This is a genomic window from Candidatus Saccharibacteria bacterium oral taxon 955 (assembly GCA_010202265.1).
In the GTDB taxonomy this organism is placed as follows: domain Bacteria; phylum Patescibacteriota; class Saccharimonadia; order Saccharimonadales; family Saccharimonadaceae; genus Saccharimonas.
The window spans coordinates 575,867-631,317 of record CP047918.1 but is presented as its reverse complement, the minus strand read 5'-3'; the positions used below and the strand labels follow the sequence as shown (position 1 = coordinate 631,317).

The 55,451-nt window shown below is 46.0% G+C and carries 64 protein-coding genes and 9 tRNA genes (2 of these 73 running past the window's edge); 54 read left to right on the top strand and 19 right to left on the bottom strand.

What is annotated here, in order from left to right; translation table 11 throughout:
- Positions 1-87: the 3' end of an NUDIX domain-containing protein gene (locus GWK75_03400; protein QHU91472.1), read on the top strand. The gene continues 501 nt to the left of window position 1, outside the view; only the last 87 of its 588 coding nucleotides appear in the window; its start codon lies off the left edge, out of view; the stop codon is at positions 85-87.
- Between the two features lie 6 nt (positions 88-93).
- On the opposite strand, the gene GWK75_03395 is transcribed toward GWK75_03400, so the two are convergent.
- Positions 94-468, bottom strand: a complete 375-nt coding sequence (locus tag GWK75_03395; GenBank protein ID QHU91471.1) for a rhodanese-like domain-containing protein — start codon at positions 466-468, stop codon at positions 94-96.
- 73 nt (positions 469-541) lie between these two features.
- Here GWK75_03395 and GWK75_03390 point away from each other — a divergent pair, with 73 nt between their 5' ends.
- The 10 genes from GWK75_03390 to GWK75_03345 all read left to right on the top strand — a co-directional run bounded on the left by GWK75_03390 (position 542) and on the right by GWK75_03345 (position 7,282).
- Positions 542-958: a hypothetical protein gene (locus GWK75_03390; GenBank protein ID QHU91470.1), complete on the top strand. Its 417-nt coding sequence runs from the start codon at positions 542-544 to the stop codon at positions 956-958.
- On the top strand, positions 945-1,280 hold the full coding sequence (gene trxA, locus GWK75_03385) for a thioredoxin (protein ID QHU91469.1): 336 nt from the start codon (positions 945-947) through the stop codon (positions 1,278-1,280). The genes GWK75_03390 and trxA overlap by 14 nt, the downstream gene beginning before the upstream one ends.
- Before the next feature lie 27 nt (positions 1,281-1,307).
- Complete coding sequence (locus tag GWK75_03380; protein ID QHU91468.1) at positions 1,308-2,858, top strand: GIY-YIG nuclease family protein; 1,551 nt, start codon at positions 1,308-1,310, stop codon at positions 2,856-2,858.
- A gap of 24 nt (positions 2,859-2,882) precedes the next feature.
- Positions 2,883-3,281: a prepilin-type N-terminal cleavage/methylation domain-containing protein gene (locus GWK75_03375; protein ID QHU91467.1), complete on the top strand. Its 399-nt coding sequence runs from the start codon at positions 2,883-2,885 to the stop codon at positions 3,279-3,281.
- Between the two features lie 15 nt (positions 3,282-3,296).
- Positions 3,297-4,484: a M24 family metallopeptidase gene (locus GWK75_03370; GenBank protein ID QHU91466.1), complete on the top strand. Its 1,188-nt coding sequence runs from the start codon at positions 3,297-3,299 to the stop codon at positions 4,482-4,484.
- 43 nt (positions 4,485-4,527) lie between these two features.
- Complete coding sequence (locus tag GWK75_03365) at positions 4,528-4,920, top strand: phage holin family protein (protein QHU91465.1); 393 nt, start codon at positions 4,528-4,530, stop codon at positions 4,918-4,920.
- Positions 4,921-5,154, top strand: coding sequence for a preprotein translocase subunit SecG (gene secG / locus GWK75_03360; protein ID QHU91464.1), 234 nt, complete (start codon positions 4,921-4,923; stop codon positions 5,152-5,154). It begins immediately after the preceding gene.
- A 10-nt stretch (positions 5,155-5,164) separates the two neighbouring features.
- Complete coding sequence (locus tag GWK75_03355) at positions 5,165-6,967, top strand: hypothetical protein (protein ID QHU91463.1); 1,803 nt, start codon at positions 5,165-5,167, stop codon at positions 6,965-6,967.
- 27 nt (positions 6,968-6,994) lie between these two features.
- Positions 6,995-7,082, top strand: a tRNA-Leu gene (locus GWK75_03350).
- Between the two features lie 126 nt (positions 7,083-7,208).
- Positions 7,209-7,282 (top strand) — tRNA-Cys (locus GWK75_03345).
- Positions 7,283-7,306: 24 nt separating this feature from the next.
- Here GWK75_03345 and GWK75_03340 read toward each other — a convergent pair.
- Entirely contained in the window at positions 7,307-7,894 is a 588-nt protein-coding gene (locus tag GWK75_03340) for an alpha/beta hydrolase (GenBank protein ID QHU91462.1), read from the bottom strand.
- A 24-nt stretch (positions 7,895-7,918) separates the two neighbouring features.
- Here GWK75_03340 and GWK75_03335 point away from each other — a divergent pair.
- From GWK75_03335 to GWK75_03315, 5 genes are all read left to right on the top strand, one after another.
- A tRNA-Leu gene (locus GWK75_03335) sits at positions 7,919-8,004 on the top strand.
- 160 nt (positions 8,005-8,164) lie between these two features.
- Positions 8,165-9,133 (top strand): GNAT family N-acetyltransferase, encoded by a 969-nt coding sequence (locus tag GWK75_03330; GenBank protein QHU91461.1) that lies wholly within the window; start codon positions 8,165-8,167, stop codon positions 9,131-9,133.
- Between the two features lie 178 nt (positions 9,134-9,311).
- Positions 9,312-10,382, top strand: coding sequence for a hypothetical protein (locus GWK75_03325; GenBank protein QHU91460.1), 1,071 nt, complete (start codon positions 9,312-9,314; stop codon positions 10,380-10,382).
- The gene (gene ligA, locus GWK75_03320) at positions 10,360-12,390 is read left to right on the top strand and encodes an NAD-dependent DNA ligase LigA (protein QHU91459.1); all 2,031 of its coding nucleotides are present in this window, start codon (positions 10,360-10,362) and stop codon (positions 12,388-12,390) included. Before GWK75_03325 ends, ligA begins: the two co-directional genes overlap by 23 nt.
- A gap of 1 nt (position 12,391) precedes the next feature.
- Complete coding sequence (locus GWK75_03315) at positions 12,392-13,018, top strand: DUF1653 domain-containing protein (GenBank protein ID QHU91458.1); 627 nt, start codon at positions 12,392-12,394, stop codon at positions 13,016-13,018.
- A 48-nt stretch (positions 13,019-13,066) separates the two neighbouring features.
- On the opposite strand, the gene GWK75_03310 is transcribed toward GWK75_03315, so the two are convergent.
- Positions 13,067-13,384, bottom strand: a complete 318-nt coding sequence (locus GWK75_03310) for an RNA-binding protein (GenBank protein ID QHU91457.1) — start codon at positions 13,382-13,384, stop codon at positions 13,067-13,069.
- A 146-nt stretch (positions 13,385-13,530) separates the two neighbouring features.
- Positions 13,531-13,770, bottom strand: coding sequence for a hypothetical protein (locus GWK75_03305; GenBank protein QHU91456.1), 240 nt, complete (start codon positions 13,768-13,770; stop codon positions 13,531-13,533).
- 225 nt (positions 13,771-13,995) lie between these two features.
- Here GWK75_03305 and GWK75_03300 point away from each other — a divergent pair, with 225 nt between their 5' ends.
- The 4 genes from GWK75_03300 to GWK75_03285 all read left to right on the top strand — a co-directional run bounded on the left by GWK75_03300 (position 13,996) and on the right by GWK75_03285 (position 19,992).
- Positions 13,996-14,418, top strand: coding sequence for a hypothetical protein (locus GWK75_03300; GenBank protein ID QHU91455.1), 423 nt, complete (start codon positions 13,996-13,998; stop codon positions 14,416-14,418).
- Between the two features lie 225 nt (positions 14,419-14,643).
- Positions 14,644-16,461 carry a translational GTPase TypA gene (gene typA, locus GWK75_03295; GenBank protein ID QHU91454.1) on the top strand — a complete coding sequence of 606 codons (1,818 nt, stop codon included), beginning with the start codon at positions 14,644-14,646 and terminating at the stop codon, positions 16,459-16,461.
- A 275-nt stretch (positions 16,462-16,736) separates the two neighbouring features.
- The gene (treF, locus tag GWK75_03290; GenBank protein QHU91453.1) at positions 16,737-18,356 is read left to right on the top strand and encodes an alpha,alpha-trehalase TreF; all 1,620 of its coding nucleotides are present in this window, start codon (positions 16,737-16,739) and stop codon (positions 18,354-18,356) included.
- Positions 18,346-19,992 carry a DUF3459 domain-containing protein gene (locus GWK75_03285; protein ID QHU91452.1) on the top strand — a complete coding sequence of 549 codons (1,647 nt, stop codon included), beginning with the start codon at positions 18,346-18,348 and terminating at the stop codon, positions 19,990-19,992. The genes treF and GWK75_03285 overlap by 11 nt, the downstream gene beginning before the upstream one ends.
- 44 nt (positions 19,993-20,036) lie before the next feature.
- Here GWK75_03285 and GWK75_03280 read toward each other — a convergent pair whose 3' ends face one another.
- Together GWK75_03280 and GWK75_03275 are read right to left on the bottom strand one after the other, a co-directional pair.
- Positions 20,037-20,618, bottom strand: coding sequence for a hypothetical protein (locus GWK75_03280; protein QHU91451.1), 582 nt, complete (start codon positions 20,616-20,618; stop codon positions 20,037-20,039).
- Between the two features lie 30 nt (positions 20,619-20,648).
- Positions 20,649-21,815, bottom strand: a complete 1,167-nt coding sequence (locus GWK75_03275) for an AAA family ATPase (protein QHU91450.1) — start codon at positions 21,813-21,815, stop codon at positions 20,649-20,651.
- Positions 21,816-21,859: 44 nt separating this feature from the next.
- On the opposite strand from GWK75_03275, the gene GWK75_03270 reads away from it, so the two are divergent.
- Positions 21,860-22,882 (top strand): D-alanine--D-alanine ligase, encoded by a 1,023-nt coding sequence (locus tag GWK75_03270; protein ID QHU91449.1) that lies wholly within the window; start codon positions 21,860-21,862, stop codon positions 22,880-22,882.
- 54 nt (positions 22,883-22,936) lie between these two features.
- Positions 22,937-23,671, top strand: a complete 735-nt coding sequence (locus tag GWK75_03265) for a slipin family protein (GenBank protein ID QHU91717.1) — start codon at positions 22,937-22,939, stop codon at positions 23,669-23,671.
- Positions 23,672-23,721: 50 nt separating this feature from the next.
- Here GWK75_03265 and GWK75_03260 read toward each other — a convergent pair whose 3' ends face one another.
- From GWK75_03260 to GWK75_03245, 4 genes are all read right to left on the bottom strand, one after another.
- Positions 23,722-24,432 carry a hypothetical protein gene (locus GWK75_03260; GenBank protein QHU91448.1) on the bottom strand — a complete coding sequence of 237 codons (711 nt, stop codon included), beginning with the start codon at positions 24,430-24,432 and terminating at the stop codon, positions 23,722-23,724.
- A 117-nt stretch (positions 24,433-24,549) separates the two neighbouring features.
- Positions 24,550-24,864, bottom strand: coding sequence for a hypothetical protein (locus tag GWK75_03255; GenBank protein QHU91447.1), 315 nt, complete (start codon positions 24,862-24,864; stop codon positions 24,550-24,552).
- Positions 24,865-25,089: 225 nt separating this feature from the next.
- Positions 25,090-26,205, bottom strand: coding sequence for an ABC transporter permease (locus GWK75_03250; GenBank protein ID QHU91446.1), 1,116 nt, complete (start codon positions 26,203-26,205; stop codon positions 25,090-25,092).
- 1 nt (position 26,206) lies between these two features.
- Complete coding sequence (locus GWK75_03245) at positions 26,207-26,962, bottom strand: ATP-binding cassette domain-containing protein (GenBank protein ID QHU91445.1); 756 nt, start codon at positions 26,960-26,962, stop codon at positions 26,207-26,209.
- 167 nt (positions 26,963-27,129) lie between these two features.
- Here GWK75_03245 and GWK75_03240 point away from each other — a divergent pair, with 167 nt between their 5' ends.
- The 9 genes from GWK75_03240 (at position 27,130) to GWK75_03200 (ending at position 33,143) form a co-directional block, all read left to right on the top strand.
- Entirely contained in the window at positions 27,130-28,470 is a 1,341-nt protein-coding gene (locus tag GWK75_03240; protein ID QHU91444.1) for a hypothetical protein, read from the top strand.
- A gap of 148 nt (positions 28,471-28,618) precedes the next feature.
- On the top strand, positions 28,619-29,722 hold the full coding sequence (locus GWK75_03235; protein ID QHU91443.1) for a hypothetical protein: 1,104 nt from the start codon (positions 28,619-28,621) through the stop codon (positions 29,720-29,722).
- A 77-nt stretch (positions 29,723-29,799) separates the two neighbouring features.
- The gene (locus GWK75_03230) at positions 29,800-30,687 is read left to right on the top strand and encodes a hypothetical protein (protein ID QHU91442.1); all 888 of its coding nucleotides are present in this window, start codon (positions 29,800-29,802) and stop codon (positions 30,685-30,687) included.
- A 15-nt stretch (positions 30,688-30,702) separates the two neighbouring features.
- Positions 30,703-30,984, top strand: coding sequence for a hypothetical protein (locus GWK75_03225; GenBank protein QHU91441.1), 282 nt, complete (start codon positions 30,703-30,705; stop codon positions 30,982-30,984).
- 183 nt (positions 30,985-31,167) lie between these two features.
- Positions 31,168-31,530, top strand: coding sequence for a hypothetical protein (locus GWK75_03220; protein ID QHU91440.1), 363 nt, complete (start codon positions 31,168-31,170; stop codon positions 31,528-31,530).
- Complete coding sequence (locus GWK75_03215) at positions 31,523-31,666, top strand: hypothetical protein (protein ID QHU91439.1); 144 nt, start codon at positions 31,523-31,525, stop codon at positions 31,664-31,666. The genes GWK75_03220 and GWK75_03215 overlap by 8 nt, the downstream gene beginning before the upstream one ends.
- A gap of 246 nt (positions 31,667-31,912) precedes the next feature.
- The gene (locus GWK75_03210; GenBank protein QHU91438.1) at positions 31,913-32,176 is read left to right on the top strand and encodes a hypothetical protein; all 264 of its coding nucleotides are present in this window, start codon (positions 31,913-31,915) and stop codon (positions 32,174-32,176) included.
- 256 nt (positions 32,177-32,432) lie between these two features.
- Entirely contained in the window at positions 32,433-32,807 is a 375-nt protein-coding gene (locus GWK75_03205) for a hypothetical protein (GenBank protein QHU91437.1), read from the top strand.
- A gap of 96 nt (positions 32,808-32,903) precedes the next feature.
- Positions 32,904-33,143 (top strand): hypothetical protein, encoded by a 240-nt coding sequence (locus GWK75_03200; GenBank protein QHU91716.1) that lies wholly within the window; start codon positions 32,904-32,906, stop codon positions 33,141-33,143.
- A gap of 1 nt (position 33,144) precedes the next feature.
- Here the strand turns inward: GWK75_03200 and GWK75_03195 are convergent, their stop codons facing one another.
- From GWK75_03195 to GWK75_03180, 4 genes are all read right to left on the bottom strand, one after another.
- Complete coding sequence (locus GWK75_03195; protein QHU91436.1) at positions 33,145-33,639, bottom strand: hypothetical protein; 495 nt, start codon at positions 33,637-33,639, stop codon at positions 33,145-33,147.
- 361 nt (positions 33,640-34,000) lie between these two features.
- Positions 34,001-34,076: transfer RNA gene (locus GWK75_03190), tRNA-Gly, on the bottom strand.
- A 49-nt stretch (positions 34,077-34,125) separates the two neighbouring features.
- Positions 34,126-34,201, bottom strand: a tRNA-Phe gene (locus GWK75_03185).
- 41 nt (positions 34,202-34,242) lie between these two features.
- On the bottom strand, positions 34,243-34,878 hold the full coding sequence (locus GWK75_03180) for a TetR family transcriptional regulator (protein QHU91435.1): 636 nt from the start codon (positions 34,876-34,878) through the stop codon (positions 34,243-34,245).
- A 62-nt stretch (positions 34,879-34,940) separates the two neighbouring features.
- On the opposite strand from GWK75_03180, the gene GWK75_03175 reads away from it, so the two are divergent.
- A complete protein-coding gene (locus GWK75_03175; protein QHU91434.1) occupies positions 34,941-36,119 on the top strand; it encodes an alpha/beta fold hydrolase in 1,179 nt (392 codons plus the stop codon).
- Between the two features lie 42 nt (positions 36,120-36,161).
- On the opposite strand, the gene GWK75_03170 is transcribed toward GWK75_03175, so the two are convergent.
- Positions 36,162-36,362 carry a DUF4342 domain-containing protein gene (locus tag GWK75_03170; GenBank protein ID QHU91433.1) on the bottom strand — a complete coding sequence of 67 codons (201 nt, stop codon included), beginning with the start codon at positions 36,360-36,362 and terminating at the stop codon, positions 36,162-36,164.
- 65 nt (positions 36,363-36,427) lie between these two features.
- Here GWK75_03170 and GWK75_03165 point away from each other — a divergent pair.
- From GWK75_03165 to GWK75_03150, 4 genes are all read left to right on the top strand, one after another.
- Positions 36,428-36,502, top strand: a tRNA-Gly gene (locus GWK75_03165).
- Between the two features lie 78 nt (positions 36,503-36,580).
- On the top strand, positions 36,581-37,783 hold the full coding sequence (locus tag GWK75_03160; GenBank protein ID QHU91432.1) for an alpha/beta fold hydrolase: 1,203 nt from the start codon (positions 36,581-36,583) through the stop codon (positions 37,781-37,783).
- A gap of 15 nt (positions 37,784-37,798) precedes the next feature.
- Positions 37,799-38,161, top strand: a complete 363-nt coding sequence (locus GWK75_03155) for a transporter substrate-binding domain-containing protein (protein ID QHU91431.1) — start codon at positions 37,799-37,801, stop codon at positions 38,159-38,161.
- On the top strand, positions 38,158-38,952 hold the full coding sequence (locus GWK75_03150; protein ID QHU91430.1) for an HpaII family restriction endonuclease: 795 nt from the start codon (positions 38,158-38,160) through the stop codon (positions 38,950-38,952). The genes GWK75_03155 and GWK75_03150 overlap by 4 nt, the downstream gene beginning before the upstream one ends.
- A gap of 322 nt (positions 38,953-39,274) precedes the next feature.
- Here GWK75_03150 and GWK75_03145 read toward each other — a convergent pair.
- Together GWK75_03145 and GWK75_03140 are read right to left on the bottom strand one after the other, a co-directional pair.
- Positions 39,275-39,350, bottom strand: a tRNA-Gly gene (locus GWK75_03145).
- Positions 39,351-39,448: 98 nt separating this feature from the next.
- A tRNA-Phe gene (locus tag GWK75_03140) sits at positions 39,449-39,525 on the bottom strand.
- 63 nt (positions 39,526-39,588) lie between these two features.
- Here GWK75_03140 and GWK75_03135 point away from each other — a divergent pair.
- From GWK75_03135 to rnc, 14 genes are all read left to right on the top strand, one after another.
- Positions 39,589-39,663: transfer RNA gene (locus GWK75_03135), tRNA-Gly, on the top strand.
- Between the two features lie 353 nt (positions 39,664-40,016).
- Positions 40,017-41,060 carry an LD-carboxypeptidase gene (locus tag GWK75_03130; GenBank protein QHU91429.1) on the top strand — a complete coding sequence of 348 codons (1,044 nt, stop codon included), beginning with the start codon at positions 40,017-40,019 and terminating at the stop codon, positions 41,058-41,060.
- Between the two features lie 575 nt (positions 41,061-41,635).
- Positions 41,636-42,073, top strand: a complete 438-nt coding sequence (locus tag GWK75_03125) for a hypothetical protein (protein ID QHU91428.1) — start codon at positions 41,636-41,638, stop codon at positions 42,071-42,073.
- A 302-nt stretch (positions 42,074-42,375) separates the two neighbouring features.
- Positions 42,376-43,194: a transporter substrate-binding domain-containing protein gene (locus tag GWK75_03120; protein ID QHU91427.1), complete on the top strand. Its 819-nt coding sequence runs from the start codon at positions 42,376-42,378 to the stop codon at positions 43,192-43,194.
- Positions 43,191-43,904: an ABC transporter permease subunit gene (locus GWK75_03115; protein ID QHU91426.1), complete on the top strand. Its 714-nt coding sequence runs from the start codon at positions 43,191-43,193 to the stop codon at positions 43,902-43,904. The genes GWK75_03120 and GWK75_03115 overlap by 4 nt, the downstream gene beginning before the upstream one ends.
- Before the next feature lie 7 nt (positions 43,905-43,911).
- Positions 43,912-44,625 carry an ATP-binding cassette domain-containing protein gene (locus GWK75_03110; GenBank protein ID QHU91715.1) on the top strand — a complete coding sequence of 238 codons (714 nt, stop codon included), beginning with the start codon at positions 43,912-43,914 and terminating at the stop codon, positions 44,623-44,625.
- Positions 44,626-44,722: 97 nt separating this feature from the next.
- Positions 44,723-45,331, top strand: coding sequence for a hypothetical protein (locus GWK75_03105; protein QHU91425.1), 609 nt, complete (start codon positions 44,723-44,725; stop codon positions 45,329-45,331).
- A gap of 186 nt (positions 45,332-45,517) precedes the next feature.
- On the top strand, positions 45,518-46,165 hold the full coding sequence (locus GWK75_03100; GenBank protein ID QHU91424.1) for an HD domain-containing protein: 648 nt from the start codon (positions 45,518-45,520) through the stop codon (positions 46,163-46,165).
- A 35-nt stretch (positions 46,166-46,200) separates the two neighbouring features.
- Positions 46,201-47,481: a hypothetical protein gene (locus GWK75_03095; protein QHU91423.1), complete on the top strand. Its 1,281-nt coding sequence runs from the start codon at positions 46,201-46,203 to the stop codon at positions 47,479-47,481.
- A 35-nt stretch (positions 47,482-47,516) separates the two neighbouring features.
- A complete protein-coding gene (locus GWK75_03090; protein ID QHU91422.1) occupies positions 47,517-49,952 on the top strand; it encodes a leucine--tRNA ligase in 2,436 nt (811 codons plus the stop codon).
- A 147-nt stretch (positions 49,953-50,099) separates the two neighbouring features.
- Positions 50,100-50,240, top strand: a complete 141-nt coding sequence (locus GWK75_03085; protein ID QHU91421.1) for a hypothetical protein — start codon at positions 50,100-50,102, stop codon at positions 50,238-50,240.
- Positions 50,241-50,302: 62 nt separating this feature from the next.
- Complete coding sequence (nusB, locus tag GWK75_03080) at positions 50,303-50,773, top strand: transcription antitermination factor NusB (protein QHU91420.1); 471 nt, start codon at positions 50,303-50,305, stop codon at positions 50,771-50,773.
- Positions 50,745-51,248, top strand: a complete 504-nt coding sequence (locus tag GWK75_03075; protein QHU91419.1) for an NUDIX domain-containing protein — start codon at positions 50,745-50,747, stop codon at positions 51,246-51,248. Before nusB ends, GWK75_03075 begins: the two co-directional genes overlap by 29 nt.
- A 16-nt stretch (positions 51,249-51,264) precedes the next feature.
- On the top strand, positions 51,265-51,975 hold the full coding sequence (gene rnc / locus GWK75_03070) for a ribonuclease III (GenBank protein QHU91418.1): 711 nt from the start codon (positions 51,265-51,267) through the stop codon (positions 51,973-51,975).
- Between the two features lie 80 nt (positions 51,976-52,055).
- Here the strand turns inward: rnc and GWK75_03065 are convergent, their stop codons facing one another.
- Entirely contained in the window at positions 52,056-52,433 is a 378-nt protein-coding gene (locus GWK75_03065) for a hypothetical protein (GenBank protein ID QHU91417.1), read from the bottom strand.
- A gap of 278 nt (positions 52,434-52,711) precedes the next feature.
- On the opposite strand from GWK75_03065, the gene rpsP reads away from it, so the two are divergent.
- Entirely contained in the window at positions 52,712-53,071 is a 360-nt protein-coding gene (gene rpsP, locus GWK75_03060) for a 30S ribosomal protein S16 (protein ID QHU91416.1), read from the top strand.
- Positions 53,072-53,232: 161 nt separating this feature from the next.
- Positions 53,233-53,637 (top strand): KH domain-containing protein, encoded by a 405-nt coding sequence (locus tag GWK75_03055; GenBank protein ID QHU91415.1) that lies wholly within the window; start codon positions 53,233-53,235, stop codon positions 53,635-53,637.
- Positions 53,638-53,796: 159 nt separating this feature from the next.
- Here GWK75_03055 and GWK75_03050 read toward each other — a convergent pair whose 3' ends face one another.
- Positions 53,797-54,132, bottom strand: a complete 336-nt coding sequence (locus tag GWK75_03050) for a hypothetical protein (protein ID QHU91414.1) — start codon at positions 54,130-54,132, stop codon at positions 53,797-53,799.
- A 187-nt stretch (positions 54,133-54,319) separates the two neighbouring features.
- Between GWK75_03050 and trmD the strand changes: the two genes are divergently transcribed.
- Positions 54,320-54,979 (top strand): tRNA (guanosine(37)-N1)-methyltransferase TrmD, encoded by a 660-nt coding sequence (gene trmD / locus GWK75_03045; protein ID QHU91413.1) that lies wholly within the window; start codon positions 54,320-54,322, stop codon positions 54,977-54,979.
- Between the two features lie 198 nt (positions 54,980-55,177).
- Positions 55,178-55,451, top strand: partial view of a hypothetical protein gene (locus GWK75_03040; protein ID QHU91412.1) — the 5' portion only. The gene runs 197 nt beyond the window's last position; only the first 274 of its 471 coding nucleotides appear in the window; it begins with the start codon at positions 55,178-55,180; its stop codon lies beyond the right edge, outside the window.

Here is a 55,451-nt window from a genome sequence, read left to right as displayed (position 1 = left end):
AATCGCGTACCTGCGAGTAGCTTTTCGCTTGAGATGCCAGCTAGCGCAGAGATTAGCTATAAGCGTGGTAGACCGAGCGAGTCCTAGCTGTCTTTAATCCGTGACTAACTTGTACCCTCGGTCTTTTACATCAGATAATCCGCCGAGGTCAGTCACATTTGTAAAACCAGCTTTTTTGAGGCTGTCAGTTGCGGCCGCGCTGCGATTACCGCTTCGGCAATATACGGCTATCGGCGTATCTTTTGCGACGTCAGGGTGCTTGCCAGATGCGATTTCGTTAGACGGAAGCAGTGTCGCACCTGCAATGTGTCCTGCTGAATATTCCTCTTTGGTGCGGACGTCATAAATCTTGGTTTCAGCTGGCAATTTTTGGGGCTGAGAAGCGTCAGTTTTGTTTTTGTCAGCGATTAGATATATTCCAGCACCGAGTGCGATAAGTATACCGATAGCAATGATTAGTCGTTTCATAATTTCCTCCGAATAACTATGGGGATATTATACACTAGTTGATTATTTAATGTAAATGGTTTACAATAAGAGTATGCCAGTCAATAGACGCAAAAGTTTATATGCCGATGAGGTCATGCGTATTTTACGCGCTCAAGGTCACGCTACAAATCAGGAGATTGCCAGAATATTAAGAAAGTATTTTCCAGCGGTAAGCGACACGACTGTGCATCGTGTGACGCAACGCTTGTTTGACGACGGCATGTTGGCGAAAGCGCCAATGACATGCGCGGGCTGCTTAAGGTATGACAGCAACCTGAATCCGCATGACCATTTCGAGTGTCGATGTTGTGGAGGAATCCGAGATATAATTGTGTCACCTGCTGTATGTCACGATATAGAGCAAGCGCTAGGTGGTTGTCGTATCACGGGGCAGCTAACAATTCAAGGAAATTGCCAATCATGCCTAGATGATCTTAATAAAAAGGAGGATAAAAATGGCATTATATAACATTACAACAAAAGCAGAGTTCAAGGAGAAAGTACTAAACAACGACAAGGTCGTGCTGGTTGATTTTTGGGCGCAGTGGTGCCCACCGTGTCGCGCGATCGCACCTGTCCTCGCGCAAATCGCCGAAAAAATGGACACCCAGGTCGATGTCGTAAAGGTTGACATCGAAGCTAGTCCAGATACCAAGGCGTTGGCGGAAGAGTATCGTGTACAGGGTATTCCTAACATGAATATTTTTAGGGCTGGGAAGGTTGTCGATACGATCGTTGGTATGGTGGCGGCTCCTCACTTGGAGGATATACTCAAGTCATATGTCAACTAGCCAGTATTCTCGTCGTATAATGAAATAGTGAACAAAATGCTTGAGCAAAAACTCAAATCCTTGCCCGGTTCGCCAGGTGTGTATTTTCATAAGTCAAAAACAGGCGAGATTATTTATGTTGGTAAGGCGGCTGTGCTCAAAAACCGTGTGCGTCAATATTTTCAGAGCAAAAAAGACTTTGATATAAAGACCTTGGTGTTAGTCAATGAAATTGACGATACAGATTGGGTTGAAACAGAGAGCGAAATTGATGCATTGTTTCTCGAGAGTGAGATGGTCAAGCGCTACATGCCACGCTACAATGTGTTGCTTCGCGATGATAAGTCACAGATGTTCGTGCGGATTGACATGAAAAGTGAGTGGCCTACGGTAACGTTTACGCGTAACCCAGCGGACGATATGGCGACGTACATCGGTCCGTTCTACAATGGTTACGCTGTTAAAAAGGCGTTAAGATATCTTCGCAAAGTGTTTCCATACTATATCAAAGAGCCACGTCGTGAGCGCTCTGATCTCGAGTCGCAGATTGGCCTAGCTCCTAGCCTAGATATGACGAGCGCTGAGTATAAAGCGTCCCTCAAAAAGCTTATTAAATATATCGAGGGTGGGCGCGTGACAATTGTACGGGAGATTGAGAGAGACATGAGGCGGGCGGCACGCAAGCAGGAGTTTGAAGTTGCGGCGGAGCTTCGCAATAAACTAACCTCCCTAAAAGAACTGCAGCGTCGGATTATGTTTGGCGACAAAGAGTTTATCGATATTTCCAAAGACAAATCGTTATCCCAGCTAGCGGAGCTTCTCTCGCTTCCGCGAAACCCAGTTCGAATTGAGGGTTATGATATCTCGCACATTAGCGGTACTGATGTAGTGGCCAGCATGGTCGTGTTTTCAAATGGAGCGAGTGATCGGTCGAATTATCGTAAATTCAAAATGCATCACCAGCGTAATGACGACACGGCAAATATCCATGAAACTATAACTAGAAGATTTAGCCAAAAAAATGTCAAATCTTGGGGTTTACCAGACTTAGTCTTGATTGATGGCGGAAAAGGCCAGCTCAACGCCGCTATTACGGCTAGAGATATGCTTGGTATAAATGTACCGATTGTGAGTATTGCTAAGCGTGACGAAGAATTGCTGATATCAAAGGCTGGATCAAATGTGATAGATTCGTTCATCCAAAAGTTAATTGCCGATCCGATTGATGGCGTGTCGGTTGTTGATTCGGGTGGCTATTATCATATTAACCTCCACGTAGGGCGATTGAACGCGGGTGCGCATTCACGTAATTTACGCGGTGGCGATGCGATTGGTCCATATGATGAACTTACGAAGCTTTTTCAGCGAATACGTGATGAGTCTCATAGGTTTGCGGTGAGCTACCACACGGCACTTCAAAGGAGCAGGGGAGCGAGGAGCCAGCTTGATGAAATTCCTGGCGTCGGTGCGGTTACCAAAAAGAAGCTACTCAAAGCATTTGGTAGTGTGCGCGGAGTGACGCAGGCGAGCGAAGAGGAGCTCCGATCGGTCGTTAGTCCGAAAATAGCAGGACGTATTCGTGCGCATCTGGCTGAGTGATAATGCTTGTGGTATAGTTGCATTATGAAGAGGCGTCAAGGATTTACCATTGTTGAAGTAATTGTGGTTATCGTGATAATTGCATCTCTCGCGCTACTGACTGTGTTTGCGTTTGGTGCTTGGCGGAAACGCACCGCCAAAACTGAAATGCGCCAAGAGATTATGACAGTAGTGTCTAGTCTAAAGAGCTATCAGGCGTTTCAGAATAAGTTTCCAGGAACACCAGGCGGATCTGCGGTGTCGCCTAGGACGATATCGGGGCTCACCTATAAACCGAGTGCTAATGTTGGTGTAACTTATGCGTTGCGTCTTGACGGTGAAAGCTATTGTCTAAAGGCGCAGAACTACGCGGTCCCAGAGGCTCCAAATCTCTATCTCGACTCTAAGGCTGGTGAATCAATCACCGAAACGCCATGTAGCTAAGCTATAATAGATGCTATGATGCATGAACAGCAACGTCAGCGGGTTTTTGAAGTAGCAAAAAGTGCCTTGATTGTTCTGTCGGCTTATGATGAGATGCAATTATCGGGTGATATGGCGGCTCCATTCTTGCAAGAATCGTCGTTTTGGTGGTTGACCGGCATAGAAGAAGCTGGATGGAAGTTGATTTTAGATGGTAGTCGAAAAAAGTCGACTCTAGTCCGTCCAGCACGTAGTCAAGTCGATGTCGTATTTAATGGTCGTATGACGGATCAGCAAGTTTGCGAAATAAGTAGAATTGATCGAATTATAGATATCGATGATTTCGAAAAAGAACTTCGACAACTGCGACGACACCACTCGATCGTTCAAACAATTGACAATATCCATTATGGCGATACGATGCACCTAAATCCAGCGCAAAATGAGCTTAATAAGACGTTGAAGCGGATATTTGATTCAGTACAAAGCTGTAATCAGATGATTGCCGGACTACGAGCCATTAAACAGCCTGAAGAGTTAAAGCGTATGCAAAAGGCAATCGACGTTACTACTCGAGCGTTTCAGGACGTGCGAGAGATACTCGATAGCTGTCGATCAGAAAATGAAATTGAAGCTGAGTTTACGTACCGATTTAGACGAGCGGATGCGCTGCATGCCTATGAACCAATTGTCGCGTCTGGCAAAAATGCTTGTACGTTGCACTATATCGCCAATAACGCAAAAGTTGACGCAAGGGATACGGTACTGATCGATATAGGCGCACGTGTTGATGGCTACTCGGCAGATATCACTAGGACGTATTGTCGCAACCCCACCAAGCGCCAGAGAGCAGTCCATGAAGCAGTTTTAAAGGCTCAGAAAAAGGTGATCGCTCTCATTGCGCCTGGATTGCCCGTTAGCGAGTATGTCAAAAAAGGCGACATGATTATGAGAGAGGCGCTTCACGACCTAGGCCTGCTGGATGATCTGTCTGATGATAGTACGTTTCGGAAGTATTTTCCTCATGCGATGAGTCATGGCCTGGGGGTTGACACTCATGATAGCCTCGGCTCTCCTCGCTGTCTTGAGGTAGGTATGGTAATCACTGTGGAGCCTGGTATATATATTGAGGAAGAAGGGATCGGGGTTCGTATCGAAGATGACATATTAGTGACAAATGATGGTAGTCGGAATTTAAGTGGTGCGCTGTCGACAGCGCTATAGCACTAGTATTTTTTTGGTATTTTTGCTATAATCATATCTAGTAATGAAACGACAGTTCTTGGTATTTGTGATTCGTTGGGTGCTTAATTCTTTTGGCCTCTGGATCGCTGTGCGTATTTTTGGCACTGGCTATAGTGAACAGCAGATAGACAGCGGATTTTATGTGTTTCTCGTTGCGGGATTGATTTTTTCGATTATCAACGCTGTTCTCAAACCGGCAGTTATTATCCTGGCATTACCGGCTATTCTGGTGACTCTCGGGTTCTTCACGATCATTGTCAATGGTCTTATGGTCTATATTTCTTTGCGACTAACTCCAGGACTTGAGATGACATTTTGGAATTCGGTCCTTACGGGTTTGGTGCTAAGTCTGGTAAACTATATAGTAAGTAGCGCACTTGAACTTGAATACATGCACGTGCGAGAGGAGAAATAAATGAATCTTTCGAGTATTTTACAGATTGTATCGATCGTATCGGCGGTATTAATGATCGTCGCGATATTACTGCAACAGCGTGGAGCTAGTCTCGGTGCGGGTTTCGGTGGATCAAGCGAGTTGTATACAACACGACGTGGTCTCGATAAGAATCTATTTGAAGTAACAATTTTTCTGGCAGTCACATTTGTTCTATCGATTTTGGTTGGGTTGGTTCTTCCAAATATAAAATAAGGACTGGCCTGTGCAGGACGATAAACAAGGGTGGAATCAATTTAGGCGCATCAAGCTTGATCGCAAGCAACTCGCCCGTCGTGTCAAAAAGGCAGAAGGTGCGACGCAGCGACACGCACATCGATTTATTACACGTCGAATTGATAACATCCGTTTGGTTGCTCGTGAGGTAGCTATATGGTTATCTCTCGTCGGCCTACTGATTGCTGGCCTTGGTGTACAGTTGTATTTTGGACAGCAGAACTACATTGCAAGTGCTCGAGGCGAGGGCGGTACTTATTCTGAGGGCTCGCTAGGCCAGGTTAATTCTATAAATCCGCTGTTCGCTTCTACCAGCACCGAGGCTTCCGTCGCTCGACTGATGTTTTCATCGCTTTATAATTACGACACAAGAGGTGAGTTGCATCAGGACCTGGCGACAGGTATGAAAATCGATGATTCTCACAAGGTGTATACCGTGACAATTCGTGATGGTGTTAAGTGGCATGATGGTAAAACGCTTACTGCCGAGGACGTTGTCTTTACAATTAACTTGATCAAAAACTCGGCGACTCGCGCAAACACTTCTCTTCGCTTGACTTGGCTTGATGCTTCGGTTCGTTCGATTGATAAGCGAACCGTTGAGTTTACGCTTCCGGCACCATATGCGTCTTTCCCGCATGCTCTCACGTTTCCGGTCGTGCCACGACACCTTCTAAAAGACACTGCTCCATCGGCAATTCGTGAAAGTGCTTATAGTCGGTCGCCTGTCGGGAGTGGGCCATTCCAGTTTAGGAGGCTACAAGAGGCGGATGCGGTGAGCAAGTATCGCGTTGTTCACCTTTCGGCTAACGGTCAATATTACGGAGGTAAGCCAAAGTTGGATAGGTTTGAGATGCACGCGTATCCGGACGAGAAGTCGCTTATCAGGGCAATTAATGTTGGTGAGGTGAGCGGGGCTGCTGATGTCAGTGTTTCAGCTGTTCGGCAAGTCAAGAATTCGCAGACCAAGATTATCCCGCAAAAGCTTGCCAGTGGTGTCTATATAATTCTCAATACGCAACAGCCAATCCTTCAGGACAAAGCGGTTCGAAAGGCTCTTCAGGTCGGTACCGATACTAAGGCCGTAAGGACGGGGCTTGGCGGCGGAGTCGGGGCGCTTGACTCGCCTCTGTTGCCTGGTCAACTTTTTGGCAATGATATTCCAGTTGCGCCCGCTCCAGATATCAAAAAAGCTACGGCAATACTCGACGAGGCCGGCTGGAAAATGTCTGGTGAATATAGGGTAAAAGGCGATCAAAAACTTACTCTCACGATTACAACCACGAAAGACCGAGAGTACGACGTAGTACTTAGGTTGGTTCAGGAGCAGTGGCGTAAGCTTGGGATTAAAGTAGAGGAAAATATTGTTGATACCTCAAATGCGGCCTCGAGTTTTGTCCAGAATACCCTTCAGGGTCGAAATTTTGATGTTTTGCTTTATGAGTTAGTGATCGGCGCGGATCCTGATGTGTTTGCTTATTGGCATTCGTCTCAGGCGACTACCATAGGACGCAACCTATCAAATTATATGAATCAGGTTGCTGACACCAATTTAGCTAGCGCGCGGTCTCGACTTGAGCCAGAATTGCGCAACACAAAATACAAGCAATTTGTGAAGCAATGGCTTGACGATGTGCCCGCGATCGCGTTGTATCAGCCCGTTGTTGAGTATGCCGTCAATGGTAACGTTGATTCGGTGTTACCTCACTCGACTCTTGTTACGGGCGTTGATCGTTATGCGAATGTGACGCAGTGGACTGTCCAGTCAGAGAATGTTTACAAAACTCCGTAACATAAGGTATAATTACCTGGTACATTTGCACTGGTGGCGGAATTGGTAGACGCGCTAGCTTGAGGGGCTAGTGGCCATTGCGGCCGTGGAAGTTCAAGTCTTCTTCAGTGCACCAAGCTAGATATCCAAGCGTTGGCTTGGATTTTTAGTTCGTGTAGGTACGGCGCAGTCTATATAGAAACTTTAGCAAATATAAAATTCGGTCAAGAGCCTCTGGTATTTGCTATAATATATGAAGCGTGGCGCGTTGGCGGAGCGGTTACGCAGAGGTCTGCAAAACCTTTTAGACGAGTTCGACTCTCGTACGTGCCTCCATGAAATAACCTTGAAAATTCGAGGTTATTTTTGTTTTAGTAGTGCAATCAGCTCGGGGAAGTCTGCGTCGAGAAAATGATTTTTATTGTCAAACGCGTGAACATGAGCGGTCGGTATGTCGGCCTCAAACTTGGCGAGCTCGGAGTAGGGCACGATGAAGTCGTCTCGACTATGGAGTAGGTGGACTTCGTCGGCGCTTTTTTCGATATCTTTTGCTGATGTAATCATAAAACTACCGTAGTCTTCGGTGCTGTCGTTATAGCCAGCGGCGAGCAGTATCAGCTGGTGGACTGGTTTTTTGAGAGGGTTTTCGTGAAGATATTTTGCGAGAAACATTGCACCCAGGCTGTGTCCGATAAGTCGTACGTCATCACTGAAATAGGGAATAATTTTCTCAAACCAAATTACCCATTCGTCATATTGGGCGTTAGCGCTATTTGGCATGGTAGGGATCAAGATGTCGGCCCCTGGAAAGGCTGCGATAACCGTGTCCTTCCAGCGCTTGTTGGGTCGTAGCTGATCGACGTCGAGCTGTCTATTTTTTAGGTCTTTTAGGTATTTATCATATGAGGAAAAACTGTCGCCGCCATGAATAATAACAATTTGTGTCATATTTCTAGTATACTAGAAATATACGCGCGGGTGATGGAACTGGTAGACATACTAGACTTAAAATCTGGGGCCCACAAGGCGTGCGGGTTCGACTCCCGCTCCGCGCACCAAGTACGGTTTGGGCTAGTGCTCAATAAAATTTTATCCACTAGGCAACCAGAGAGTAGGCAGCGTACTTGGAGTTGAATACGAGCTTATTTGATGATATAATATTAAGTGTCCTATCCCGTCGCGTCAAGGGGACGTGACCAATTCAGGAAGGTGTACATTATGAATGGTATTTTGATTCGAGAGGCGAATCAAAATGATCTCAGCTTTGTCTCTTCTATAATGAAGAGAACCCTGGGACCTTTCTACTCTGGCAATCAATACACACGAGCGAAGAATATGTTCGCTAGTGTACAGGGCGGAATTGACTACCTCGCGGTACCCATGCGGCGAGTATTTATCGCTGAGTATGCTGGTAAATCAGCTGGCTTCGTGAGTGTTGTCGTCAATCGGCTCAATCGGTGGTCAGCAAAAATTCTTACGCTGATTGTGAGCGAAGAGTATAGAGGAAAGCTGGGTATTGGCAGCGCGCTATTGGAGCATGCCAAAGAATTTGCCCGCGGTGCAGGTGTCACTCAGTTGTACTGCACCGTCTCTGAGCTAAACCAGAAAACACTAGAATTCTTTCTCCGAAAGGGTTTTTGTGTTGCTGGAACGGCGAGGGAACAGTATAAACGGGGCGCACAGGAGGTCATTCTTTACGAGCCCTTGGGTGTAAGAACCAGTTCATACGAGATCAATGTGGTGCCATTTAACGATTGGCTTCACAGTGAGTGCACTTATGAGCTTATAATTTCGCAGGCAGGCGAAGCCTTTAGCGGAATTGATGAGCGTTGGGTGGATGAACTGTTTGCCGAAAGCGACCTTGGGTTTAGATCTAGGCGCCTCTATGTTGCCATGAGGGCTTCGGAGGTAGTCGGGGTGGTCGGCGTACTACCAAAGGACGGTTCACTCGTTAAGCTAGAGCCACTTGTCGCCATGTCAGATATGGCACTAGAGGCACTCCTGGTTTACTCGCGAGTAGTAATGGGCATAGAGCGTAAGCTTTATACCCATATTGTACCCAGGTCTTGGCAGGTTGCCTGCCTCCAGCGTAACGGCTGGAGACTTGAGGGCGTATTCCCTGGCGAGCATGACGATGAGGGTGCCATCCAGCAGTGGGGGTTTGTTTTTACTGACCCTCTTATATAGTAGAGATGTTGAAATATCGTAAAACATAAAGTGACTTTGGCTAGTGTCACTGACGCCTGATTCTAAGGTGTCGAACAACTAGCCATTTTTTATTTGGCCCTAAAGACTCGGTAAAATTGGTGACGACCGGCTGACCTTGGACGTGGCTCTTGAGTACCTGAGCTGGTATACTGGGGTTATGTCAAAAAAGGGGAAGAAACCACAAAAAAAACAGTCAATTTGTCGTCGGGTATGTGGCTGGTTTTTGGGGCGGAGGAATAATCTCGTTGATCGATACAAAAAGTTTTTGGCGCGTCGTCCGCACAGAAGCTTTCGGCGAACTTATCGACGCGATTATGTCCGAAGCCTCAAGTTACCAGGCTATGTCGCATTTACGCGTCAGGTTTTAAGCACACTCCGCATCCACAAACGGACATTTTTACTTCTCGTTATATTGTATGCGGCGATATTGATTCTGATCGGTGGAATCACGAGTCAAGAAACATACAGCCAGATTAATACGCTGCTCAAAGACTCTAGTAAAGACTTGTTTAGTGGTGGCATGGGAAAAGTTGGTGAGGCGGGTCTACTGGCAGTGTCGGCGTTTTTGACTGGATCGAGCGACTTATCGGTTGATCAGCAGATTTACCTCGGGATTACTCTTTTGTTTGTTTGGCTGTCTACGGTTTGGTTGCTTAGAGAGTTCTTGCTAAAGCGTAAACCGCGATTGCGTGACGGGCTGTATAACTCTGGGTCGCCAGTAATTGCGACAGTGGTTGTTTTGTTTGTGCTGACTATCCAGCTGGTGCCAGTTGGCCTAGTGGCTCTTATGTATGCGGGTTTGACTTCTGTCGGGCTGGCGCAGAATGGATTCGGGAGTATGTTGTTTTGGCTGTTTGCAATTGTGGTCGCGGTGCTGGTGTTTTATTGGGCGACAAGCACCTTGATCGCACTGGTTGTCGTTACCTTGCCGGGTATGTATCCGCTTCGTGCACTCAAAGCCTCGAGCGATCTCGTGATCGGTCGACGACTACGCATACTATATCGATGGCTATGGGCAGTGCTAATAATTATACTGGCCTGGATGATTGTAATGATACCGGTAATTTTGCTTGATACTGCTATTAAGTCAGCTTTACCGGCGATCCAAAATGTACCAATTGTGCCTTATGTGGGCGCATTTATGTCGTCGGCAACGGTAGTTTGGTTTGCAGCATATGTTTATTTGTTATACAGGAGAATTGTTGATGATGATGCAAAGCCAGCTTAGTCTAGCTGATGCACGGGAGAGAGTAGCAAAACTCCGAGAGGTAATTAACGACTATCGCTATCACTACCACGTACTTGATGAGTCAACGATGAGTGAGGCGGCGGCGGATAGTCTAAAGCACGAGCTGTCTCAACTCGAGGAACGGTATCCTGAGTTGGTGACGCCTGATAGTCCAACTCAGCGAGTTGCTGGAAAGGCGCTTGATAAGTTTACCAAAGTTACACATCGTACGCCGATGATTAGTCTAGCGGACGTATTTAACCGCGAGGAGGTAGTGGCTTGGGTCGAGCGCATGCGTCGCACTTTGCCTACGGTTGACGATGAGTTTCTGTGCGACATCAAGATGGATGGACTGGCCTGTTCGCTAATCTATGAGGATGGTCTACTGGTTCAGGCGGTAACGCGTGGCGACAGTAGAGTGGGTGAGGATGTTACGATGAATGTTCGTACAATCAGTAGCGTTCCTTTGAGGCTTCGTCCAAATCAGCGATTTGCACATTTTTTGCGTGGTCGAACGGAAATTCGTGGCGAAATCGTCATGTATAAAGATGAGTTTATGCGTCTAAACAAAGAGCGAGAAGCTTTGGGTGAGCCTTTATTTAAAAATCCGCGCAATCTTGCGGCTGGAACAATTCGTCAGCTCGATCCTACGCTCGTTGCCGCCCGACCATTGCATTTTGTAGGATACGACATCATACGAGACAGCCTAGACGACACGCCGACGATCGCGTTTGGGTATCAGATGATGAGCGAACTCGGCATTGCAACTAGCAAGCTGACAAAAGTTGTCCGAGGTGTTGATGAGGTTATGGAATACATTGACCACTTAGGTGAAATTCGTGATGGATTGAGATTTAATACCGATGGTGCTGTGATCAAAGTCAATGACCGTGTGAAGTTTGCCAAGCTTGGTGTGGTTGGCAAGACTCCGCGAGCGGCGGTTGCTTATAAGTTTGCTGCCGAAGAAGCGACTACCGTTGTTAAAGATATAGTGATATCGATTGGGCGAACTGGCGCAGCGACACCGGTCGCAGTGTTTGATCCGGTGCAGATCGCTGGTACGACGGTCCAGCACGCTAGTCTGCATAATGCCGACGAAATTGCTCGACTTGATATTCGTATTGGTGATACGGTGATTATCTATAAAGCTGGTGATATTATTCCGCAGGTTCAACAAGTTTTGCTAGAACTGCGTCCTACGGGAGCGTTGCCATTTGATTATGTAGCAGAGCTGTCTCGTCAGTATCCGGAGCTTGAATTTGAGCGACCAAATGATGAAGTAGTGTATCGGGTAAAGGGGTTGACTGGCCCGATAATATTAAAGCGTGCTCTGCAGCATTTTGCCAGTAAGGGGGCGCTTGACATTGACACGCTAGGTGAGAAGAATGTTGAGGCTTTGGTTGATGCTGGATTAGTGCAGGATTTAGCTGATATTTATTCTCTACAAAAATCACAGCTACTAAAGCTTGATAGGTTTGCTGATCTTTCGGCAGAAAAGCTGATTAGTGCTATCGCTAACGCCAAAAATCCTTCGCTCGAGAGGTTTATATTTGGACTCGGCATTCGTCATGTCGGTATTCAAACGGCTATAGATTTGGCGAATCGATTCATGTCGCTGGAGCGTTTGTCGGTAGCAACTATTGACGAGTTATGTACGGTAGATGGAGTGGGTGGGGTCGTTGCTGAGAGCATTGTCGCGTGGTTTGCTGATGATGATAACGTAGAGTTACTTGAAAAATTTTCGAGTAACGGCGTTGTGCCCCGTTTTGAGCAAAAGACAGGTTCACTGGTCGGTAAATCGTTTGTGATAACTGGTACGTTAGAGAGTATGGGGCGAGATGAAGCGGCTGAAAAGATTCGGCTCCAGGGTGGAGTATTTCAGTCTTCGGTCGGCAAGGACACCGACTACCTAGTCACGGGTGGCAAAGTAGGGGCGAGTAAGCTTAAAAAAGCAGAACAATATGGTACGATGATTATTAGCGAAAAAGATTTTTTGGAGATGTTATAAGATGCCTCGGACGTTTCGGTTTGATAAGCTAGTTACTGATCTTGTGGTGAAGAACTCGATAGAAGAGCCACATACTCTTGATATCAAATACAGGGAGCTAAACGGTACGGCGCTTTTGCGAGAGTTGTGTCGTAAGCTGGTTGAGGAGGCTCGGGAAATACCCGTAGTAGAAGGGGCGACAAGAGAGGTGCTGGATGAGATTGCGGATGCTCAAAATGTTCTAGACGAGATTAAGCGTCGATATGGAATAGATGAATCAGTGATTCGAGATCATCAGTTGCATCGTCGAGAGAAAAAAGGCGATTTCTCTAAGGGCTATTATGTTGATGATGTAGTACTGAGGGATGATAGCCCGTGGATCGGATATTTTGAGGCAGACTCAGCGCGTTACCCAGAGGTGGTCGAGGGGCGTGAACGAGTTGTTCCAGGGGAATACGAACATTTTGAAGGCGATCGCTACGAAGTTTTGGGCGAGGGCCTACATAGCGAGACGGATGAGCCCTTAGTCATATATTGCCCTCTATATAACTCTCAGACTGCCATATGGGCTTGTCCTCGCAGTGTGTTTACCGAGATGGTCGAGACTGATGAAGGTCTGAAGTCGCGTTTTCGACGTGTTGATGACTAATTAAAAAACACGCCCAATCTTGGATGTGTTTTTTAACCTAACCTTCTACTACCAGCTACGCTGACGGAAGGCGTTGCCATTACCCGCGTTGTTGCGGAACCCGCCGTCACGTGGGCGCTCTTCTTTTGGACGAGCAACACTGACTGCGATCGCACGACCGTCAAGCTCTTTGCCATTAAGTTCGTCGATTGCCTTTTCATTGAGCGCTTTGTCTTCGTACTCTACGAAGCCAAAGCCTTTTGAGCGACCGCTATCACGATCAGTGATGACGCGGGCGTCCTTGACCGGGCCAACTGTCTCAAAAAAAGCTTTAAGCGTATCGTCAGTTGTCGCATAGGCGAGACTACCGATAAACAGATTTGCCATAATTTATTCTTTCCTATTTTTACTTATTTCGTCAGATCGACCATTTGTGTACCGGATCTGACGAAAGAAATACAAAGATTCTTTTTCATTTCACGTATTGCACTTGTTCTGAACATTCTTAAGGTATCACACCTCATGGAGATTTGCTAGAGCAGTGAGCGGATGATTGCTACGAGAGCAAAGAACGCCATGAAGCTATTGATAACCACGGGCTGCCACGCATGACGATAGCTTGAAATTGCGATAACACCGACAGAACCAATTAGATTGAGATAGTGATACACCATAACATCAGGAATAATACCAAAAGTATATAGACCGTATCCGGCGAGAACCATCGCTGTACCAATCCAGCCAATAATATTTAAGATTTGTTCTTTTCTCATTTCATCATGATAGCATGCCAGATTTATCGTTGGCAGGTCCAAGTCTCGATGCAGATAGCTTGTATTTTACAAGCATATGCGCAATAATGTGGTTATGCTGGTACGCAACGGGGTATCCTGTTGCGATTAAACACAAACATTTCACCAACACTACTGCCCCGGGTGGGCGCGTAGCAGCACAGCAAACACTTCTCTTGCGAGGGGTGTTTTGCTATGATTAAAAGCATGAAAAAGATTGTTATCTGCGGAAGTATGTCTGCCTCAAAAGAGATGATGGAGGCGGCCGAGTATCTGAAATCTAAGGGCTACGAGGTAACTGTGCCGCATGGTGCGGATATGTACGCTAGTGGCGAAAAATCTCCCGAAACAGACAGTGAGTCAACTGAGAATAAGCGTAGTGGTGGCTTGATCAAGGCGTATTATGATGAAATCAAGGATGCAGACGCTGTACTTCTGATGAACGTTCCAAAGCGCGGAATCAGTGGTTATATCGGTGGAAATGCTTTCCTTGAGTATGGGTTTGCTCACGTGCTAGACAAGATAATTTACCTGATGTTTCCATACAATGAGACGAGTCCGTATGTAGCAGAAATGGCAGCGATGGATGCGCATGTGATTGACGGCGATCTATCAAAGATTAATTTGTAGCAAGCGGGATTTGTCTCAACGATCCAATAGACTCTCTCGGGGAATGATGGAATATTGGGGTAAAATATTTTTACCCTTTGGATAAAATGTGATAAACTATGACTTCAAGGGAAGGTCTGTTAAATACGGACCATTATTTAATGATCTACTCGGTATAGACGCATGAGGTAAGCTTGATATCAAGTGTTTATCGGTCTGGCTAGCTCTCGGTATAAAGGATAAATTATGAACGACGCATCACATATTAGAAATATCGCAATTATTGCTCACGTCGATCACGGCAAGACGACGCTTGTTGACGGACTTCTAAAGCAGTCAAAGACATTTCGTGACAACCAGGCTGAAATGAATCAGGAGCTTATTATGGACTCTGGTGATCAGGAGCATGAGCGAGGTATTACGATAACTGCGAAGCAAACCTCAATTTACTATGGTGATTACAAAATAAATATTATTGATACGCCAGGACACGCTGATTTTTCGGGTGAGGTTGAGCGTACGCTAAATATGGCAGATGGTGTATTGTTGATTGTCGACGCTCAAGAAGGTCCGATGCCACAAACAAAGTTTGTGCTTAGCAAGGCGCTAAAGGTCGGCCTAAAGCCTGTTGTTATCATCAATAAAATTGACAAGCCAGCGCGTCGTATCGCTGAAGTGGAAGACGAGCTTAGCGATCTATTTCTAGAGTTAGCTACCGACGAGACTCAGCTTCACTATCCTGTTTATTATGCGATTGGGCGAGATGGTAAGGCATGGCCAAATATTCCTGGTGATTCATCAGAACGGGCTGATCTGACGCCAATTTTTGACGCAATTATTAACGATATTCCAGCACCAAATGTTGAAGCAAATGGTGGTCTACAGTTGCTGGTGACTGCGCTTCAGTATGACTCATTTTTGGGTAAGTATGCGATTGGTCGGATATCTCGGGGTCAGGCTAGGCGCGCGCAAGCTGTGGCGCTTATAAAGGATGGGGCTATAAGTTCGGCGCGTATCGATAAGATTTTTACATATCGTGGTCTTGTGCGTGAAGAGGTCGATAGTGCGATAGCTGGCGATATTGTTGCATTGACAGGTATCACAGACGCTCATATTGGTGATACAATTGCCGATAAAGACGCTCCAGAAGCTCTGCCGGCCATAGCAATTGAGGCGCCAACATTGAGCATGTATCTTGGCCCGAATACGAGTCCTTTTAAGGGCAAGGAGAGCGAGTTTACAACTAGTCGTCAGATCGGCGATCGTCTCAAAAAAGAGCTTGAAACAAATGTTGCGCTTCGGGTTGAAGAGCAGGGAATTGGATTTAAGGTGTCTGGTCGTGGAGAGTTACACTTGAGTGTTTTGATTGAGACGATGCGACGCGAAGGTTTTGAGTTTGAGGTCGGTCGTCCACAGGTTGTGACAATTAACGAAGATGGAGTCGAAAAAGAACCGGTCGAAGAGCTGCAGATCGAGGTAGGTCCAGAATTTGTTGGTGTAGTTAGCCAGGAGCTTGGGGCTAGACGGGCGACGCTGGTTCGCCAAGAAAACACTTCTAGCGGCATGACGAGAATTACTTACATCCTACCAACGCGTGCAATGATCGGACTGCGCAACCTTCTACTAACTAGCACCAAGGGTACGGTCATTATGAATTCACTACCTCATGGCTATGAACCTCTGGGCGGTAAACTACAGAGTACTCGAAATGGTGTATTGATTGCATTTGAAACTGGAGTAACGACGCCGTATGCGCTAGCAAGCGCTGAGAGTCGAGGTGAGCTGTTTGTCGGTCCGGCTGTCAATGTTTATGCTGGACAGATAGTTGGTTTGAATACTCGCCAAGAGGATATGGAGATTAATGTCTGCAAAGCTAAACACTTGACCAATATGCGCAGTAAGTCATCGGACGGAGCGGTTCAGCTGACACCGTTTGTCGATCTGAGCCTCGAGCAAAGTATTGATTTTATTGAGGATGATGAGTTGCTTGAGGTGACACCAAAGGCACTGCGACTTCGTAAAAAATACCTAGATCCAAACGAGCGTAAGCGTGCTGGTAAGTAAGCCAATAAAACACCCCACGAGAAGTGGGGTGTTTTTCTAAATAGTTATTATCCGATGTATCGAACAGATATTTTCTTTATGTTCATGATGCTTCCTTTTTGTCGCCGCGTCGATCGTTCGGCGTACGTTTATAGCTGGGTGATGTAATTTTTTATGAGCTTTTTGTGTTTTGATCAAACCACATCTTTATATTAGCATAAACTAAATAAAATGTCAATTGTTTAGCACCAAAAGTACGCTTGTAACAGATAGAAAAAACAACTATAATACAGTTTATGCTTCGGCGTGTGTTTAAGAAAAAACCGAAAATAATTGAAAAAAGCACCGATAAAGTCAAGACGGCCGTTGTCCATGCGACCGGTCCAGTTGCTCGGACGCAAAAGAGCCCTGACGAAGTTATGGGCGGATTTTTTGATGACGTGCAGCGCCAGCAAGTGTATCCAGACGGCAAGACGTTTGTCGATATGGTGCCGCGAAAGCGCGCCAAGGCTCTCGCAAAAGAATACCAGGTCGAGCGTCAGGATCCAGACTTCAACCTTCATGAGTTTGTAAATCGGCACTTTTATGAGATTCAGCTACACAAGCGTCACGACTATAAGCCGAGTGATGAGACGACCGCCCGAGAACATATCACGAATCTCTGGCCACACCTAAAAAGACGTAATCGTAAAAATCGTGGATCGCTGGTCGCACTGCCGTATGAATATATTGTGCCGGGCGGTAGGTTTAGCGAGCAATTTTATTGGGATACTTATTTTATTATGTTGGGACTTGCCGCCGATGGAGAGTGGTCGTTGATTCAGGGTATGATGAGAAATTATACCTATATGCTACGCAAATTTGGCATGATTCCCACAGCAAACCGGGCTTATTTTTTGAGTCGATCACAGCCACCGTTTTTTGCACTTATGGTGAAGCTGCTGGCAAGACATCGCGGGCGAACGCGGACGTACGCTGAGTATCTTCCTTCGCTACTGACCGAGTATCGTTTTTGGATGCGTGGACGAAAGATTGCTGGCGACCGTCCTGATCATGCTGCTTATGCACGTGTCGTGCGGATGCCAAATGGAGTGATCCTAAATCGTTACTATGATAACAAGACGACACCGCGTCCTGAGTCTAGGCGAGAGGATCTCGAAACTGCTGAGCTCGCAAAAACTGATGATAAACACAAGCTTTTTTTGGATCTGAGAGCTGGCGCCGAGAGTGGCTGGGACTTTAGCTCTCGCTGGTTCCGCGAAGTAGATAATATCGAGAGTATTCATACGACCGATATGGTGGCGGTCGATCTAAACTGCCTACTTTACATACATGAACAGACGATTGCAGAGGCGTACACGCTGATCAAACAGCCGATTCTCGCGAAGCGTTTCCGTCAATTGGCAGAACGCCGAGCTGAGGCGGTGCGTCGTTATTGCTGGAAAAGGCAACATGGCTTATTTGTGGATTATGACTTTCGACGCGGTGAGGCTTCGGATCGTTTGACGCTTGCTACAGTATTTCCTCTCTACGCAAAAATTGCCACTGCAGAGCAGGCTTCGGCTGTGGCGCAGTGTATAAAGGAGCGTTTTTTGCGCCAGGGTGGACTGGTAACTACCCTAGAAAATAACGGACAGCAGTGGGATTCACCAAATGGCTGGGCGCCGCTTCAATGGATAGCGATTCAGGGCTTGCGTGAGTATGGCTACCACGAGCTTGCCGATGAAATTCGCCGACGCTGGTTGGCTACATGTGATGCCGTTTATCTTAAGTCACGAAAAATGGTTGAGAAATACGATGTCGTAAACGCAGACGCTGGCGGCGGCGGTGAATATCCACTGCAAGATGGTTTTGGTTGGACAAACGGCGTATATGCCGCCTTGTACGATGAGAAAGAGCCTAATCATGGCAGGTAAGCCGTGGCGTGAAGTCAACGCTATCTACCAGATATATCCGCGAAGCTTCAAAGATAGTAACGGAGATGGTGTTGGTGATCTGAGGGGTGTGATCGAAAAGCTTGATTATATAAATGGATTTAAAGATTCTCTAGGGATTGACGCTATATGGTTTAGCCCGATTTTCCCAAGCCCGATGGCGGATATGGGCTATGATGTAGCTAACTATTGCGATATAGATCCGCTTTTTGGCACGCTTGATGATTTCAAGGAGCTGATCGAAAAGGCGCATGAGCGCGGTATAAATGTGATGGTGGATTTTGTTCCAAATCATACGTCAAATCAGCATCCGTGGTTTCTCGAGTCTAGGTCAAACAAATTGAGCGACAAAAAAGATTATTATGTTTGGCGCGACGCGAAGCCTGATGGCGGTTTGCCAAATAACTGGCTCAGTATTTTTGGTGGTCCAGCTTGGGAGTGGGACGAGGAGCGAGGGCAATACTATCTACATACTTTTCTAAAAGAACAACCGGATCTAAATTGGGACAATCAAGCGGTACGCGAGGAGATGAAGCGTGTCATTCGTTTTTGGATGGACTTGGGTGTAGATGGAATTCGGGCCGATGCCGTACGATGGATCAGTAAAGACCCAGATTTCCGAGACGACCCTGTCAATAAATTGTGGCGAAATACCGAGGCGCCAAATCAGTTTGACTCACTCACCCACAAACACAGTCGCTTTGGTAAAAATCTCTTTAAGTATCTGCGTGAACTGACTGATGTTATGGCGGAGTATGATAATCGGATTGTGATATTTGAGGATTATCCAGACGCTAATTATTCCACCAAGGAACAGTATTTAGGTTTCTATAATGTTAACCCAAAAATCGGTATGCCGTTTAACTTTCAGGGGCTTTGGACGGAATTTTATGCGGATGCGTTTAGGACTTTTGTGACTGAGTTCCAGGGGATGCTTGATCCAGCAGTGCACCGTCCAGTGTATTGTTTTTCAAATCATGATCAGTGGCGGATTGTTACGCGGATGGGCGGAGAGGAGCAGGCGCGGTTGATCGCACTTATGCAACTGACTCTGCCGGGGCTACCGACCGTTTATTATGGCGACGAGCTGGGCATGCCAAATACGCCAATCAAGCCCGAGGAGGTTCAAGACCTCTCGGTATTCAGCGGAGGTGACTTATCTGCTGGTCGCGATCCTGAGCGTACACCGATGCAGTGGCAAAAGGGTCGTTATGCTGGCTTTAGCGATGCCAAGCCATGGCTACCAATTGGCAAGAGTGTCAGAAAGCATAACGTCGAAGCACAGCTTCATGAAGCTGATTCGTTTCTGTCGTTGTATCGTCGACTGCTTAGGCTTCGTGCAAAACACGATATATTACGCAATGGAACATATGAAGCGTTTGGTGAGCTAGAGGCGGATGTTTTCACTTATTCTCGTTGGTTGGGTGATCAGCATGTTTATGTTGCGCTTAATTTTGGCGGAGAGGCTAGTAGAGTCAAACTTCCTCATCGTGGACGGGTACTGTGTTGTACTCATCCAGTTGATTATCCGGACATTGGCGCAGACGGTGAAGTGACGCTGCGACCATATGAGGGTGTGCTCGTGGAGTGTAGCGAGCATCCACTGTCAGATAAATAGGGGCCACTATAAGACGGCCCTATTTATCTGACAGATTTTTCCCGTTAGTTTACAAGTGTTTCTTTAACGGCCCTAGAGGAGAAGAAATATACGGATAATAACATAGTTATTATCATACTTGTGGTGATTATGCTGATTAGTACGATGATAAACCCGTAGCTCATTGGTCCTTCGACTATAGCAGAGACTACTACAGAACATGATATATACAGGAATGACGCCATAAGTGTTGCGACCGAAAACGATCTAGCAAGTTTTTTCTGCATGCCAATTAACATCGCTGAGGTGATAGATAGCGTAGCAGTAATGGGCGCGAATATCACCGAAACAATACCTTCGGGGTTGCTAATGCTAATTGTTAGCAGAGAAGAAAAGAATGCGCTAACCAAGTTTATTCCATAGATAGAGAAGGCTATCATAAAGAAGGCTAATCCGCCCCTAACACCTTTGAGCGATTTTGCCATAATAACATACTGAACTGGTGCCGCCTGTGGTTGGGCGAAGTACTGTTGATTGACTGGCTGCTCTTCATAGGGCGTATTTTGAGGCTTTGGTTCTGGACCGTATTGTGCGCTTGGATTTGGTTGTGGCGCGTATGGTGGTTGTTGTGTTTCTTGTTTTGCCATGTTTTTCTCCTGAGAAATGGATACATTTGATTATAGCATATCGCTAATGTCGTCTGGCAAGAACCCTTTTTTGTGCTTGAAGCCGGGTTTCCAATGGTAATCTTTGCCATAGCCCAGGTCTTTCATGAGCTTTGTTGGTGCGTTTCGTAGATGAAGTGGGACGGCGGAATTTGGATAGGTTTTTGCGAGGTTTTTCGCATCGTTCATTAGGTCGGTAATTTCACGAGATTTTTCGCTCCGAGCAAGTGCTGTGGCACAGTGGTATAAGTTGTAATTTGCTTCAGGTAGTCCAACACGTTCAACGGCCTGAAATGTCGCTACAGCCAAAGAAAGCGCTCCGTTGCCAGCAAGGCCGATATCTTCACTTGCAAACACAACCATACGACGGGCGATAAACTTGGGGTCTTCGCCGGCGTCAATCATGCGAGATAGGTAATAAAGAGTTGCACGTACATCGCTACCACGCATTGATTTTATGAAAGCCGATATTACGTCATAGTGCATGTCGCCTTTTTTATCGTAGCCAGGAATACTTTTTTGAGCGGCAGTTTTGACAATCTCTGTAGTGACTTTTTCGTCAAAGCTGAGGGCTAGCTCTAGATTGCCGAGTGCGACACGAGCGTCCCCGCCAGAAAGTTCGGCGAGATAATCAAGTGCCTTTGGTGTTACAGACTTAGTTTTTTTGAGCTTTAGTAGTGCGCGTTTTAGGACTAATATAATCTCATCTTTTGTCAGAGGCTTTAGCACGAGAACATGACTACGGCTGAGTAGGGGATTAATGACTTCAAAACTAGGATTCTCGGTAGTTGCGCCGATGAGGGTGATTAGACCGCTTTCAACATGAGGCAAAAATGCGTCTTGTTGAGCTTTGTTGAATCGATGGATCTCATCGACAAATAACACAGTTCGTATTTGGAGGCCCCAGTTTTGTCTGGCGTGTTCGATTACTGTTGTAACATCTTTTTTGCTGGCGGTAACAGCGGATAGCTCCAAAAAATCAGCTTTGACTTCATTGGCTATGATACGAGCCAGGGTAGTTTTGCCCGTTCCAGGCGGCCCCCACAATATCAAGTTAACTGGTTCTTGTTTGAGGACGATTTGTCGCAAAATTTCACCCTTTGCCAGTAGGTGTGATTGTCCGATCACTTCGTCGAGTGTCTGGGGACGTATTTCTTCTGCTAGTGGTCGTCTTGCCATATCTATTATTGTACGCTTTTTGGGCTGTAGTATATACTATATTTATGACGCGCAAAACCATACTTTTGGTGTTTGGCGGTGAGTCATCTGAACATGACGTCTCGATTAGCTCGGCCCGAAATATTTATGCTGCGCTGGATGGCGAAAAATACGATACGCTTCTTGGCTATATTGATAGGCGTGGAAAGTGGTGGCTTCTCGACGAGTGGTCGGATGAACCTGTGCATCACGGTCGAGCTCAATTGCTTTGTGCACCTGGAACAGGGAGCTTGATGGTAGTTCCTGGCAACACGGTAATTCATCCAGATGTCGTGCTGCCAGTGTTGCATGGAAAAAACGGCGAAGACGGTACGATTCAGGGGCTCTTGGCACTTTCGCACATACCTTTCGTGGGCTGTGACATGACTGCTGGCGCTGTCTGTATGGATAAGATTCTGACCAAGCAGATACTTGAGGCGAACGGAATTAAAACGGTTGATTTTGTTGTATATCGGAAGGGCGAAAAGATACCTGCTTATCGTGACATAGCAGAAGCGCTGGGGACGGTGATGTTTGTGAAGCCGTCTCGGGCTGGTAGTTCGGTTGGTGTTACGAAAGTTCATGATGAAAGTGAGTTTACTCCGGCGATTGAGGAAGCTCTGAGGCATGATGATCGCGTTTTGATTGAGCGGGCGGTGGCTGGTCGTGAAATTGAAACAGCGGTGTTGGGAGTGCCTCCATATCATCAGGTTGCACAAGCGGTCGGTGAGATTATTCCTGGGTCTGAGTTCTACGATTACGACGATAAGTACTCGGCAGACAGCAAGTCTCAGGTGATTGCCGATGTCGAGATAGACCAGAATCTAAAGGAAAGCATCCGTGATATATCAGCACGTGCTTATGCGGTGCTTGGTTGTCGTGGCTTGTCGCGGATTGATTACCTCGTCGAGGGCGACACGCCGTATGTTATCGAAGTGAATACTTTTCCTGGATTTACAAATATTAGCATGTACCCTAAATTGTGGCGGGCTGACGGACTTCATTACCCTGACCTCATCGACCGGCTGATTAACGACGCCCTAAAGTGATATAATTAGACTTATAAAGGAGGAATTATGGAACCACTCACTGCACTACTTGGAATGGGTTTCCCAATAGTATTTTTTATTGCCGCACTTTTAGCTGGCGGAGTAAAGGTTGTTAATCAGTATGAGCGTGGCGTCGTGCTGACACTCGGGCGCTTTACGGGTGTGCGTCAGCCGGGGCTTCGGTATGTTGTACCGGTCTTTCAGAAGATGATGAAGGTTGACGTCCGTAGTATGCCGATAGATGTTCCGAAGCAGGAGATTATCACCAAAGATAACGTGACGGTCGGCGTCGATGCGGTGGTTTATCTGAGGGTGATAGATAGTGCGAAGGCGATGCTTGAGACGACAAATTATGTCTACGCAACAAGCCAGTTTGCTCAGGCGGCACTTCGTGACGTGACGGGTAATGTCGATCTAGATGATTTGCTCGCAAAGCGTGAGGAGATTTCTCAGCAAATCAAAACAATTGTAGATTCGGAAACCGACAAATGGGGGATTGATGTGGAGAATGTCAAAGTCCAAAATATCGAGCTTCCACAAGATATGAAGCGTGCAATGGCAAAGCAGGCTGAAGCTGAGAGAGAGCGACGTTCTGTTATTATCACGGCCGAGGGTGAAAAAGCAGCAGCTCAGGCGGTTGCCGATGCTGCTAAGATGCTGTCAAAGATTCCGGGCGGTATCAATATCCGCACGCTGCAGACACTCGAAAAAATCTCTGTTGAGCCAAGCCAAAAAACACTAGTTGTGCTTCCAAGTGAACTGACGAACTTCAAGGATTTGATGAAATAGATTAGCACATAGACTCTAAGCACCAGGCTCGATCAATCTAGCCTGGTGTTTTATTTTAGATTGCTTCGTAAAGCTCTAATCGCCTTCTTTTGTTCGACACTAAAACGATAACTCTCGCACATTTTTGTTAGGGCCTTCTTTTTAGTCCATAGCGATAGATGTGGTTTTTGGATTTCCTCTAAAGTACGGTCGTAGTAGTCGACCACTGCGGTAGCGTATAGCCATGCTATACTCATGCGGACATAGTATCCGTCATGTTTGATGCCTCGTAGAGCTTGAAATACTTGTTCTATATAAGCATTGTTTAGGAAGTTAGCCATCATTTCAACTACGCCATAACGCACCGTGAATTCATCGGGTGAACTGAGCGATTGACTGGCAAAATTCCACCATAGTTTATCGTCAAATTTTTTTCGTTTGCTAGCGAATATGTCGATCTCTGCCCAACTGTCAGCGAATTTCAGGTACTGTGTTGCAAGTGCAATTTTTTCACGATCAGGCAACTTTGAGGAGTTTATCAATATGCCAGCGAGCAGGGTCTGCTCAAATACGTTAGAATCGATTGAGTCGATGTATTTTTTGATATCGTCAAATGAGCTATCTCGCGCTAGTAGCTTTGCGTACTTGCGTAGGGCCGGCACCCTCACTCCGAGCATGGTTTTGTTAGTATTGACGATTCGTGCGTTGAATTTGGCGTATTCTTCATTGCCTCTAGCGAGTAGGTCGAGTTCTTTTTTGATTTCTTCTAATCTGATACTCATATACTTAAGGATAGTGTTGTCTGGGCTAAATATCAATCTCTGTATGATGTGGTAGTGATATAAAAATGAGCCCGCCCACGAAGGAGCGGGCTCAACTTCGTAGCAGGCTATTATCATCTAGGAGCGTATGTGGCCATATATTACGCCTGATTCTAGATGTAGTAGTGCGTCCCCATTTTGCGATACCTCTAGACTATAGCTCTGGTATCCTTCGTGGATATCGCTTATCCACCAGTCTTCGCCCGTAACTACCCAGCCTCCGTCGAGGAGGTCAGTTATATTTGTGTGAAGGGTACCGACGAATTCTTCTTCTCTACCTTCCGGGCACTGGTATTTTATGCGAAGTATAGAGGGTACTGTGTCTAAAACTGCTCTTTCGAACTGTTCTTTCGATGGACGTGAGATGACTAAATAGGTCCCTTTGTCGTGCATTAACTTTTTTGCTCCCTACCAACGTTGGCGACAGGCTGGCTGCCTGCTGACGCGCCTTCGTTCTATGTTTATTTAACGCAAGTATATATGTTATTGCAAGCACTAGCGTAATCTATCTGAGCGACAGGTCTAAAAGTTGGTAATCTTTTTAGTATAGTGTTGCTTGCGAAAAATAATACAGCCACGAACTATATCGTGGCTGTATGTACTTTCCTGCGGTGAGGACTATTCCCATCGGAATAGCTTGATTGCCAGCGTATAAACTATGACGATGGCGATAAGTACACCTCCGACCTGTGGTAATATTTCGATGAGGCCGGCTTTCTCGGCCATAATCAAGCGAAATCCGTCAACCACTGGTGCCATTGGGATGAATTTGCTGACACCCTGTAGCCATTCTGGAAACAGGTAGGCAGGGAAGAATGCGCCAGAAAGGAACATCATAGGGAAAGATATTAGATTGCTGAGCGGCGAGGATTGATTCTCGTTTTTTGCCCAAGCACCGATAGCTAGGCCGATACCAGTCATCATGGCAGCACAGATCGTTAGGAACGGAACGAGCAATAGCCAGTTGCCGCGCATCTGGAATTTAAAGGCGAGCATACCAACGATGATCATCATGGCAGCACTGATTATAGAGATGATTGTGTATGTGATGGCTGTGGCTATAATCAGTTGTCCAGCGGTAAACGGTGCAGCGCGTAGACGGCGGTATGAGCCTTTTTGCTTTTCGGTCGGCATTTGGTTGGCGAGACCAAATACGCCCATGCTCATCAAGCTAAATGCTAAAAGCCCTGTAAATGTGTAATCAAAGGTGCTGAGACGCTCATCCCCGATAGCCTTAGACGCAACCTTAAATGGTGCCTCTGGCTGTCCCATATGCTTGTTAATTTCATCAATTACTTGGCCCATGATAGCACTTAATGTGCTACCTGCCTGTTCAGAACCCTTTGAGTAGAGGACGTTGAGCGTACCACGTGGTTTTGCAGAATCACCCTCACCTGTGACCTCTCCGAATCCTTTTGGTAGCTCTATAATACCCTCTATCTGAGAATGTTTTAGTTTCTCCTTGGCTTTGTCCATGGTGGTGATTTCTTTTACTTTTAGAGCACCGCCTTTATCTTGTTTGGCGCCCTCAATAAAGCCCTTAGAGAAGTCGTTTTTGGCATTGTCAACAATGACTACGTTAAAGTTGACTGATGGGTTGTTAAATATTGACCCAAATACAAACAGGAACAATAGTGGGAACAAAAAGGTGAAGAATAGTGCCATTTTGTCGCGGGTAAACCGCTTCATAGTCGCTAGGACTTGTCCGAATATACCTTTCCAATATTTTTTCATACTACTCCCGAATTGCCTTTCCTGTGAGATCAATAAATACGTCTTCTAGATTTGCCTGCTCGACAGTCTGCTTCTTTTTGAAGCCACGATCAAGTAGCTGTTTGACTAGGTTCTTTGGTGTATCGATGGTGATGATCTTGCCTTCATCCATGATGGCTAGTCGATCACATAGTAGCTCAGCTTCATCCATGTAATGTGTGGTAAGTACAATTGTGATACCCTCGTCGCGTATGCTCTCGATCAGCTCCCAGAGATTTCGTCGTGCCTGTGGGTCAAGTCCAGTAGTCGGCTCGTCCAGGAACAGCACCGTTGGATTATTGACTAGCGTTGATGCAATAGCAAATCGCTGTTTCTGTCCGCCAGATAGTTGCTCGACATAATTCTTAGCTTTTTCTGTCAGTTGGACTTTTGCGAGCAACGCATCAGCATCTACAGTTGCCCCGTACAGGCTGGCAAACATTTTGAGCTGTTCTCGTAGATTTAGTTTGTCATAAAAGCTGGTTGCCTGTAGTTGGATGCCGATGATATTTTTAATTTGCATCGGATGCTTGGCGACATCTATGCCGTCTATCTCCACATCGCCACCATCAATGTCGCGCAACGCTTCCATCATTTCTAGGGTAGTTGTTTTGCCGGCACCGTTTGGCCCCAAAATACCAAAAATCTCGCCGCGTTTCACCGCAAACGAGATGCCATCGACGACGTTTTTCTTGTCGTACGTTTTGGTGAGATTATTTACTGTAATGATATCTTTCATATATACAACTATATGCTCTCGGCTGAAACTAATCAACCGCTCTATAGTATTCGTGAGGTGTGGGTGGGCTGTATGGCTATTTACATATGTTGACTTGTATTATAATATATACATATCCTAGGTGTCCGCCTGGGTGTTCTTTTCTATCGAAAGAAGGATGTATCGTAATGATCAAACCAAAGGCAAAGGCATTTATGTGTCCCAATGGCATACAGGACGCCTGGAGAGCTGCGAGTTTTTTCGCTGGCCCAAGTGGTCGCGTCGCAACGCTTCCGGACGTGGTGAGGTTGCGATCAAGAGTTGGAAAGAAATCAAATATGTGGAGGAGAGCATACACGACCTCCAGCGCTGAGTATTACGGACTTGGTGGCGATAGTAGGCCGAAGCTCATTGTAGCGCACGGTGTCGGTCCGATGTCGGACTATGCGGGTGTCATGGGTGCCTACAAGTGGGGATGGGGCGACAATGTCAGATGTCATCATGGCGGGCGTATACCAGCCAGTGATTTCCTTAGGTTAGAGGCTGGTCGATACGGCAAGACGAAAGTTATCGACCCAGGCTACTTTGCTGAAGCCAGCGACTACGAGCTGATCAAGCTCAAGTCTGTCTCTGCGCTGATCTCGGTGCTAGATGTCGAAGACTACCTGAGCTACTGTGCCGCTACAAGAGGAGGTGACGCTTTTGATGTCGCCCTTACGGCCGAGGAGGCTCTTCGTGATCCACTATTGCGGATGAGGCTAGGCAAGCACGGTAGTGACTACATCATGAGGCAGAACCAGATGGCTCGGAAGGCTTGCGATTGCGCGCATCCAAAAATCACAACCGTATCCCAATCCTATAACACGAGCTACGTTGAGATGAACTTGGATGAGCGGGTGTGGAAACCTGCCTCGACCGAGCCAGAATGGGCGGTTGCCCATATTTTGGATATGAGCCATCTGTCCCTATCGGATAGTCGTGAGTATGGTCCCGGACTCTTTGTGCACTCGTATCCACATGAATATTGGTACGGTGCGCGAATGGTGGGGATCCCTGAAGGTGCTCGTATGAAATATGGGGCTACCGAAGATCTGGACCCGTATTTCATGATCCGTAGTGACTGGGAGCGGTTTATGCGACCAGTCTCCAAGGATATTGAGCCTATACTTCCTTACAGGATCGAACTTGTGAACGGAGAATGGTTTACTCGCTATCCAAAGGCCTCTCCAGAGGAGGCCTGTATGGATAGTAGCGATCTGCAACATCACGTACGTTCTTTGAGGCTCATCGGCACAGGACGGTTTGACGTGAAGGAGATGTTTTTCCTTCGTTATCCGCTGTCGAAGGTCCGTGAGATTATGCCCGATGGGGCCAACGCGTACGAGATAGTCCGCGTAGGTTCAAAGGGTGGCGACGGGATAACGCCCGTTACCGTTCAATTCTACGAGGCCGACGTAGACACCTCGCGTAGCTTGCCTAGAGAGGACGAGCTGGAGTCCGCTCGCATACGCGAATGGACGAAACGATAGGAAAGGAGTCACCGCGCTCCCGTGTTCTGTGCTTTAACAAAAGCATGGAGCGCGGGAGCTATTTCTTTATTTGATGAATAGTTTATAATATTCACCAATCACGACAATCCTGTCGTGTGCTAGCTCCTTTATAGATAGGTGGTTGAGAGTGAGAGACGTAGAGCTCGATCGCCTGAAAGAGGCAATGGACTCTGCCTTCAAGAATAAGCAGTCCGCATACGATGCACAGCAAGAGGCCTGGGCGCGGCGCTCTGCGGCACGAGATGTCATGAATAACGCTTACGAATCCAAGCAACGTGCCTATGAGGCGCAGCAAGATGCCTGGGAGCGCTATCGGACTACAAAAAATTCCAATGGTCCGCGAATTGACAGTTTGAACGCTCAACAAGAGCGGGCGTATCAGAATATGAAGTCAGCTTTCGAGTCAGCTTCGTTAGCTCACGGCATGCATGATGGCGCCAGCGCACGTATGTACGCAGATCAGGGGCATGCATACAAGGCAGAGGCCCAAGACTGTGTTGCCGAACGGCGACGGCTTGTCGCTGAAATCCGTACGGCTCGTGAAAATCTAGAGGCCATTAAGCCATATTTTCAGACTGCTAAGGATGAGTTTGCCGGTGTCCGGCAGGCATTTCTGTCTGCCAAGGCAGAGCACGAACGAGCGCAGGAGGCCTTCAAACGCGCCAAAGCCGAATTTGACTCGTGTGCCAAGGCGTTCAAGGATAGGCTCGATGCACTGAAGTCGGCAAACCGAAAACGGTGTGAAGACAAAAAGTCGATCGCTGAAAAGGCTGGAGTTCCACTTGAATATCGAAACGACGTCTGGATTTCGAAAGAGTCAGACGGCAACACCAACATCTACTTCGGTGGTGTTGGCAAGCCTGACGGGCCCGGCCACGGGCACTATGTCATGGACCAGCATGGAACCGTGACGTATAGGCGCGATCCGTTTGACCCGCATGGCGCGCAGAATTTCACCGATGCGCCTGGTGGGACACTGTATGACCGTCGCGCGCGGACAAATACGTTGCCGCTAGGTGTGAGCAATCGCGATAATGACACCAATGATCGCAGCGGGGTCTTCTATGACCGGAGGCGACAGGTAGATCTGCATGTGACACAGTACTACAAAGATAACTATCGCGTCTCGTGGGACACTAAAGGAAAATCTGACGAGAATTATCATTGGACAGACCAGAACTTTCCGTCTAGTCATCCCGAGGCCCATATTCCGCCCGAAGATGCTCGATAATCAGAAAGGAGACGACTGTCCCAGATTAATATTATGTTATTAGTCTGGGACTTTTTCATGTTATATAATTATAAAATATGAATAACGGCGAGGATCAATACCCTCAAATGACCTACAAACAAGTAGTCAAGCACTGTAAATATTGGGCAGATCAAATTAGGCATGATGGGCTTGACCTATTGACCACTGATTATGGTGCAGCCATTGGAGTTTCTTATCAGTTAGCTTATGCGCTATATATGCAGACTTGGATTGATCCGCAAAAATATTATCATTTATATCGAGTTCGTATATATGCTATAAGCATTTACAATAATTACACCGACAGAGCTTCGTGGGAGAAGTTATTGGAACTAATTGATGATCTGCTAGAAGAGTATGGTAAAAATAACTACCCTCAAATGACCTACAAACAAGCAGTCAAGCACTGCAAGCACTGGGCGGAGCAGATCCGAGCTGATGGGCTTGATTTATTGACCACTAATTATGTTGCAGCCATTGGGGTTTCCGACCAGCTAGTTTATCCACTATATATGCAGACTTGGATTGATCCGCAAAAATATTATCATTTGTATCGAGTTCGTACATATGCTATAGACATTGACTATAATAATTACACCGACAGAGCTTTGTGGGAAAAGTTATTGGAACTAATTGATGATCTGCCAGAAGAATACGATAAAAATAATCAATACCCTCAAATGACCTACAAACAAGCAGTCAAGCACTGCAAGCACTGGGCGGAGCAGATCCGAGCTGATGGGCTTGATTTGTTAACTACTGACTGGGTTGCAGCCATTGGGGTTTCCGATCAGTTAGCTTATCCACTAGATATGCAGGAATGGATCTCAGCCCCAAGATATCCAGATATTTATGCAATACGATATTATGCTGGCGTTGTCGACCGCGACCACACCGACAGAGCCTCATGGGAAAAGTTGCTAGAGCTAATCGATAAATTATAAAACCAGAATAAGATTATGAAACAGAATGAGCAGGCAGTTCTAGCACGTGATATGATTCAAATGATTCGTGAAAATGCTGATAATTCAGATATCCTTGAATATCTTGACAGTTTTGCGTTCTCGTTGGCACGCGGTCTCGAGGACTCGTCTGTTGTATCGTGGGATGATCTCACTAGTATATGTGACCAGAGGTATTATTCTTTAAACAACAATAATCCAGTACCGCTTAATGTCGAACTGCTTAATCAATGTGAGAGATCTATTCAGAAATTCTTGCCAAAAGTTCGTGACTCATAAGCGAAGCCAAACAAAGATAAGTCGTTGAGGGTTCGTTTTCGTTTGACCAATTCCATGAGTTAGTAGACCAAATAATAACGGAGTCTCGAGACACAAGTATGCCAGTCCTAGGACGTGACATATAGACCGGAGTCGTGACGAAAAACTGACTCACATACATAGATGTTTTATAGTATAGATAGAATGATACAAGAAGTGCCAGAGAGTATAGTTCAAAATGGTAATACTACTAAAATATTAGCATTAATTCAAGCTGCGCGTGCTATGGATATTGCGGAATTGTGTAAGCGAGGAGATTATAACCAGCCTAACACACGCTATCCGCAAACTAAATCTGAACGTATCGTCGATGAATTACTTAGTTTGATGCTACATGACTCGACGGTCGAGTTGGATCCCGCTCTTGATGAGATGTTGTCTATATTGAGTGGTCTAGACAAAGGTGTCGATAAACCAAAGGATTGGCAGGTGCTATTTGCGATTACTGACGAGATTGAGTCGCGTAAAACAAATCACCAAAGCCATTATAATGATAAATATGAATAGTAGCAGTAGCCAATACCCTCAAATGACCTACAAACAAGCAGTCGAACACTGCAGATATTGGGCGGATCAGATTAGACATGACGGACTTGACCTATTGACTACTGATTACGGCGCAGCTATTGGGCTTTCTGATTAGTTAGCATATCCTTTGGAGATGCAGACCTGGATTAATTCACAAGAACATACTCTTCTATATAAAGTTTGCATATACGCTGTTACCGTTGACAATGATCATACCGACAGAGCCTCGTGGGAAAAGCTACTAGAGTTAATTGATAGATTATAAAACCGGAAAACTTGTTCTTGGAGTGACACCCCAACGCTAGTATATAAAGGACATATCGTCCCCAGAAGGGGTACACATTTATGTTATGGTAGTCTTATGTATGACAATAGAAAGCAGATTGTAGTAGATAAAATCAAACATATACTGCAAAACAGCAAAAATGAGCCACTCGACTGTCTCGGTAGTTATATCGTGGGTGCAACACTTGCGCGCGATGATTGGGGCGATGTGTTTCAGGATCACTATCCGCTGCTCGACGAAATTGCCGAATTGGGAGCCGAACTTGAAACAACTGAAGACACGGAGTATGCTGCCAATATCATACACGAAATTAAGGAAAAGTTAGGCCAAATTAATTGATACAATAAACTTGTATTTTTAGCATAAGCACGGGAGTCTTTTTCGTTTACCCAAAGAATGATAGTTTATAATATTCACTAATCACGACAGTCCTGTCGTGTGCTAGCTCCTTTATAGATAGGTGGTCGTGTAGGCGAGAGACGTAGAGCTTGATCGCTCCTATAAAAGAGTAGGGATAGAGTAAATGATTACAGCTCATCTATGATTATTAGCAGGTCAAATGGAATTTATATTTTACGAAGGAGGATATTGATTTATGTTTTCAATATTAGGTGCAGTATTATTTGGAATTATAGCAACTATGACAGTTCTTGTTGCTTGCGGTTTGCCTTTGGGCGAATTTACAATGGGTGGACAACATAAAATCTTACCTAAGAAATTTAGAGTTATGGCAGTCATTTCGGTGGCTATCCAAATTTTTGCAATGATAATTATTTTGCAGGCTGGAGGCTTTATTCCTTTGTGGTTGTCTTTTGGAGCTACTAAATATATTTGTTTTTTCTTTGCCACTTACCTATCTTTGAATACTATTATGAACATGATTTCAAAAAGTAGGAAAGAAAGATATGTTATGACTCCGCTTTCGCTTATAGCCACGATATGTTTTTGGATGACGGCATTTCAGATGTAGTGAAATGAGGATAGGCCACAGTGCCTCAAATAGTTATGAGCATTAGTAACAGTCAATACCCTCAAATGACCTACAAACAAGCAGTCGAACACTGCAATCATTGTTACGGGAGCCAAGAATGGAACTGCGCTGCTGAAAAACGGAAATACTATCAATATACCCACAGAGCACCCGCTGAATGATAGTGAAATCATCAATCTTGTCGGAGCTGGCGATATGTTTAGCGCAGAGGTTGCGATGAAATTATTCGAAGGCCTGTCCATGGAGAAGTCAATACAATCGGCTCATGTATCAACAGCAAGGATACTCACTTCGAGAAGTCAGCAGAATCTGTAAACTAGCTACCGATTGCAATGGTTTTAAGCACTTTTCGCTTGTATGGATCTTTGTCCGGAAACATATCAACAATACTAAGCGCAGTAAATCGTACCTTGTCACCCTTATCGAGTCGCGCGTGCTTTTGGACAGTTGCATGCGGAAGAAACCCGTCACGAGCAAATTGTGGATCGTTGAGCTTTAGCCCACCTTCTTCAAGTGTAGTCAGGATATCTTGATGAAGTTCAACCAAGCTATTTGACCGGTTGAGTAATACTACCTGAACCTGCCCTTGATCACCGAAGAACCTGTCGTCTTCAGTCACTGAGTCAGCGGTAGCGTGATTCTTGAGGACATCTTTTAGCCGACTGACCATCTCATCGACAGACCAGTCAATGGCGAACGTATCCACGATTGTAGAGTGGAGCGGCCAGCTGTCGGATGAATATTCGTACCCCTCGCCAATATCGTCAAAGAACTGAACGATGGTATATTTTTGAGTGAACTGCTGGGTCATGACGATAATGATCCAAGTTTATTAAATATCAACTTTTATTATATCACTTTTTTCGTGTGCTCACGGAGTGAATACACGAAAAATACACCCAGCCGCCAAAGCGACACGTCCCCACCCAGAAAACACCCTTTTCAACTAAAAAATAAAAAGATCGGCGGGGAGAATTTCAAAAAGATAATTCAAAGGTTTTTCTGGTGGGGCGAGTGGGTGCGCGTGTCCGCAAGGTGCTCAGAACTGAGCTTGTACGGCTCAGCTTTTACACTCGAGATAGGTTCAAGTTTGGTGTATATTGCCACTATTTCGGAATAAAATTGAAAACGGTCGTCCGTTCAGGGCGACCAAATCTTAGAAAGTTCCAAATTGGTGCGGGTTAGGAGACTCTAACTCCTGGCCTCTTCCTTGGCAAGGATGCGCTCTAACAACTGAGCTATACCCGCATGTAATTCACGATTTATTGTAACAAAGCCGCGAATAAAATGCAATATTTGGTGGCTCCTCCCAGACTTGAACTGGGGACACAAGACTCTTCAGGCCTCTGCTCTACCAACTGAGCTAAAGAGCCACAAACTCGCCATCTTATTGTACTATATAAGTTAGTTCTTATTACGTCAGTTGTTTTGCTATATCAGCGAAAGTATCGGCTTTCAATCCCAGACCAAGTGCCATGAGGCGTACCGTTTCCTCAAGGTAGGCGCTATGTAGTTCATGGTCAGTAGGGAATATATGTTTATCACCGATAAACGCAACCATACCAAGTATAACGGTCGCGGTAGCTTGTGGGTTGACGCATATGAAAATACCGTCCGTTACACCGCGTTGTATGATCTCTCCGAGGATTGCAGCTAAGCGCTCGGTAATATAGGCGAGTGATCGCTGGTGAATATGCGCATAAGCATCAAGGTGAAGATAACTATCAAGCGCACGATTTGTTGGTGCTGTTTGAATGTAAGTAGTGGTAAGGATGGTGATTTGTTCTACTACGGAGGCATTAGTAGCTGAGTGCAGGGCCAGTTCAACTTCATTGATGGCGGCGCCGTATTCACGCTCAACTAGCTGCATGAATGCTTGATCAATCGAATCAAAATAGTGGTACAGTCCACCCTTAGCGATACCGAGTTTTGCTGCTAGGTCAGCAACACTTAGTGGTCCATTATCTTTCTCGGATAGCAACTCGAGCAGTCCGTCGAGTATTTGATTACGGCGAATATGTTGCCGTTGTAATTTATGCTGGGTATTCATAGTAACAGTATAATACATTATAAAATATTGACCATTGTTCAATATTTTGTTACAGTGGCGATATGAATGTATCAATAATTTTGCTCTGCCTGTTCGTGTTGGCGGGTATAGTAGCTGTCGCAACAATATTACTTTTAATTATCGCTGGGGTGGCCGCACTTTTTCATCACCCCTTTGCCTTGTCATTTGTCGGCAATACTGCGAAGCTCCTTGGAGTCGCTTTCGGTGTTATGCTGATCGCGGTTATTAGTTCACAGTTCATGACATATACACCACATATCGATGGTGATAATGCTATATCTGAATTGCGTGAAATTACTGTAAATGATAGCAAGCAGTGGTTAACACTTCGCGGTAAAAATAAAGATGCGCCGGTGATTCTCTTTTTGTCTGGTGGTCCGGGTGGTTCACAAATGGGTAATGCGAGGGTGGCATTGAGTGAGCTGGAAGATAATTTCGTGATGGTGCAGTGGGATCAGCCAGGGTCTGGTAAGTCGCGCTGGGCAGTGCCGCGTCAGCAGATAACGCTCGATCGTTATCTCCAGGATGGTCATGCGGTAACGCAGTACTTAAAGCAGAAATTTGGTAAGAAAAAGATTTACGTCATTGGTGAATCCTGGGGTAGTGCCCTCGGTGTCTTGTTGATGCAAAGGCATCCAGAGGACTATGCTGCATTTATTGGTAGTGGACAGATGGTTGATTTTGCGCAAACTGAAGTTGATGATTATAAGCTAGCGCTAAAGATTGCTAAAGAACGGGGTGATACAGCAAAAGTTAAACAGCTAGAGCGCCGTGGATCACCGCCTTATTATGGTGACAGTGTGATATTTGATATGCTTGCCTACTTGCAATATTTGGATAATGAAATGGCTAGGCGTGGTAATATCAACCCATCAAAGTCAAATATATACGCATCAGTTCTTGCGCCTGAATACGGTTTGATCGATAAGTATAATTGGGCAGCTGGTTTGTTCAGGACTCTTGATCAGGTGTTCCCGCAACTGTATAACATTAACTTTCGCAAGAGTGCCACGAAGCTGGAGGTGCCAATGTACTTCTTGCTTGGGCGTCATGATTTGAACGCACCGACTTATCTTGCTGAGGAATATTACCAGCTGCTCAATGCGCCCAAGAAAGAGCTGGTGTGGTTTGAGCACAGCGGACATGCGCCTTGGAATACCGAAGCTGACCGCTATGTGAAAGAGGTTAAGCGAATTGTGGATGATAACCGCAATCAATAGGTCTGGATGTGGGCTTTGGGTGGGCAGAGTAGCTCGTGCTTGTTAATCTCGTCGTTCTACCGCAATCGTACATTGCGTCATCAACGCTACCGCTGCGCCGAGAGCTGCGAGTGTTGGCAGCAGCAGCGCACCGAGCGACAAACCGCCGATGACAACAAGAGTTGCTATGCTTGTTAGGATTAGTTTTTGCTTTGTCATATTTCCATTGTAACGTACTGAAACTATATGCCAAACTTTTAGCATAAGCGTCAAGAAAGTGCTGCAATACTCTAGTAGTTTGGTGGGTAATCAGGTATAATATCCCCATTGCGGGTATCGTATAACGGCTATTATGTGACCTTCCCAAGGTTGAGACAGGAGTTCGACTCTCCCCATCCGCACCACGTCGATGAAGGATTGTTTGCCTGATCACGATACTGTATAAAATTATTCGTTTCAAAAAACGTCCAAAGGGGTTATTCATGCAAAAAAACGAAAAGATCCTCAAACGGCAATCGACTAAAATCTTCTTTGACAATGACGATACCGATTTCTTTTTCAACTGGATGCTCGGCGTGGCGGAACTGTTCGGTATGTCGCATGGAGAGTTGTTTTATCTGGCGCATAAGATCGGGCGTGACGGGAAACCGAGTAAGTGGCGAGCCTGTTTTACGGACCATGCCGATTATCTCGTTCGCTTGGCAAAGGCAGCCACCGGTGAACAAATGGCCGCCGACTGCTATTTTGGCGCAACCTATGCCTATCGGGCAGTACTGCAGTTCATTGATCCGTTTTCTCCGGAATATCCGAAGCTTGTTTGCGCTATGGAAAACGCTTTTACCGGTGCGGTCAGGGCGATAAATATACCGATCAAACCCGTGCGCGTTCCGTATCAAACTGGCTATTTACCCGGCTATTATCTTTACTGCGACAATAACCGCCCAACCGTGGTCATGGTCGGCGGCGGTGATACGTACCGGGAGGATTTGTTCTATTTTGCCGGCTGGCCGGGGTGGCAGCGGAACTATAATGTACTGATGGTCGATTTACCCGGTCAAGGCTCTAATCCCGCCAGAGGTCTCACTTTTACCGTCGACGCCGGCGAGCCGATTGCCGCGTGCCTTGACTGGCTGCAAACCGAAAATCCCGACGCGCGTCACATTGCGCTATACGGCGTTAGCGGCGGCGGGTATTTTACTGCTCAAGCGGCCGCAAAAGACGCGAGGATTAGCGCATGGATTGCCAGCACGCCTATTTTTGACGTGGCAGAACTGTTCCGCCGTGAGTTCGGCGCAGCGCTCAAAGCGCCCGGCTGGCTGATGAATCTCGCCTTAAAATTAGCGGGGAACATCAATGAAGCCGCCGATATCAATTTGAAAAAATACGCTTGGCAGTTCGGCGCGAGCGACTTCCGCTCGGCGATCGATGAAGTTTTCGGACAGGCAAAGGTCGTCGACCACCAAGCTATCACTTGTCCGTCGCTGTTTCTCATGGGGGAAGGCGAAGGTGCTGAACTCCAGCGGCAAACGCGATGTCTCTATGATAAATTTATCCGGCGCGAACTTGATACGACGCTGCATGAGTTCGATTCGCAAAGCGGCGCCGACGCTCATTGTCAGCTGAATAATTTACGTTTGGCACATAGCGTAGTCTTTGATTGGCTGGACAGTCGGCTGGTTGATTGACAAGGTTTTTCGGATTTGGAAATATTGCCGGGCGAGCTTTCTAACGAAAATTACGCGATTGCTATAAAAAAGAATAATGTCGATCTTTTGGGCAAGGTTAACCGTACTATAACTGCCATGAAGCAAGATGGTCGTTATGACAACTTGATCAGTAAGCACTTTGGTGAGAACAAAATTAAAGCAGCAGATATGAACCTGCAACCGACAGATGACGAATACACTTTTCTAAAAATATTCCGTGAAGATATCGAGAACAGGCCTTATGTATACGACCTCGAGCAAGATGGCATAGTGCGTATTTTGACGAAAAGTGGACAACTGGTTGACGCCGTAAGTACACATTTATTACCAGAAAAACCCAAAGAGTATTTGAGGTGATAAAATCAGCTAATACTAGCACTTTTGAATTGCCCGAAGCGGTCGCATTAATGAATGATTACCATCTAGAAAAGGTCAAAGCAAACTCTAGCATGAAATCAGATATCGAGGCGATTATCAAGGACGAGCTAATCACTCAAAGCAAGCCAATTGGCTTCTCTATAAAGTCACAGGTTGGCGGGGCGTCAACATTACTTAATGCAAGCAAGCGAACGAACTTCATTTATAAAGTCCATAACTTCAACGGTAATTTCAATGAAGTCAATAATATGGGCGGCTCACGAAAAATGCGAGATAGACTACAGGTGATCGTAGAGGCTGGCGGTGTTTTAGAGTTTTCGCACGTCGAAAGCGCAGTGTTTAATCGTAACATGCGTGTGATTGACAGCATCATGCCCAACATTCTTGCAAGCATGTTGGTTGATTATTATTCAGGACGGGGAGTAACGATGACGCAACTGTGCACGCTGAGTGGGGCGAAAGGCTTGCACGGTTTAGGCGTGGCAGAAATTAGTTACAAGGTGAAATCATTCTTGCGCGCAGTTGCGCTCGGCATGGCGCCAAGTCGTAAGTGGGATACTCGACTTTCTACATACGGCGGTTACATAATCGTACGCGATGACGGCATGTTGCTTTGCTATCATTTGTATAATGATGATGACTTTAGAGATTACCTGTTCAATAATACTAAACTTGACACGCCAAGCACTTCTCGGCATGATTTTGGGTATTTATACGAAGATGGCGGCGAGCTGTTCTTAAAACTTAATTTGCAGGTGAGGTTTTGTTAAGAACTACGCTACAGCTAGCGCACTTACACTAGATGTAGTGGGCCACGCCAAGTCGCCAAAGTGACACGTCCCCACCCAGAAAACACCCTTTTCAACTAAAAAATAAAAAGATCGGCGGGGAAAATCTTAAAAATGATTCAAGGGGCGGTTTTTTCTGGCTGGACGCGTGCCAGCTTTGCTGGCACAGGTGTCGGGCTGAGCTTGTACGGCTCAGCTTTTACACTCGAGATAGGTTCAAGTTTGGTGTATATTGCCACTATTTCGGAATAAAATTGAAAACGGTCGTCCGTTCAGGGCGACCAAATCTTAGAAAGTTCCATTTTGGTGCGGGTAACGAGACTCTAACTCGTGGCCTCATCCTTGGCAAGGATGCGCTCTAACAACTGAGCTATACCCGCATAAGGTACTCAACAAAGTATACTCCGAGAGGCGGAACTTTTCAAGTAGCCTGAGTGGATTTAATGAAAAATCCGACAAACTAGTGTCGGAGATATCATGGTGGCGCCACCTAGATTTGAACTAGGGACACAAGGCTCTTCAGGCCTCTGCTCTACCGGGCTGAGCTATAGCGCCACGATGGATTCATTTTACTAGAGTTAGACTGTTTTATCAAGCTACGTTATAATATTTGACAGCGCGGGTATCGTATAACGGCTATTATGTGACCTTCCCAAGGTTGAGACAGGAGTTCGACTCTCCTTACCCGCACCAAAATGGAACTTTCCGAGATTTTGTCGCCCTGTCGGGTGGCTTTTTCTAGACTTTAGCGGAGCCAAAGCCAGATGTTTTATTGGGGGGGTGAAGAAACTGGTCGTCACTTGGGATGGCATTTGGTTTATTTTGGTGCAGTTGCCTGCTGCATGACGGGACTCAGTAACTTGTGAGGTCGCTTTCCTCTATGGTTGGATCCACCGTCTCACACTGTGATCGTGAATAGGGAGTGCATTCACCCGCTCTACAGATGGGCGCTAGTAGCTTTGATAACAAGCAGCTGATAGTTATCCGATAGTACCTATTTTTACGGGTAATTTTTTATAATAAAAAAATTAGATATAATAGTATGCATGGATGCTTACATTACGTTGCCAAAACTTCAAAAAGGCGACAAAGTCGCAGTCCTTTCACCCTCAAATGGGTTGCCAGAGCTCTTTCCGTGGGTACAAGACCTTGGGCTAGGTCGTTTGCGTACAGTCTTTTCGCTAGAGCCTGTGGAGTACCCGACAACTCGGCGCATGGGTTCGTCACTACAGGACAGGGCTAGTGATATAATGGCCGCGTTCGGTGATCCTAGTATCAAAGCCATTATTGCTTCGGTTGGTGGAGAAGACCAGATAAAGTTACTCAAATTACTCGACCCAGAAATTATCAAATCAAATCCGAAGCCATTTTTTGGTTTTAGCGACAACACTCATTTGCATTTGTACTTATCAAATCTTGGAATACCGTCATATTACGGTGGCTGTATAATGACTCAGTTCGCTATGCAACAAAATATGATGGATCTCACTGTAGAGTCACTCAACAAGGCGTTGTTTGACGGTGGTACGCTCGAAACGAGCGGAAGTGCAACGTATAATGATATCGGTCTTGACTGGGCAGATAAATCATCTCTCAATAAGCAGCGCCCCATGGAGCAAAATGATGGACTCATCTGGAGCGGAGAGCAAGAAGTAAGTGGCTTGCTGTGGGGTGGATGTATCGAGAGTATGGTCGCTCAGTGTTCGGCGGAGAAGTACCTGCCCAGTGCTGAAGATATGGCAGGGAAGATCCTTTTTCTGGAATCAGCCGAAAGTATTCCCCCTCATTGGATTGTGCGGTATTTGCTTGTCGGGTTAGGTGAAAGAGGATGGTTTAACCAGTTGAGTGGCGTAATGATCGGTCGGCCAAAGGCATGGGATTTCACTCAGCAAAATACAGTTGAACAAAAAGCAAACTATCGAAAAGATCAAAGAGAGACAGTCGTATCGGTTATTAGGGAATACAACGAGACAATTCCGATAGTTCAAAATGTTGACTTTGGACACACCGACCCTCAGATTATCTTGCCTATTGGGCGTAAGGCCACCCTTTCTCCAGAGAGAAAAATGATTTTATTGGACTATTCATAAGCTCTACTGCGTATTTTATCTAGTAGCGAGGGTGCGTAATGTGATGATCCTGCTGTTTGGGTGGCTTAGCTTCTGCGCTCTAAATAGGTCTGAGTTTTAGCGTATATTTGTCGCCAATTTAGAACTGGAGGTGGGGTTCGCTGTTCTTTTGGAGAGTTTTTAGTTTGGTTTATGAGTATTTTTATATAAGTAGTATCGTTTATTTATTTTATCGTTGTTTCTAGGTTGACTAAACTCTAATTATGTGATTATATATCAAACAGTACTTTGACAATGTGACTATATTTTAAGGAGTATACTCAAACCTCCCTATGCCTCCTGGTTGGCTGATTGGCTATTACAGTAGCTGGTCATCCGATCAGGAGTGGTTAATAAGCGGTTGCTCGCCAATAGAGCGCCCGCCACTTGCACACGACCCCGGAAGGGTACGGTGCTTAGCCGGATGGGAAGGAATATACGTGTACGTGGACACCGTCAAGCTCAATTACTTGGTCAGAAGGAATTGGTTGGTCCCCATTGAGGGGACTTTCCCAGCATTGAGAGACTATGCGGTAAGATATTATACCCATGGTCCTATGCTATGGCTAGGGACGTTGTCGGCGGCATTGCAGGCCAAGACTATCGGAGCTTTTTTTACCCCGATTCTGCCTAGGGGCTTGAAGCTCACCACGGCCCAGGATGTCTGGGATGCAGACCTCGACGCCGGGTGCCTAAGGGTAGACCTCGTTGAATACGAGGCTCCCAACTTGATCGTTAGCCGACATCCGGCAACGATCAAGATGCTTCGGGAACGGTGGCCGAGTGCCACGGTTCTCGATGGTGACGTCAGCGTAGATCAGGTGAGGGGCAAGGTGGTAGCGGGAACGTTGCCGCCGCAACTCGTCACGGAAGTGTCGTCATATCGACCCGTCTGGGTCGACAAGTATGACGCCTCAACCGATGGAGACATTGAAGATGCTGGGCGAATAACCATTGGACACCCTGTCAGGGTGTCCAGGGTAAGCCTGCATTAGAGTCTAGGAGAGAGCTGGGTATCTCTACATAACTACCCCTCATCCAACTATGAGATGTCCTTTCTGTCAGAAAGCGGGTTGGCGCTTTCTGACATATCATCTCAGCTCCCCATAGTCTGTATATCTTTTGGGTAGAGCTGAGGGCCTGTCACATTGTTAAAAAAGATTAAACGCTACATCTAGTGTATAAACACTAGATGTAGCGTATTTTTTATTAGGCTAGGTGAGTTGTCTGGGTCTATCTGAGGTGTACATTTGTGGCTCGCGATACACGGCCCATGAGTCTATGCTAGAATAAAAGCATGAGCAGCGAAAAACGACGCGCATTCGGGTTCAGCTGGTGGATAGGAATCGGTCTGTTTGTAGCGCTAGTCGGCTGGATGTTTGTCGATATCATGCAACGTGAGGGTGGTTTTGGCCGAGATGTCGACGTATTGGTGATGGGTACAAATGCCGGTTTTAAGCCATTTGAGTACAAGCAGGGCGACGAGATCGTCGGGTTTGACGTGGATCTAGCTCGCGAGATTGCTCGTAGTATGAACAAAGAGCTAAAGATAGAGGATATGGCATTTGATGGGCTGTTGCCAGCGCTTGATTCGGGTCAGGTTGATATCGTTGTAGCGGGTATGTCGGTGACGCCGGATCGCGCCAAGAATGCGCTATTCTCCGACTCGTATTACGTGGCGGCGCAGCGGATGATCGTCAAGAAAGGGAGTCTGATTCATAACAAATACCAGCTAGAAGGCAAGAAAATCGGTGTACAGCTGGGCACGACGGGTGACACGTTGGCCTCAAGTATCCGTGGTGCAAAAATTGCTCAATTTCCAACTGCACCAAGTGTGTTGACGGAGTTAAATACTGGTGGAGTTGACGTAGCGATTCTAGATGACGCACCAGCTACACAATATCTAGCAGGTTTTTCGGATTTGGAAATATTGCCGGGCGAGCTTTCTAACGAAAATTACGCGATTGCTATAAAAAAGAATAATGTCGATCTTTTGGGCAAGGTTAACCGTACTATAACTGCCATGAAGCAAGATGGTCGTTATGACAACTTGATCAGTAAGCACTTTGGTGAAGCGGCGCTTGAATCTATGAAGAAACAGAGGACTAGAGAATGAACTTCTTTGAAGTAATCTTGGGTGATGGGCGATGGCTGTATCTCTGGCACGGGTTAGAAGTGACGCTGGTTCTGACGGTCTTGTCGTTGTTGATTGGCGTGATGATTGGGCTGGTGCTTGCGTTGATGCGTACATCATCTATTCAGCCGTTTAAGAGTTTCAAGGGTACCAAATTTCATCGTCTACACTCCTGGAATCCACTGGCTTGGTTGGGTAAAATCTACGTTGATATTATCCGCGGTACGCCACTGCTGGTTCAGTTACTCATCATGTATTATGTTGTGTTTGGCTCGTATCAATTTATGCCAAAGATTTTGGTGGCAGCGATTGCGTTTGGAATCAACGCTGGGGCGTATATTTGTGAGATTATTCGCGGCGGTATCGAGAGTATTGATAAGGGCCAGATGGAGGCGGCTCGTTCGCTAGGACTTAGTCGTTGGCAGGCGATGCGCTTGGTGATTTTGCCGCAAGCGTTTAAGCATTCTCTGCCAGCGCTGATTAGTGAGTTTATCGCCCTATTAAAAGAGACTTCGGTAGTTGGGTGGATCGGACTGAACGATATTATGCGTGGAGCCGACAACATTCGTTTTCAGACGGCTACTGCCTTTCAGTCGTTGTTTGCGGCAGCGTTGATGTATCTGGTTTTGACCGCTGTTTTCACTCGGGTGATGGCGCGTGTAGAGAGAAAGTTGAGGGATAGTGATGGATAGACCAGTGATGATCAGCGTCAAAAACCTGAAAAAGAGTTTTGGCGATACTGTAGTGCTGCGTGATATTGATGCAGAAATTCATGAGGGCGAGGTTGTTGTTGTGGTAGGCTCAAGTGGCTCGGGTAAGTCGACGTTTTTGCGCTGTTTGAACTTGCTGGAGGAGCCGACGGCTGGACGTATCATTGTTGATGGCCAAGAATTAACATCAGGAAAAATAGACCTCAACCACCTCAGACAAACGGTTGGCATGGTGTTCCAATCGTTTAATTTATTTCCACATATGAGCGTTATCGATAACATTAAGTTGGCGCCCAAAAAATTACGTAAACTTAGCGATCGTGCTGCCACTAGATTAGCTAAAAAACTACTCGAAGACGTCGGTCTGGCTGATCGTGCAGATGCTTTTCCGTCTCAGCTTTCTGGTGGTCAGAAACAACGTGTCGCTATTGCCCGAGCACTGGCGATGGAGCCGAAAATCATGTTGTTTGACGAGCCGACTAGTGCGCTTGACCCAGAAATGATTGATGAAGTGCTGGATGTAATTCGTCAGGTGGCGGATCGAGGTATGACGATGGTTGTGGTTACTCACGAAATGAGGTTTGCCCGAGAAGTAGGGACGCGCATGCTATTCCTCGACAAGGGTCGTATCATCGAGGACGGCACGCCAGAGCATGTGATGACTCATCCAAAAACCGAACGGGCTAAGCAGTTCTTTGATTAACTTTGTTTTTGATGAGTGAAGAGATTTTGGTGTGGTTGTATGAAATCTAGCGTAGGAATGTTTCGCTATATAGTGAGAAAGGCGTATAATCATAAGCGTGAATAGAAAGATGCGCTTGATATTGTTTTCAGCCATTGTTGTGGTATTGCTGATGATTGCGGCGTACTTTACCTGGCCGCGCCAAAAGATCATGGATGACACTAATTTGCGTACCAATACTCCATCGGCCGATGCTGCTAAGTTCAAGGCTGACTATAGTAGAGTGGCGGACGATAACCGTTTCGTCGTATCGACATCCGATGAGATTTTGGCAAAATTTGATTCAGGTGATGGCTTGATATTCCTTGGCTTCAAGCAGTGTCCATGGTGCCAGGCGCTGGCGCCGATCGTCGATGAGGCTGCCAAAAAAGAGGGGCTCGATAAGATCTACTATCTGGACATCAGTGATGCACGCAAAAATAACGATGAAACGTATCAAAAGATTATCGCTAAGCTAAAGAGCTATCTGCGCAAAGATGAGCAGGGTAATCCGCGCGTGTATGTGCCCGACGTTACGGCGGTTCGTAACGGTAAGGTCGTCGGACATTTTTTGCAGGAGACTACTGCCGGTGGCGAAAAAGTGACGGCTAACACATACTGGACAGACGAACGTCGTGCTCGGGGTGTCGAACAGCTACGCGAGATGATTCGTAAAATACGAGATTAGATATAACTTACGGGGGTAAAAATATGATAAAATACTAATACTTGCATTTTTTGTAAATATGGTGTATAATATAAGTATAAATTAGAACAGCGGCTTTACAATAAGCAACCACTGCGGCTACGGACTGAGGAATGAGTGACCGGATGGCCGTTTTTTGTAATCCGCCGGTAAAGAAAGGAAAAGTTCATGGTTTGTCCACTACATGACCACCTCCGAGATTACCCAAAAGCTAATAACTCCTCGGGGCCAACCCGAGATATGTACAACGTCATGGCAAAGAACCACGAAGGCCAGAAGCGTAAGCTAACTGGTGAGTGGTACATTGCACATACGATTGGTGTTGAAGAGATTGTACACTCAGTAACTGAAGACCCAGCGGTGCGGATGGCGGCTCTTGGTCATGACTTAGTCGAAGATACTGGTATTACCATAGAAAAAATAGCGGATAAGTTTGGCGATCGGGTGGCGGCTATTATATGGGGGGTGACCAAGGATGATTCGATTACCGGATCGCGAGAGCGAAAAGAGGCGTACCTTGATAGGCTAGAGTATGAAGCTGAGGACGGATCGGTTATCGTCGCGCTTGCTGACAAGATCTACAATATTGCCGATACGATAGAGAACTATTTTCTACACGGTCCTGGGATGTGGAATAATTTCAAGTCTGGGCCTGATCAGCAGCTATGGTGGTATCGATCAGTATTAGAAATCGGACAAAAACGTCTGCCAGACTGCGAGCTTAATGAGTATTTAAGTGAGCTGATCGACTTATTTGAAACAGAAGTAATCGGTAGGCGAGACGGAGTAGAGAGCGTCTCTGATGTTACAGAGTAGTTTGTCTAGTGGAGCATATACGGTATGATGGGGATATGTTCAAGAAATTTGTCCTCAACAAGCTCCAAGAATATGTGAAGCAGTACTTCAAAAACCATCCTGAAATAAAACTGATTGTTGTTGCCGGTAGTGTCGGCAAAACGAGTACGAAACGTGCGCTTGCTACTTTGCTGTCCCGGCGTTACCGCGTTCGAATGCAGGAGGGTAATTATAATTCTGAGATTTCGACGCCATTAGCGATTTTGGGGATCAACAAGCCTGCAAATATAAAGAATCCATTTTCTTGGTTTAGTGTATTTCGGGCGGCACGACTTCGGATCAAAAATCCAACCGATGTTGATGTTATAGTTCAGGAATTAGGAACTGATCGGCCTGGTGATATTGCAGAGTTTGGTCGGTATTTGGTGCCAGACATCGCTCTTGTGACCGCGGTTACGCCTGAACACATGGAGTTTTTTGGCTCAATTGAGGCGGTCGCTCAAGAAGAGATGAGTGTTTCAAGTTATTCAAAGTTCACCCTCATAAACCGTGATGATGTTGATGGGAGGTTTGCTGATTTTGCGACAAATCCAAACTTCAGTACTTATGGGACAGCAGGGGTCTCTGAGTATCGATTCGAGCAACAAGGTTTTGATCCTGAGGCTGGCTATACAGGAAATATAATTGCTGTAAATTACGAGCCATTCCCAGTCGCAATCAAGGTCGTAGGGGAGCATAGTTTGCGACCGATTATGGGAGCAGTAGCGGCGGCAATGATGATGGGGTTAACGCCTGACGATATCACAAAAGGCCTAGCGTTGATTCGTCCAGTGCCAGGTAGGATGAATATCCTAAAAGGTATTCAAGGTACAACGATTATTGACGATACGTATAACTCCAGTCCTGCGGCTGCTGCGGCGGCGCTTCAGACTCTATACTCGCTTGATGATGCACCTCAGCGAATTGCCGTACTCGGCGATATGCGCGAGCTTGGCGCGACTAGCCAGATGGAGCATGAAAAAATTGGCGCGATGTGTGATCCAAATATGCTAGCCTGGGTTGTAACTGTTGGTCCTGAGTCGGAAAAATACCTGGCACCAATAGCAAGAGCGCGTGGTTGTCAAGTGCGGGTTGCGCGAAATGCTATCGAGGCGGGGCAATTTGTTCGATCGGTTACAGAGGACGGCACGGCGATTCTCGTAAAAGGATCACAAAATACAATATATCTCGAAGAATGTGTAAAAATCCTGTGTAATATGACAGAAGACGTCGAGCTGGTTCGCCAAACGCCTGAATGGATAAAGATAAAAGATGCCTACTTCTCACGGTATCAATAGACCATCACTAGTGGCCTCTGATATAATAGAGGTCGATGAAACGTTACAACCCAAGCGATATAGAACCAAAGTGGCAACAGATCTGGTCTAGCGACAAGAGGTATATTGCTCCAGACGAGAGTGATAAGCCGAAGTATTACGTGACGGGCATGTTCCCGTATCCTAGTGGTGCTGGTATGCACACAGGGCATTTTTTTGAGCATTCGATTGTTGATGCGGTCGCGCGATTTCGTAGGGCGCTTGGCTACAATGTCATGTACCCAATGGGGTTTGATAACTTTGGGTTGCCTGCGGAGAATTATGCGATCAAAACTGGTCGGACGCCACAGGACACCACGGCAGAAAATATTGCAAGCTTCACTAATCAGCTACGTCGGGTCGGGGCGAGTATCGACTGGAGTCGAGAGGTGCGAACGAGTGACCCTGAGTACTATAGGTGGACTCAGTGGATTTTTACAAAATTATTCGAACGAGGCCTGGCCTACCAAAAAGAAGCTAATCAGTGGTGGTGTCCAAAGGACAAGACGGTCCTTGCCAATGAGCAGGTGATCAATGGTCGCTGTTGGCGCTGTGAAGAGTTGGTTGTAAAAAAACCGATGAAACAGTGGTTTTTCAAGATTACTGATTACGCTGATCCTTTACTCGCTGAACTTTCTGCACTTGACTGGCCAGATAAAATCAAGACTGCGCAGGAAAATTGGATTGGCCGCAGTGAGGGGGCGGAAGTCGAGTTTGTAGTCGAAGGTGAAGGTCAGAAAATTTTGACTGTATTTACGACTCGACCAGATACACTGTTTGGCGCGACGTTTCTCGTCCTGGCACCAGAACATCCGTTAGTTAGCGAGCTTATAAACGATGATACGCGAGAGGCTGTCGAAAGCTATATAAGTGAATCTATCAAGAAATCAGAGATCGAACGCTCAAGCGAGGGCAAGGATAAAACGGGTGTATTTACGGGTGGATACGCTATCAATCCGGCAAATGGTGAGAAGGTGCCAGTTTGGGTTGCTGATTATGTTTTGTGGGGTTACGGGACGGGTGCAATTATGGCCGTGCCGGCACACGACGAGCGTGACTTTGCATTTGCTGAGAAGTTTGGTTTACCAATCATTGAAGTGGTTGAACGACCTGAGGATACGAGCGAGCAATGCTATCACGGTGAGGGTATTCTGGTAAATAGCGCCCAGTTTGACGGTATGCCATCGAGCGAGGCGCGTGAGCAGATTGTCTCTTGGCTCGAGCAGCAGGGGAGTGGGCGAAGCAAGGTCACCTATAAAATGCGCGACTGGCTTATCAGTCGTCAGCGATATTGGGGGGCGCCAATCCCGATTATCCATTGTGATAAGCATGGCGCAGTTGCCGTACCTGAGTCGGATCTGCCAGTGATTTTGCCAGACGTGGTTGATTTTGCACCACGTGGTGACGGTAAATCGGTACTTGGCGCTCAGGAAAAATGGGTAAATACGACTTGTCCGACTTGCGGTGGGCCAGCTCGGCGTGAAACAGATACGATGGATGGTTATGCCTGTAGTAGCTGGTATTTGCTTCGTTATACCGATCCACACAATGACAAGGAGGCGTGGGATCCGAAGCTGGCTAATTATTGGGCACCTCTTGATATGTATGTTGGTGGTGATCACGCGGTGGCTCATCTATTGTATGTGCGTTTTTGGACGCATGTGTTTTATGAACTCGGCCTCACAGACTTCAAGGAGCCGGTCAAGAAGTTGGTCTACCATGGCCTGATCCAGGCTGAAGATGGTAGAAAGATGAGCAAGAGCCTGGGTAACGTCGTTGATCCGCTAGAAGTTATCGATGCAGGATACGGTGCCGATGCGCTACGGACTTTCGAACTATTCCTCGGTCCGATAAACGAGAACTCTAGTTGGAATAGCCGTGGTATCGCTGGAGTTTATCGATTCTTGAACCGCACCTGGACACTGACACAGGAATATATTGATTCTAAGCAATCCCTGTCCAATAAAAAAATCGATACAGCTCAATTAAATAGTATTACTCACGAAACTATAAAAAAAGTCACCGATGATATTAGTCGTTTAAGCTTCAATACGGCGATTGCCTCGATGATGGAAATGGTCAATAGCCTATATAAACTCAAACTCCAAGGAATAGATGAGGAGTGGGGTTTTGCAATTGAAGCATTGATCCAGCTTGTCCAGCCGTTTGCGCCACATATGGCGGCGGAATTATGGCAACAGCTCGGACATGACACACAGATTGATAGTCAGCCGTGGCCGGTTTGGGACGAGGCGAAGATTGTTCGAGACACAATGACAATCATCGTTCAGGTAAACGGCAAGCTTCGAGCCAAGCTAGAGGTAGCGAGTGGTGAATCTGAGGTGGCCATCAAAGAGCTGGCTCTGCAGGACGAAAATGTACAGAAATTTGTCTCAGGTGAGCCAAAAAAGGTAATCTACATCAAAAATAAACTCCTCAGTATTGTCGTATAGGTTGCTAGAGCAATAATTTGTCGTGAATCTGAACCCTGTCGGACGATAGCGAAGTGAGTTGCTATTTTGGTCGAGCTATTGAGATATAGGCGATAGTACGGTATAATAATAGACAAGTTTTATACACAGTAATAAGGAGAATATTTCATGGCACAGCCAAAGAAGCAGTCAAGCCCTCGCAAAACCGGCTTGCGTCGCAGTCATCTCGTCCTCAAACTTGCACGTCGTGTAAACGGCAAGTCACCAGTAAAGGTAAAGACGACAAAGAACGAAACTGGCAAAAAGTAGTAGTAATTCTTTTTGTCTAAAAACGAGTGGGAATAGTTTAACAAGAAAGAACCAACTGACAAATGGCATCAAACCGACATCTCGGCCGAATTGTAGCACTTCAGACGCTTTATGAGTATGAGTTTCGTACGCAGTCTGAGGATCCAAATGTCAACCTTGACGAAATCCTCGGTCGTAATCTCGAACGATACGAATCGGCGATTGATGATACTGATTTTGTGAAGCGATTGGTCGCGGGTGTCTTAGCATCGATTGCTGACCTTGACGCAAAGATTCGACCAATCGCACCTGAGTGGCCGATTGAGCAGATCGCCCGGGTCGATCGCACAGTACTTCGTATAGGTTTATATGAGCTTTTGTATTGTGCTGATAGCGTACCGCCAAAGGTAGCGATTAACGAGGCGGTTGAACTTGCCAAAGCATTTGGTTCTGATAACTCAAGCAAGTTTATCAACGGAGTACTTGGTACTGCGTTTAGAACGCTTGTAGAGGGAGCTTCAGCCGATGCCAAAACCAAGCAAGCAAAGGCTTGATCGTACTAAGAAGCATCTTTCGCATGCGAAAGCGTCGATTCAAGAAATTGTACGTGAGCCGACAAGTGGCGGAATCGTTTTTCGTCATACAAAAAATAACGATTTAGAGATACTGCTGATTCAAGATGCTAAAGACCGATGGACTATTCCAAAAGGTCATATAGAGGAAGGTGAAACGGCGGTACAGACGGCGCGTCGCGAAATTGGTGAGGAGGCGGGGCTTTATGATGTTGATATGCTTGGGTGGCTAGGCAAGATTCATTTTCGTTATCGCCGTATTGATCGGCTAGTTCTGATGACAACGCAAATTTATCTGGTGCGTGTTCGCACAGATGGCAATGAGATCAAAAAGGAAGAATGGATGAATGGCATCAAGTGGTTTCCGTTTAATAGGGCGCTTGATCTGATCGAATATGAGGATATTGCTAAGTTGATGCTAAAGGCAAAGACGCGTATCCGGGAAGAAAAGCTATAAAAAGGAGGATTTGCCAATGAGTGGTATGCCAATTGGCCCATACGTTGAGTTTGCAAAGCAGAAATTAGGATTTGAATACAATGATATTCAGCTCCTGATTACTGCTTTGACCCACAGAAGCTACGTAAATGAGCATAAAAAATCAGTGTCTGAACACAATGAACGACTTGAGTTTCTTGGTGACGCGGTACTGGAGTTGGTCGTAACGGACTACCTATACAGTAATTTTTCAGAGCCAGAAGGTGTGTTGACGAGCTGGCGTGCAGCTTTGGTTCGAACTGAGAGTATCGGTGCAGCTGGGCAAAAGCTTGGCTACGAGCCGTTAGTTCGTATGAGTAAGGGAGAAAAAAATGGCTCGGAGCGGGCGCGCTTGCAGATATTGGCTAATGCTTTTGAGGCGACGATAGGTTCAATTTACCTAGACCAAGGTTACGATGAGGCTAGTAGATTCATACATGAGCATATTCTATCTAAGCTTGAGGGAATTTTGGCGGAGGGGTCATGGCGAGACCCAAAGAGCCATCTTCAGGAAGTTTCTCAGCAATTGGATGGTGCAACGCCAGTCTACAAAGTACTCTCAGAAGAGGGTCCTGACCACGACAAGGTGTTTACGCTTGGTGCGTATGTCAATGGTGCGCTTATGGGTAAGGGGATTGGCCCAAGTAAGCAGTCTGCTCAGCAACAGGCGGCTCGAGCAGCTCTTGAAGAGTACAAGAAGCGGCAATAGTCCCAAGAAAATAGCCCGCCAAAGAGTCACGTTTAGACAGAGGTGTCTGGTGATCTTCTTTGACGGGCTTCGTTTGGCCCTTATGATATCGGTCTGACGGGTGTGAGATATAGCGTATTTATCTCGCACAACAGACCGACTTTTTGATTGAGTAGCTTGATGTATGTCGCGCTTCGGGCTATTTGTCGCGACGACTCAGCTACCTTCTTGGCGTCGTGACCGGTGGTGGAATTGCCGTAAGCCAAGACAAGCTCATTTAGGAGAATTATCCTCTCACTAAGTAGTTTTATACACTGCATGCTGTCGCTGATCTCGCTCGTCAACTCTATCGATCTACTCATACCGTAGGCGGTTTCACGGTTTGGATAGATTTTGAGTCTGTTCAACTCCTTCAACTCCTTTTTCAATTCTTCTATTCGAGCTTTCAGGCTAGCCTTGTCAAGATTGTCGCTATACACGTTCTCTCCTATCAAACCTCTCGTTCAGGGCAAAAGAGCGACCTTCGCCCTCTCTACAAAACCTTGGGCGAAAAGCTAGTATTTTTATAGCATGTATGTACATTTATGTCAATTATAGCTGATGGTGATCTTGTTAGAAGCGGGACCATAACCATCACGTAGCCTGCTTGTTGTTTTCGAACTTCTAGTCATGCTTTGTTGACATTTTCCCTGTAACACGCTAGAATATTACGGAAGTAACAATAGTACTAATGTGAAGTAAAGGAAGTTTTAATTTTATGCTCGCAATTCGTTTGCAGCGCCTCGGTCGCAAGGCATACCCAGTTTATCGGTTGGCAGTTCAAGAGGCGAGCCGTCACCCATCTAGCGGTCGTGTCGTCATGTATGTTGGTAACTACAACCCGCATACCAAGGAGTCAAATATAAATGTTGAAATGGCTCAAAAATACCTCGATAACGGCGCTCAGCCAACTCCACGTGTTGCTAAGCTTCTAAAAGAAGCCGGTGTGAAGCTGCCAAAGTGGGTCAAGGAGTTTAAGGGTGGCAAGACTAAGACAGTTCGAAATGCCGAAAAACTTCGCAAGAACCAGCCAAAAGAAGAAGTTCCAGCTGAGACTGATTCAACAACCGAAGAGTAAGTCTCGCTAGCTGAATAGTCTTTTATAAATAAAATATCCCCAGAAAATCCAGATTGTTTGGGGGTATTTTTATTGCGTTACGTTCATAATTTATGTGAGCGTGCTAAAATAAAAGTACGTACGATATCAAACAGTAAGACTAAGGTAGACATGGAGGGCATATGTCGACTATCGACCAGCAATTCGTAGAATATATCGTTAAATCACTAGTAGGTAATCCCGACGATGTCGTCGTGGATCGCATAGTAGATGAAAAAGGTGTGCTTTTGACTCTCACTGTTAACCCAGATGATCTAGGGCGTGTAATTGGTCGTCGAGGGGTTACGGCGCAGAGCTTACGTACACTCCTGCGCGCACTTGGTACGAAAAACTCTGCACGCTACAACCTAAAGATAGTTAATAACGACAATCCAGATGAGCCGATCATGATGTCGTCAGATGACGATAGTGATGGCACTGTGGATAAATCTACCGATGAGGCTGTGGAAAACAGTGAAAATCAAGAGAGCGAGTTCGCAAAAAAGTCTCGTCAAGAGCTTGCAGAACTAGATGACCTCGATATATAATCGTAAGCAGTTCATGCGAGAACCTGAACTGCGAGAACAAACAAAATAGCTCATGCGAGCTAAACCAAATGGTTTAGAGAGACTTATTTGTACTAAATACCCGCTAGAAGTAGCGGGTATTTAGTTGGTTTTAACGGCAATACGATGCTAGTAGAGGTGTTAAAAATATCTCGTCAGTATAAATACTGTCGCTAATGCTATGAGAACAACTCCAGCACAAGTGCCGATTATGAGCGCTAGTTTATGAGTTTTTTGGGTTTTTTGTCCTGCTTGTGTGTTTGCGTCTGTATAAGCGGTCGTTGCCTCAGTGTCGCTTGGTATATTGGCAATCGGTGGAGCTAGCGTGTGTTGGGTAGCGATTAGCTCGTCGGACTCTTCGTCTGCATAAATATCCTCGTGAATTGGGGTGATGACGGTCTTGCGACTAGAGGCGGCTAGACGCATTTCGTCACTTATACCATCTGTTTTTTCTTTGCTAGATGTTTCGAACTCCATATCGGTTATAGTTTACTATACCCCTGGATAAATGAAAAGTCTCGACGCCTAGTCCGAATTTAATTCAAAAACTACACCATAAAATAGGTAAAATATAAAATATTGTTAGAACATAAATAAAATAATAATGCAATAACTATAAAAACAGAAATAGACAAATATGTCAAAGATTGTTATACTATAAATAATGAAAAAATTCCAGGTTATTACGCTATTTCCAGAGATGTTTACGGGGGTATTTGGCAATTCTATGATGTGGAAAGCGCAGAAAGACGGGCGCGTTGAATTATCAACCATAGATCTAAGAGAATTTGGTCTGGGCTCACGGCGGACAGTAGATGATACGCCATATGGCGGTGGAGATGGTATGTTGCTGATGGTGGAGCCACTGTGGAAGGCGGTCATGAAGGCAAAGGAGTGTGATCCTACGGCAAAAGTATTGATTATGACGCCTCGAGGAAGTCGCTGGAAGCAGGCGATGGCCCAGAAGTACAGCGAAACGGATCATGGGTATATTTTTATTTGTGGTCGATATGAGGGCTATGATGAGCGAATTATGGCACTAGTTGATCAGGAGATCAGCGTCGGCGACTATGTATTAACGGGTGGCGAATTACCAGCGATGACAGTGATCGATAGTATTGTACGTTTAATTCCAGGGGTACTTGGCGGTGCAGAGAGCGCTACTATTGAGAGTTTTTCTGATGGTGAAACTCTAGAGTTTCCTCAGTATACGAGACCTGCCGAGTGGCAGGGGATGCGAGTGCCAGATGTTCTTTTGAGCGGTCATCACGGTGAAGTTGCCAAATGGCGCGCTGAACATAGCAAAAAAGCTGAGCGTCCCTAAAAAACTGAACACCCCGCTCTATAGCGGGGTGTATGCGATATGTTGTGGTGGAAATATCGTAGAGCGATGAAACAGTCTTTTGGTGGAGTGTTTGTTTTTGTAACTTCGCTACTTGTACAATACATGGTAATTTTTAGAAGCGCAAGCACTTTTTTGAAAAAAAATGAAAAAACTTGTGGAAAAGTATATACTAAAATCATGAAAAAGATGATAAAACATATATTTCCAGAAGAATTCGGCAAAAACCCAGCGTATATTCGGGGGCTTGTTTTAGCCTTTCTGTACGCAGGGCTTGCGATTGCGCAGTTATTTAGTTACGAGCGTTTCTCTGATGTGACACTAGGCTTTGGGCTATTTGGTGGTCGTGTGACGGCGGTTGTCTTAGCAGTTATTATCCCAGCACTTGAGATTGGAGCACTTCCGTATCTATTATCTATGAAGCTAAGCGATCGATGGCGAGCTATTTCTTGTA

Excerpts from the sequence above, each read along its gene's own strand:
- trmD (QHU91413.1), top strand. The coding sequence starts at position 54,320 with ATGAAAAAATTCCAGGTTATTACGCTATTTCCAGAGATGTTTACGGGG.
- GWK75_03310 (QHU91457.1), bottom strand. The coding sequence starts at position 13,384 with ATGGCAAATCTGTTTATCGGTAGTCTCGCCTATGCGACAACTGACGAT.
- GWK75_03205 (QHU91437.1), top strand. The coding sequence starts at position 32,433 with ATGTTTTCAATATTAGGTGCAGTATTATTTGGAATTATAGCAACTATG.
- GWK75_03260 (QHU91448.1), bottom strand. The coding sequence starts at position 24,432 with ATGAGTATCAGATTAGAAGAAATCAAAAAAGAACTCGACCTACTCGCT.
- GWK75_03280 (QHU91451.1), bottom strand. The coding sequence starts at position 20,618 with ATGGCAAAACAAGAAACACAACAACCACCATACGCGCCACAACCAAAT.
- GWK75_03100 (QHU91424.1), top strand. The coding sequence starts at position 45,518 with ATGGTTTGTCCACTACATGACCACCTCCGAGATTACCCAAAAGCTAAT.
- GWK75_03095 (QHU91423.1), top strand. The coding sequence starts at position 46,201 with ATGTTCAAGAAATTTGTCCTCAACAAGCTCCAAGAATATGTGAAGCAG.
- GWK75_03195 (QHU91436.1), bottom strand. The coding sequence starts at position 33,639 with ATGACCCAGCAGTTCACTCAAAAATATACCATCGTTCAGTTCTTTGAC.
- GWK75_03305 (QHU91456.1), bottom strand. The coding sequence starts at position 13,770 with ATGAGAAAAGAACAAATCTTAAATATTATTGGCTGGATTGGTACAGCG.
- GWK75_03085 (QHU91421.1), top strand. The coding sequence starts at position 50,100 with ATGGCACAGCCAAAGAAGCAGTCAAGCCCTCGCAAAACCGGCTTGCGT.
- ligA (QHU91459.1), top strand. The coding sequence starts at position 10,360 with ATGATGATGCAAAGCCAGCTTAGTCTAGCTGATGCACGGGAGAGAGTA.
- GWK75_03120 (QHU91427.1), top strand. The coding sequence starts at position 42,376 with ATGAGCAGCGAAAAACGACGCGCATTCGGGTTCAGCTGGTGGATAGGA.
- trxA (QHU91469.1), top strand. The coding sequence starts at position 945 with ATGGCATTATATAACATTACAACAAAAGCAGAGTTCAAGGAGAAAGTA.
- GWK75_03370 (QHU91466.1), top strand. The coding sequence starts at position 3,297 with ATGATGCATGAACAGCAACGTCAGCGGGTTTTTGAAGTAGCAAAAAGT.
- GWK75_03340 (QHU91462.1), bottom strand. The coding sequence starts at position 7,894 with ATGACACAAATTGTTATTATTCATGGCGGCGACAGTTTTTCCTCATAT.
- GWK75_03325 (QHU91460.1), top strand. The coding sequence starts at position 9,312 with ATGTCAAAAAAGGGGAAGAAACCACAAAAAAAACAGTCAATTTGTCGT.
- GWK75_03365 (QHU91465.1), top strand. The coding sequence starts at position 4,528 with ATGAAACGACAGTTCTTGGTATTTGTGATTCGTTGGGTGCTTAATTCT.
- secG (QHU91464.1), top strand. The coding sequence starts at position 4,921 with ATGAATCTTTCGAGTATTTTACAGATTGTATCGATCGTATCGGCGGTA.
- GWK75_03300 (QHU91455.1), top strand. The coding sequence starts at position 13,996 with ATGAAAAAGATTGTTATCTGCGGAAGTATGTCTGCCTCAAAAGAGATG.
- GWK75_03275 (QHU91450.1), bottom strand. The coding sequence starts at position 21,815 with ATGGCAAGACGACCACTAGCAGAAGAAATACGTCCCCAGACACTCGAC.
- GWK75_03390 (QHU91470.1), top strand. The coding sequence starts at position 542 with ATGCCAGTCAATAGACGCAAAAGTTTATATGCCGATGAGGTCATGCGT.
- GWK75_03170 (QHU91433.1), bottom strand. The coding sequence starts at position 36,362 with ATGCTAAAAGTTTGGCATATAGTTTCAGTACGTTACAATGGAAATATG.
- GWK75_03180 (QHU91435.1), bottom strand. The coding sequence starts at position 34,878 with ATGAATACCCAGCATAAATTACAACGGCAACATATTCGCCGTAATCAA.
- GWK75_03220 (QHU91440.1), top strand. The coding sequence starts at position 31,168 with ATGATACAAGAAGTGCCAGAGAGTATAGTTCAAAATGGTAATACTACT.
- GWK75_03175 (QHU91434.1), top strand. The coding sequence starts at position 34,941 with ATGAATGTATCAATAATTTTGCTCTGCCTGTTCGTGTTGGCGGGTATA.
- GWK75_03250 (QHU91446.1), bottom strand. The coding sequence starts at position 26,205 with ATGAAAAAATATTGGAAAGGTATATTCGGACAAGTCCTAGCGACTATG.
- GWK75_03125 (QHU91428.1), top strand. The coding sequence starts at position 41,636 with ATGCTATGGCTAGGGACGTTGTCGGCGGCATTGCAGGCCAAGACTATC.
- GWK75_03240 (QHU91444.1), top strand. The coding sequence starts at position 27,130 with ATGATCAAACCAAAGGCAAAGGCATTTATGTGTCCCAATGGCATACAG.
- GWK75_03215 (QHU91439.1), top strand. The coding sequence starts at position 31,523 with ATGAATAGTAGCAGTAGCCAATACCCTCAAATGACCTACAAACAAGCA.
- GWK75_03225 (QHU91441.1), top strand. The coding sequence starts at position 30,703 with ATGAAACAGAATGAGCAGGCAGTTCTAGCACGTGATATGATTCAAATG.
- GWK75_03270 (QHU91449.1), top strand. The coding sequence starts at position 21,860 with ATGACGCGCAAAACCATACTTTTGGTGTTTGGCGGTGAGTCATCTGAA.
- GWK75_03210 (QHU91438.1), top strand. The coding sequence starts at position 31,913 with ATGTATGACAATAGAAAGCAGATTGTAGTAGATAAAATCAAACATATA.
- GWK75_03130 (QHU91429.1), top strand. The coding sequence starts at position 40,017 with ATGGATGCTTACATTACGTTGCCAAAACTTCAAAAAGGCGACAAAGTC.
- GWK75_03395 (QHU91471.1), bottom strand. The coding sequence starts at position 468 with ATGAAACGACTAATCATTGCTATCGGTATACTTATCGCACTCGGTGCT.
- GWK75_03110 (QHU91715.1), top strand. The coding sequence starts at position 43,912 with ATGATCAGCGTCAAAAACCTGAAAAAGAGTTTTGGCGATACTGTAGTG.
- GWK75_03115 (QHU91426.1), top strand. The coding sequence starts at position 43,191 with ATGAACTTCTTTGAAGTAATCTTGGGTGATGGGCGATGGCTGTATCTC.
- GWK75_03265 (QHU91717.1), top strand. The coding sequence starts at position 22,937 with ATGGGTTTCCCAATAGTATTTTTTATTGCCGCACTTTTAGCTGGCGGA.
- nusB (QHU91420.1), top strand. The coding sequence starts at position 50,303 with ATGGCATCAAACCGACATCTCGGCCGAATTGTAGCACTTCAGACGCTT.
- GWK75_03315 (QHU91458.1), top strand. The coding sequence starts at position 12,392 with ATGCCTCGGACGTTTCGGTTTGATAAGCTAGTTACTGATCTTGTGGTG.
- GWK75_03245 (QHU91445.1), bottom strand. The coding sequence starts at position 26,962 with ATGAAAGATATCATTACAGTAAATAATCTCACCAAAACGTACGACAAG.
- GWK75_03230 (QHU91442.1), top strand. The coding sequence starts at position 29,800 with ATGAATAACGGCGAGGATCAATACCCTCAAATGACCTACAAACAAGTA.
- GWK75_03075 (QHU91419.1), top strand. The coding sequence starts at position 50,745 with ATGCCAAAACCAAGCAAGCAAAGGCTTGATCGTACTAAGAAGCATCTT.
- GWK75_03255 (QHU91447.1), bottom strand. The coding sequence starts at position 24,864 with ATGCACGACAAAGGGACCTATTTAGTCATCTCACGTCCATCGAAAGAA.
- GWK75_03285 (QHU91452.1), top strand. The coding sequence starts at position 18,346 with ATGGCAGGTAAGCCGTGGCGTGAAGTCAACGCTATCTACCAGATATAT.
- GWK75_03375 (QHU91467.1), top strand. The coding sequence starts at position 2,883 with ATGAAGAGGCGTCAAGGATTTACCATTGTTGAAGTAATTGTGGTTATC.
- GWK75_03050 (QHU91414.1), bottom strand. The coding sequence starts at position 54,132 with ATGGAGTTCGAAACATCTAGCAAAGAAAAAACAGATGGTATAAGTGAC.
- GWK75_03055 (QHU91415.1), top strand. The coding sequence starts at position 53,233 with ATGTCGACTATCGACCAGCAATTCGTAGAATATATCGTTAAATCACTA.
- treF (QHU91453.1), top strand. The coding sequence starts at position 16,737 with ATGCTTCGGCGTGTGTTTAAGAAAAAACCGAAAATAATTGAAAAAAGC.
- GWK75_03160 (QHU91432.1), top strand. The coding sequence starts at position 36,581 with ATGCAAAAAAACGAAAAGATCCTCAAACGGCAATCGACTAAAATCTTC.
- GWK75_03090 (QHU91422.1), top strand. The coding sequence starts at position 47,517 with ATGAAACGTTACAACCCAAGCGATATAGAACCAAAGTGGCAACAGATC.
- rnc (QHU91418.1), top strand. The coding sequence starts at position 51,265 with ATGAGTGGTATGCCAATTGGCCCATACGTTGAGTTTGCAAAGCAGAAA.
- rpsP (QHU91416.1), top strand. The coding sequence starts at position 52,712 with ATGCTCGCAATTCGTTTGCAGCGCCTCGGTCGCAAGGCATACCCAGTT.
- typA (QHU91454.1), top strand. The coding sequence starts at position 14,644 with ATGAACGACGCATCACATATTAGAAATATCGCAATTATTGCTCACGTC.
- GWK75_03330 (QHU91461.1), top strand. The coding sequence starts at position 8,165 with ATGAATGGTATTTTGATTCGAGAGGCGAATCAAAATGATCTCAGCTTT.